General features: G+C 41.7%; 46 protein-coding genes (1 of these 46 cut by a window edge). 33 read left to right on the top strand and 13 right to left on the bottom strand.

Features of this window, described 5'->3' with window-relative positions; genetic code table 11:
• The 12 genes from AB3G73_RS08235 to AB3G73_RS08180 form a co-directional block, all read left to right on the top strand.
• A protein-coding gene (locus tag AB3G73_RS08235) for a glycosyltransferase (protein WP_367744460.1) crosses the window boundary here: on the top strand, positions 1-817 show its final stretch. 1376 nt of this gene lie to the left of the window's left edge; the window shows 817 of its 2193 coding nt (coding positions 1377-2193); its start codon lies beyond the left edge, outside the window; the stop codon is at positions 815-817.
• A gap of 33 nt (positions 818-850) precedes the next feature.
• Positions 851-1393, top strand: a complete 543-nt coding sequence (locus AB3G73_RS08230) for a DUF2500 family protein (protein WP_148364876.1) — start codon at positions 851-853, stop codon at positions 1391-1393.
• Between the two features lie 507 nt (positions 1394-1900).
• A complete protein-coding gene (locus tag AB3G73_RS08225; protein WP_367744457.1) occupies positions 1901-4378 on the top strand; it encodes a carboxypeptidase-like regulatory domain-containing protein in 2478 nt (825 codons plus the stop codon).
• A 39-nt stretch (positions 4379-4417) separates the two neighbouring features.
• Positions 4418-5494 carry a sensor histidine kinase gene (locus tag AB3G73_RS08220; RefSeq protein ID WP_234132870.1) on the top strand — a complete coding sequence of 359 codons (1077 nt, stop codon included), beginning with the start codon at positions 4418-4420 and terminating at the stop codon, positions 5492-5494.
• Positions 5494-6600, top strand: coding sequence for a sensor histidine kinase (locus tag AB3G73_RS08215; RefSeq protein ID WP_367745422.1), 1107 nt, complete (start codon positions 5494-5496; stop codon positions 6598-6600). The genes AB3G73_RS08220 and AB3G73_RS08215 overlap by 1 nt, the downstream gene beginning before the upstream one ends.
• Positions 6597-7313 (top strand): LytTR family DNA-binding domain-containing protein, encoded by a 717-nt coding sequence (locus AB3G73_RS08210; RefSeq protein WP_195649463.1) that lies wholly within the window; start codon positions 6597-6599, stop codon positions 7311-7313. Before AB3G73_RS08215 ends, AB3G73_RS08210 begins: the two co-directional genes overlap by 4 nt.
• A gap of 64 nt (positions 7314-7377) precedes the next feature.
• On the top strand, positions 7378-7926 hold the full coding sequence (locus AB3G73_RS08205) for an RNA polymerase sigma-70 factor (RefSeq protein WP_148364879.1): 549 nt from the start codon (positions 7378-7380) through the stop codon (positions 7924-7926).
• 85 nt (positions 7927-8011) lie between these two features.
• Positions 8012-9181: a FecR family protein gene (locus tag AB3G73_RS08200; protein ID WP_367744443.1), complete on the top strand. Its 1170-nt coding sequence runs from the start codon at positions 8012-8014 to the stop codon at positions 9179-9181.
• Between the two features lie 10 nt (positions 9182-9191).
• Positions 9192-12569, top strand: a complete 3378-nt coding sequence (locus tag AB3G73_RS08195; RefSeq protein ID WP_148364881.1) for a TonB-dependent receptor — start codon at positions 9192-9194, stop codon at positions 12567-12569.
• 26 nt (positions 12570-12595) lie between these two features.
• The gene (locus tag AB3G73_RS08190) at positions 12596-14053 is read left to right on the top strand and encodes a RagB/SusD family nutrient uptake outer membrane protein (RefSeq protein WP_148364882.1); all 1458 of its coding nucleotides are present in this window, start codon (positions 12596-12598) and stop codon (positions 14051-14053) included.
• A 24-nt stretch (positions 14054-14077) separates the two neighbouring features.
• Positions 14078-15244: a metallophosphoesterase gene (locus AB3G73_RS08185; RefSeq protein ID WP_195649467.1), complete on the top strand. Its 1167-nt coding sequence runs from the start codon at positions 14078-14080 to the stop codon at positions 15242-15244.
• 20 nt (positions 15245-15264) lie between these two features.
• Positions 15265-16413 (top strand): metallophosphoesterase, encoded by a 1149-nt coding sequence (locus AB3G73_RS08180; protein WP_367744439.1) that lies wholly within the window; start codon positions 15265-15267, stop codon positions 16411-16413.
• Positions 16414-16498: 85 nt separating this feature from the next.
• Here AB3G73_RS08180 and trxA read toward each other — a convergent pair whose 3' ends face one another.
• Complete coding sequence (gene trxA / locus AB3G73_RS08175) at positions 16499-16993, bottom strand: thioredoxin (protein WP_217721082.1); 495 nt, start codon at positions 16991-16993, stop codon at positions 16499-16501.
• A gap of 513 nt (positions 16994-17506) precedes the next feature.
• Between trxA and AB3G73_RS08170 the strand changes: the two genes are divergently transcribed.
• The 3 genes from AB3G73_RS08170 to AB3G73_RS08160 are packed head-to-tail and all read left to right on the top strand — an operon-like array spanning position 17507 to position 20765.
• Positions 17507-18904 (top strand): RtcB family protein, encoded by a 1398-nt coding sequence (locus AB3G73_RS08170; protein WP_217721081.1) that lies wholly within the window; start codon positions 17507-17509, stop codon positions 18902-18904.
• Between the two features lie 41 nt (positions 18905-18945).
• Positions 18946-19653 carry an RNA ligase family protein gene (locus tag AB3G73_RS08165; protein WP_004304139.1) on the top strand — a complete coding sequence of 236 codons (708 nt, stop codon included), beginning with the start codon at positions 18946-18948 and terminating at the stop codon, positions 19651-19653.
• A gap of 2 nt (positions 19654-19655) precedes the next feature.
• Positions 19656-20765: an AAA family ATPase gene (locus tag AB3G73_RS08160; protein WP_298044867.1), complete on the top strand. Its 1110-nt coding sequence runs from the start codon at positions 19656-19658 to the stop codon at positions 20763-20765.
• Positions 20766-21703: 938 nt separating this feature from the next.
• Here AB3G73_RS08160 and AB3G73_RS08155 read toward each other — a convergent pair.
• The 3 genes from AB3G73_RS08155 to AB3G73_RS08145 form a co-directional block, all read right to left on the bottom strand.
• Complete coding sequence (locus AB3G73_RS08155) at positions 21704-23203, bottom strand: L-lactate permease (protein ID WP_074637674.1); 1500 nt, start codon at positions 23201-23203, stop codon at positions 21704-21706.
• A 92-nt stretch (positions 23204-23295) separates the two neighbouring features.
• On the bottom strand, positions 23296-24747 hold the full coding sequence (locus AB3G73_RS08150) for a DUF3868 domain-containing protein (RefSeq protein WP_148364886.1): 1452 nt from the start codon (positions 24745-24747) through the stop codon (positions 23296-23298).
• 24 nt (positions 24748-24771) lie between these two features.
• Positions 24772-25359 (bottom strand): DUF3575 domain-containing protein, encoded by a 588-nt coding sequence (locus tag AB3G73_RS08145; protein WP_195649469.1) that lies wholly within the window; start codon positions 25357-25359, stop codon positions 24772-24774.
• A gap of 246 nt (positions 25360-25605) precedes the next feature.
• Between AB3G73_RS08145 and AB3G73_RS08140 the strand changes: the two genes are divergently transcribed.
• The 4 genes from AB3G73_RS08140 to AB3G73_RS08125 all read left to right on the top strand — a co-directional run bounded on the left by AB3G73_RS08140 (position 25606) and on the right by AB3G73_RS08125 (position 31831).
• On the top strand, positions 25606-27150 hold the full coding sequence (locus AB3G73_RS08140; RefSeq protein ID WP_099147610.1) for an acyl-CoA carboxylase subunit beta: 1545 nt from the start codon (positions 25606-25608) through the stop codon (positions 27148-27150).
• A gap of 155 nt (positions 27151-27305) precedes the next feature.
• Positions 27306-28817 (top strand): acetyl-CoA carboxylase biotin carboxylase subunit, encoded by a 1512-nt coding sequence (accC, locus tag AB3G73_RS08135; RefSeq protein ID WP_148364887.1) that lies wholly within the window; start codon positions 27306-27308, stop codon positions 28815-28817.
• A gap of 44 nt (positions 28818-28861) precedes the next feature.
• Positions 28862-29386: a biotin/lipoyl-containing protein gene (locus AB3G73_RS08130; protein WP_004297139.1), complete on the top strand. Its 525-nt coding sequence runs from the start codon at positions 28862-28864 to the stop codon at positions 29384-29386.
• An 87-nt stretch (positions 29387-29473) separates the two neighbouring features.
• Positions 29474-31831, top strand: a complete 2358-nt coding sequence (locus AB3G73_RS08125) for a PAS domain-containing protein (protein WP_367744425.1) — start codon at positions 29474-29476, stop codon at positions 31829-31831.
• A 108-nt stretch (positions 31832-31939) separates the two neighbouring features.
• Here the strand turns inward: AB3G73_RS08125 and bioD are convergent, their stop codons facing one another.
• The 6 genes from bioD to AB3G73_RS08095 all read right to left on the bottom strand — a co-directional run bounded on the left by bioD (position 31940) and on the right by AB3G73_RS08095 (position 39266).
• Entirely contained in the window at positions 31940-32593 is a 654-nt protein-coding gene (gene bioD / locus AB3G73_RS08120) for a dethiobiotin synthase (protein ID WP_367744423.1), read from the bottom strand.
• Positions 32590-33432: a malonyl-ACP O-methyltransferase BioC gene (bioC, locus tag AB3G73_RS08115; RefSeq protein WP_195649473.1), complete on the bottom strand. Its 843-nt coding sequence runs from the start codon at positions 33430-33432 to the stop codon at positions 32590-32592. The genes bioD and bioC overlap by 4 nt, the downstream gene beginning before the upstream one ends.
• A 195-nt stretch (positions 33433-33627) precedes the next feature.
• Positions 33628-34278 carry a DUF452 family protein gene (locus AB3G73_RS08110; RefSeq protein ID WP_217721076.1) on the bottom strand — a complete coding sequence of 217 codons (651 nt, stop codon included), beginning with the start codon at positions 34276-34278 and terminating at the stop codon, positions 33628-33630.
• On the bottom strand, positions 34275-35429 hold the full coding sequence (locus tag AB3G73_RS08105; RefSeq protein WP_195649475.1) for an 8-amino-7-oxononanoate synthase: 1155 nt from the start codon (positions 35427-35429) through the stop codon (positions 34275-34277). The genes AB3G73_RS08110 and AB3G73_RS08105 overlap by 4 nt, the downstream gene beginning before the upstream one ends.
• Positions 35430-35650: 221 nt before the next feature.
• Complete coding sequence (bioA, locus tag AB3G73_RS08100) at positions 35651-38065, bottom strand: adenosylmethionine--8-amino-7-oxononanoate transaminase (RefSeq protein ID WP_367744420.1); 2415 nt, start codon at positions 38063-38065, stop codon at positions 35651-35653.
• Between the two features lie 91 nt (positions 38066-38156).
• The gene (locus tag AB3G73_RS08095; protein WP_148365016.1) at positions 38157-39266 is read right to left on the bottom strand and encodes a DUF4421 domain-containing protein; all 1110 of its coding nucleotides are present in this window, start codon (positions 39264-39266) and stop codon (positions 38157-38159) included.
• A 157-nt stretch (positions 39267-39423) separates the two neighbouring features.
• On the opposite strand from AB3G73_RS08095, the gene AB3G73_RS08090 reads away from it, so the two are divergent.
• The 5 genes from AB3G73_RS08090 (at position 39424) to AB3G73_RS08070 (ending at position 45708) form a co-directional block, all read left to right on the top strand.
• Positions 39424-42552 (top strand): SusC/RagA family TonB-linked outer membrane protein, encoded by a 3129-nt coding sequence (locus tag AB3G73_RS08090; RefSeq protein ID WP_367744418.1) that lies wholly within the window; start codon positions 39424-39426, stop codon positions 42550-42552.
• Positions 42553-42566: 14 nt separating this feature from the next.
• Positions 42567-44048, top strand: coding sequence for a RagB/SusD family nutrient uptake outer membrane protein (locus AB3G73_RS08085; protein WP_234132883.1), 1482 nt, complete (start codon positions 42567-42569; stop codon positions 44046-44048).
• A gap of 182 nt (positions 44049-44230) precedes the next feature.
• Positions 44231-44488: a hypothetical protein gene (locus AB3G73_RS08080; protein WP_122135901.1), complete on the top strand. Its 258-nt coding sequence runs from the start codon at positions 44231-44233 to the stop codon at positions 44486-44488.
• On the top strand, positions 44479-44805 hold the full coding sequence (locus AB3G73_RS08075; RefSeq protein ID WP_148364897.1) for a type II toxin-antitoxin system RelE/ParE family toxin: 327 nt from the start codon (positions 44479-44481) through the stop codon (positions 44803-44805). The genes AB3G73_RS08080 and AB3G73_RS08075 overlap by 10 nt, the downstream gene beginning before the upstream one ends.
• Positions 44806-44910: 105 nt before the next feature.
• Positions 44911-45708, top strand: coding sequence for a hypothetical protein (locus AB3G73_RS08070; protein ID WP_148364898.1), 798 nt, complete (start codon positions 44911-44913; stop codon positions 45706-45708).
• A gap of 92 nt (positions 45709-45800) precedes the next feature.
• On the opposite strand, the gene AB3G73_RS08065 is transcribed toward AB3G73_RS08070, so the two are convergent.
• Positions 45801-47006, bottom strand: a complete 1206-nt coding sequence (locus AB3G73_RS08065; RefSeq protein ID WP_148364899.1) for an MFS transporter — start codon at positions 47004-47006, stop codon at positions 45801-45803.
• Positions 47007-47167: 161 nt separating this feature from the next.
• On the opposite strand from AB3G73_RS08065, the gene AB3G73_RS08060 reads away from it, so the two are divergent.
• From AB3G73_RS08060 to AB3G73_RS08030, 7 genes are all read left to right on the top strand, one after another.
• The gene (locus AB3G73_RS08060) at positions 47168-47413 is read left to right on the top strand and encodes a GlsB/YeaQ/YmgE family stress response membrane protein (RefSeq protein ID WP_005678015.1); all 246 of its coding nucleotides are present in this window, start codon (positions 47168-47170) and stop codon (positions 47411-47413) included.
• Between the two features lie 40 nt (positions 47414-47453).
• Entirely contained in the window at positions 47454-47741 is a 288-nt protein-coding gene (locus AB3G73_RS08055; protein ID WP_148364900.1) for a YtxH domain-containing protein, read from the top strand.
• A 390-nt stretch (positions 47742-48131) separates the two neighbouring features.
• Entirely contained in the window at positions 48132-49205 is a 1074-nt protein-coding gene (locus AB3G73_RS08050; protein ID WP_258981233.1) for a substrate-binding domain-containing protein, read from the top strand.
• Between the two features lie 21 nt (positions 49206-49226).
• A complete protein-coding gene (locus AB3G73_RS08045; protein ID WP_195649477.1) occupies positions 49227-50039 on the top strand; it encodes an SDR family oxidoreductase in 813 nt (270 codons plus the stop codon).
• A 32-nt stretch (positions 50040-50071) separates the two neighbouring features.
• Entirely contained in the window at positions 50072-51241 is a 1170-nt protein-coding gene (gene uxuA, locus AB3G73_RS08040; RefSeq protein ID WP_148364903.1) for a mannonate dehydratase, read from the top strand.
• 142 nt (positions 51242-51383) lie between these two features.
• Positions 51384-53222: a sensor histidine kinase gene (locus AB3G73_RS08035; protein WP_367744409.1), complete on the top strand. Its 1839-nt coding sequence runs from the start codon at positions 51384-51386 to the stop codon at positions 53220-53222.
• A complete protein-coding gene (locus tag AB3G73_RS08030; RefSeq protein WP_367744405.1) occupies positions 53219-55171 on the top strand; it encodes a sensor histidine kinase in 1953 nt (650 codons plus the stop codon). The genes AB3G73_RS08035 and AB3G73_RS08030 overlap by 4 nt, the downstream gene beginning before the upstream one ends.
• On the opposite strand, the gene AB3G73_RS08025 is transcribed toward AB3G73_RS08030, so the two are convergent.
• Positions 55149-55697 carry a 3'-5' exonuclease gene (locus AB3G73_RS08025; protein WP_234132888.1) on the bottom strand — a complete coding sequence of 183 codons (549 nt, stop codon included), beginning with the start codon at positions 55695-55697 and terminating at the stop codon, positions 55149-55151. The two genes, AB3G73_RS08030 and AB3G73_RS08025, sit on opposite strands and share 23 nt — an antisense overlap.
• 75 nt (positions 55698-55772) lie before the next feature.
• On the opposite strand from AB3G73_RS08025, the gene AB3G73_RS08020 reads away from it, so the two are divergent.
• Together AB3G73_RS08020 and AB3G73_RS08015 are read left to right on the top strand one after the other, a co-directional pair.
• A complete protein-coding gene (locus tag AB3G73_RS08020) occupies positions 55773-56597 on the top strand; it encodes a helix-turn-helix domain-containing protein (protein ID WP_148364905.1) in 825 nt (274 codons plus the stop codon).
• 80 nt (positions 56598-56677) lie between these two features.
• Entirely contained in the window at positions 56678-57094 is a 417-nt protein-coding gene (locus AB3G73_RS08015; protein ID WP_148364906.1) for a pyridoxamine 5'-phosphate oxidase family protein, read from the top strand.
• A gap of 179 nt (positions 57095-57273) precedes the next feature.
• On the opposite strand, the gene AB3G73_RS08010 is transcribed toward AB3G73_RS08015, so the two are convergent.
• Positions 57274-57549 carry a putative quinol monooxygenase gene (locus AB3G73_RS08010; RefSeq protein WP_004297114.1) on the bottom strand — a complete coding sequence of 92 codons (276 nt, stop codon included), beginning with the start codon at positions 57547-57549 and terminating at the stop codon, positions 57274-57276.
• Positions 57550-57671: the final 122 nt, after the last annotated feature.

Here is a 57671-nt window from a genome sequence, read left to right as displayed (position 1 = left end):
GCAGCCGGACGGCTCTTTTTTGAATTACGTGGATAAAGATGGAATATTCACTTTGCAAAATGAGGAAGTGGGACTGGACGATAGTAATGGACGGGCTGTTTGCGCTTTGGGATATTTTATTTCTTGTGCCGGGCATTTTCCCGCTCCGTGGAAAGAGGAGGCGGAAGCTATTCTCAAGCGTACCTTCCAACGGTTCGACCGGATAGAGTCTCCCCGTAGCATTGCTTTTATGCTCAAGGGATTCTACTATTATAGCCGTGAATGTCCTTCGGCGCAGACCGATGCGTGCATCTGGCTGTTGGCCAATAAACTGGCGCAGATATATCGTCGAACGGCAGAAGTGCATTGGCGATGGTTTGAGGCATATCTCACTTATGATAATGCCATTTTGCCGGAAGCAATGTTGTTGGCCCATCTGGCTATTGGCAGAGAGGAGTATAAAGAAATAGCCCATGAATCTTTCGAATTCTTATTGAAAAAAGTATTTGTAGGCAGTCGTATTCAGGTGGTTTCCAATCAGGGATGGATGCACAAAGGGAAGAGCAGTCATGGATTTGGAGAACAGCCCGTAGACGTGGCGGGCATGGTGATTGCTCTGAAGACCTTTTATCAAGTATTTAAGGACGAAAAATATCTTCGTATGCAAAAAGATGCTTTCAACTGGTTTCTGGGCAATAACCATTTACATCAGATTGTTTACAATCCTGCTACCGGTGGTTGCTATGACGGACTGGAAGAAAATAACATCAATTTGAATCAGGGAGCGGAATCTACCGTTTGCTATTTGATGGCACGACTGTCTCTTTTATCTGACTAATTCTGTATATTTGCAGGCATAAACTGCAATGTTATGAAATCGGTATTTATTAAGGTGCTTCGTGTACTGATGCTTTTTATAGTTATTATTTCGTGTGCTGTCGGTTACGTTGTTTATGAAGATACGTTGGCCAGTTGGTGGATACCTGTCGGAGTGGCTTTAGTGATTGCTATTCTTACACTTCCTCTTTATAAAAAGTGGACATGGTTGACGGCAGGAAGTGATAAAACCCTCAATCTGCTTTGCCATGTGGTTTGTGTGGGAGCTGTCAGCTATGCATTGTTTCTGGTGGGAAACTATTGTCTGGCGGATCCTGCTTCCACGCAGGATGAAAAAGTTATCGTGCAGAAGAAACTTCAGAAGACGTATAAGAAGACACGCCGGGTAGGTAAGCGGCGTTATGTGTCGGATGGTGTGCGTAAGGAATACTATCTACAGGTGGCCTTTGAGAATGGAACTGTGGAAACGTTGCACGTATCACTCTCTACCTATAATAAGACCCGGCAAGGCAAAACAAAGACACTGACTTTGCAGAAAGGATTCTTCGGGCTTCCAGTGATAACGAAAGGACTTTAAAATATAATTGCTGCAAGAACTTCCGGAACTGTTCTCTCTTGCAGTCTGTGAAGGGGAAAAGGGATTCCGGTGTGGAAACCGGATCGGAAAGGCTAGACAATAATATAATATATACTATAAATCTTTTCATTTATAGATATATTTTAAAAAGAGATCTATCATACTTATTCCTTTGATAATTAGAATAATATTAAAATGAATGGTGGTATGATAGATCTTTTTTTACTATGTAATATTTAGCTCATCCATACGGAAATGAACCGTTTAGGATACGGTTGTATTGGGTAGCTCATTCTTTTCAAACCAATAGTTTTTTATATCATATTAAAAATAGAACATTCAGATTGAAAAAGGTGTATGACTTTTCTGGTTGATTTTTATTCTTCATGTCAATAAAGTCTTGCTAATCCCGTATTTTGTCTACAAACAAGCTGTGTTCGTCTCATTGGAAAAATAAGTGATGTCCTATCCTTTATCTTCGTGTCGAAATAGAAAACAGAATAAGTCATGAAGATGAATAAAACTATGTTGCTGGAAGAAGTAGCACTCCGTTCGGGAGTATCAGTAGATGAATGCGGAGTAGTACTTAAAACCTTAGAAAGAGTTTTAAGTGAGGAGCTCACGCGGAAAATGTATCGTTATGGAGGATGGATATTGTTATTAATTGCTTTATTTGTGTCCGTAGCTGCTTTCGGGCAGACGGCAGAGCGTAAAGGACGTCCGGTGCAGACGATTCGCGGGATTGTAGTAGACGGAGATTCGAAATATCCTATACCGTATGCGACTGTGAAATTGTCAGATAAGGAAGGGGTAGGGACGACAACGGACAGTCTCGGACGTTTCACCCTTCCGCAGGTCCCTGTCGGAAGACATACGGTAGAAGCAGCGTTCATGGGGTATGAACCCGGCATTTTCAGAGAAATATTGGTGACTTCCGCTAAAGAAGTCTATCTGGAAATCCCTCTGAAAGAGAGCGTGAACGAACTGAATGAAGTAGTGATCCGGGCACGGACAAACAAAGAGGAAGCGATGAATAAAATGGCTACCACCGGGGCGCGTATGTTGAGCGTGGAAGAAGCGAGCCGTTACGCAGGCGGGTTTGACGACCCTGCACGTCTGGTTTCCGCTTTTGCCGGAGTGGCACCCAGTGTTTCATCCAATGGCATTTCCATTCATGGCAATGCGCCCCATCTGCTGCAATGGAGACTGGAAGATGTTGAAATCCCCAATCCGAATCATTTTGCCGATATCGCTACGTTGGGCGGAGGAATCCTTTCTTCCCTTAGTTCGCAAGTGCTCGGAAATTCCGATTTCTTCACCGGAGCTTTTCCGGCTGAATATGGAAATGCCGTATCCGGCGTGTTCGATATGAAGCTGCGCAACGGTAACAATCAAAAGAATGAAAACACGATTCAGGTGGGAATCATGGGGATTGATGTTGCTTCCGAAGGCCCGTTGAGCAAGAAGCATAAGGCATCTTATATCTTCAATTACCGTTACTCTACCACCGGACTGCTGAATCTTGACGGAGGGACAATGGATTATCAGGACTTGAACTTCAAGCTGAACTTCCCGACAAGGAAAGCCGGAACATTCTCCGTCTGGGGAACCAGCCTGATAGATAAGTTCAAAAGCGACATGGAACGTGACACAGAGAAATGGGAGTATCTGGGTGACCGTAGCGAATCGAAAGACAAACAGTATATGGCAGCCGGAGGTATCAGCCACCGTTATTTCTTCAATAATGATGCATCATTGAGAACGACCGTTGCCGCCACCTATTCGCAACTGGACGGAGGGGCATCTTTGTTCAATCATGCTTTGGAGTCCACTCCCTATATGGATCTCGAGTCGAAACATACGAACCTGATACTGACGACCACTTTCAACCGTAAATTCAGCAACCGGTTTACCAATAAGACAGGATTTACCTACACCGCTATGTTTTATGATATGAATCTGTCCATTGCTCCTTATGAAGCCCAATCACTGGAAACCGTATCTCAAGGCAACGGCACCACCAGCCTGATTTCCGCCTACAACAGCTCTTCCGTAGGATTGGGCGAACGGTGGACACTGAATGCCGGTATCTACGGGCAGTTGCTGACGTTGAACAACAAATGGTCTGTCGAACCCCGTGTGGGACTGAAATGGCAGACTGCTCCGAAAGCTACCTTTGCGCTTGCTTACGGTATGTACAGCCGCATGGAGAAAATGGATGTCTATTTCGTGAAAATGAAAGGGACGGAAAATAAGTCCGTCAACAAAGACTTGGATTTTACTAAGGCACAGCACCTCATGTTGTCCTTCGGTTACAAGATTTCCGACCGCATGAATCTGAAAATAGAACCTTATATCCAGTTCCTTCACGACGTACCTGTAATGGCAGACAGTTCGTACTCCGTACTCAACCGCTCCGACTTCTACGTAGAAGATGCATTGGTCAATAAAGGAAGAGGGCGTAATGTGGGAATTGACATCACCCTTGAACGTTTTTTGGAGAAAGGACTTTATTACATGATTTCGGGCTCTTGGTTCGACTCCCGTTACCGCGGTGGAGACGGTGTATGGTATAACACGAAGTTCAACCGTAATTATGTCATCAACGGACTGATTGGCAAGGAATGGATGCTGGGACGCAACAAGCAGAATATCCTTAGTGTCAACCTGAAACTGACTCTGCAAGGAGGCGACCGCTATTCTCCTTTCGATAGGGAAGCAACGATGAATCATCCGGACAAGGAAGTGCAGTATGATGAAACGAAAGCGTTCTCCAAACAGTATTCGCCCATGTTTATCGGTAATTATACAGTCAGCTATCGCATTAACAAACGGAAAGTATCTCATGAATTTGCCATGAAGGGACTAAACTTTACCGGAGCAAAAGAACACTACGGGCATGAATATAATGTGAAAACCGGGAAAATAGATGCGACTGATGGTTCTACGGTATTGACAAATGTGAGTTATAAACTTGAATTCTAACTGGAAAAGTTCTATCTTCGTCTTTTAAATATAAAATGAATGATAACTGAAACTGCTACGGCAAGTAAAGAATCCACCTTATTGTACCGATTTCTCACAAGCCCGGAGCTTCGATGGGGGCGTTATCTGCTGCTTATTGCCATATTAAGCGTGATTTCCTTAAATCAGGTCTTTATTATTTTTATAGACTACCGGGAGGTATTGGGGGGATGGGTTTATGTGTTTACCTTTTTGTACCTGCTCGCCTATCTTGCCGTGATCTATCTGAATCTTTTTCACTTATTCCCGCAATATTTGCTGAAAAGACGTTATCTGGCTTATCTGTCACTGCTCTCTGCGGCCATGATAGCCGCACTCGTAATGCAGATGGTAACGGAATATACTGTTTTCTCAAATTGGCCGGAGCTTCAGGTGCGGAAATATTACTTCTCGCTACCTATGATAATGGATTATATTTCTTCCTTCTTGCTGACCACGCTCTGCATGATAGGAGGGGCGGTGACGTTGCTTTTGAAAGAGTGGATGGTAGATCATCAGCGTGTCTCGCAAATGGAAAAAGCCCATGTGCTGTCGGAAGTGGAGCAGTTGAAGGAACAGGTGAGTCCCGAACTCCTTTTCAAGACACTGCATCGTGCGGGACAACTCACGCAGGACGATCCGGAAACAGCCTCGAAGATATTGATGAAATTAAGCCAGTTACTCCGTTATCAACTTTATGATTGCAGTAGGGCCAAAGTTTTGCTTGGCAGTGAAATTACTTTCCTTACCAACTACCTGACATTGGAACAGAATTTTCAGCCCCGGTTCAGCTACTTGTTTACTTCGGAAGGAGACGTGAACCGGATGTTGGTTCCGCCCTTGCTTTTCGTTCCTTTTGTGAAACATATAGTGGAGCAGATAAGTGAACAGCAGGTATCGGCTCCTGTTTCTTTGAATATCCATCTGAAAGCGGAACAGGGCACGATATGGTTTACTTGCCTTTGTCCGGAAGTCAATCTGTCGGCGGATAAAGGGCTGGAACGAATCAGGCAGAGATTGAACTTGCTGTATGGCAACCGTTACGGGCTATTATTGACGGAATGTAGTATACAACTGGAACTGAAAGGAGGCGAATGATGGGATGGAAAGAAGATGATAAAGGCAGGACGGGCAGAAACCGGAATGATAAAAGCATAAAAGAGTTGACAGTCCCCTCTTTTCTGTTGAGTCCTCATTACAGGATATACAGGCATTTGCTGTTACAGGCGGTGCTCTTGTTGATTGCCATCAATGTTTTTGGGTATGAGCCTTTGCAGGGTGTTTCCCTCTGGCGTCGTTTGGGAGGATGCTTTGTGTATTTTGCATCAATGAACATAGTGATATATGTCAATTTGTATTTATTGGTTCCCTGTCTTTTGCTGAAGAATCGTTGGGGGAGGTATGTGCTGGCGGCTTTAGCTACAAATATAGCAGTGATTATCTTTCTTTCGGTTACTCAAGGATTGCTTTTCGAGGTGATTCTGCCGGGTAATCCTGATCCGTATACAACTGCTATCAATGTGATTTCCGGGTTGCTCACTATCGGATTTCTCACGGCAGGTTCCACGACAATATCTTTGTTTACCCATTGGCTTCGCTACAATCTGCGCATTGACGAACTCGAGTCCACTACTTTGCAATCCGAACTGACATTTCTCAAGAATCAAATCAATCCGCATTTCCTTTTCAATATGCTGAATAATGCCAATGTCCTGATAAAGAAAAGTCCGGAAGAAGCTTCCAAAGTACTTTTCAAACTGGAAGATTTGCTACGGTATCAGATTAATGACAGTTCGCGTGAAAGAGTTTCGTTGGCTTCGGATATCTGTTTCCTGAATGACTACCTGAATCTGGAAAAGATACGCCGTGACAATTTCCAGTTTACGTTGAGGCAGGAGGGAGAAGTGGATTCCATTTGGATTCAGCCTTTATTATTCATTCCTTTTGTGGAAAATGCGGTGAAACATAGTTTTGATAGTGAGCATTCTTCGTATGTCCATGTAGTTTTTAAGGTGGATGCTCACCGGCTGGAATTCCGGTGTGAGAATTCTCAACCGGTTGTTGCAGTCCGGCAGGGTAAAGTCGGTGGAATCGGACTTGCCAATATTCAGCGTAGGTTAGGATTACTGTATCCTGAACATTATAAGTTGGAACAAAAAGAAGATGAAAATCTCTATTCTGTAATTTTAAGTATAACATTATGAATTGTATCATTGTAGATGATGAACCCTTGGCACGTGAGGCCATGAAGTTATTGATAGACGAACTCGATAGCCTCCAGTTGATAGGCAGTTTTAACAGTGCTGCAACTGCTTCCGACTTTATGGAGCAACAGGCAGTCGATCTGGTTTTTCTGGATATTCAGATGCCCGGGATTACAGGAATAGAGTTTGCCCGTACGATTTCCAAAAAGACACTGGTTATTTTCACCACAGCTTATACAGAATATGCGTTGGATAGCTATGAAGTAGATGCAATCGACTATCTGATCAAGCCTGTCGAAGCGGAACGTTTTCAAAAGGCAGTGGATAAAGCGTTATCCTACCATTCTCTATTATTGAAAGAAGAGAAAGAAGCTATCGAAACGATTGTTGCCGCTGAATATTTCTTCGTAAAGGCAGAACGCCGGTATTTCAAAGTGAATTTCTCCGATATTCTTTTTATTGAGGGATTGAAAGATTACGTCATTCTTCAACTGAACGACCAGCGTATCATTACTCGCATGAGTCTGAAAGCTATATTCGATTTATTACCCAAATCTGTTTTTTTGCGGGTGAATAAATCCTATATAGTCAATACCGATCACATCGAATCATTTGACAATAATGATATATTTATAAAATCGTATGAAATTGCTATTGGTAATAGTTACCGGGACGACTTTTTTGAGGGTTTTGTAATGAAACAAAGATTGTGATTTTTCATTTTTGTTTGGTTACATAATTTTCAAATGGTATATTTGTAACCAAAATAAAGAATACGTGATTGGCACAACAGACTATATTAGTATTAAGTTAACTGATGAGACGCAGTTTCGTTCTATATTCGACAAATATTACATATCTCTATGTATGTTTGCTAATCAGTATGTCGAAAATGATGCATTAGCGGCTGATATTGTTCAGGAGTGCTTTGTGAAATTGTGGCAGTTGCGCGATGATTTCATGTATGTGCATCAGATTAAATCATTCCTCTATACGTCGGTACGCAATAAATCTTTGAATGAATTGGAGCATACCAAGGTAATGAACGAGTATGCACAGAAAGTTTTGGAAATGAGTAAAGATTCTTTTTTTCAAGACAAGGTCATAGCAGAAGAAAGTTACCGGATATTGGTGGAGGCCATTGAAAAACTGCCACCACAAATGAAAAGCATTATGCAACTGGCGCTTGAAGGAAAAAGCAATCCGGAAATTGCTGAAACACTGAATATTTCCGGCGAAACGGTACACTCCCAGAAAAAGATTGCCTACCGTAAATTACGTGTATATTTGAAAGACTATTATTACTTGGTTTTTTACTTTTTATAGTTTCTTTTTAAAAAAAACATTTTCAATACACCCTGATTTTCAATTCACCTGTTTTAGTATAAACAACGATTAAAACATGTGAATTATGATAAACCAACATTTCTATATTGCAAGACTCATTGCCAGATACTTATCTGATGAAATCGGGGAAGAGGAACAGGCGGTATTGACCCGGTGGAGAAATGAATCACCCGAAAACGAACGCCTTTTTCAGGAAATCTGCAAAGAAGAGAACATAAAGCAGAATATGCAGAAGCGGCAAACTTTCCATGCAGAGGACGGATGGGAGGGAGTGCAAAGAAAAATCCAACGCCATCGGTTCAGAAACCGGATATTGAATATATGTAAATATGCTGCCATTTTCATCTTTCCGGTGGCTATTGCTACTGTTGCAATATATAAGAGCGGTAATGAACCCCAGCCGTTATCTCAAGCAACGGAGCAAATTGTTCCGGGTGGTAAGAAAGCCGTTCTTATTCTGGATAATGGAGAAGCAATTGATTTGAAGTCCACTTCCGGTGTGGAATTGAAAGAAAAAGACGGTACAGTCATTCAGGTGGATTCTACAGCATTGAATTATCAGCAGGCTCCCGCCCGGACATCCGAGAAACTTGCATATAATAAGGTAAATGTTCCTCGTGGTGGTGAATATCAGCTGACGTTGAGCGATGGAAGTAAAGTACAGTTGAATTCTATGAGTTCCATTCGGTTCCCTGTTCAGTTTGCACAGGATTGCCGTTTGGTAGAACTGGAAGGAGAGGCCTATTTTGAAGTAAGCAAAACCGGACAGCCTTTTATCGTGCAAACCAAAGGGATGAAAATAGAAGTATTAGGAACTACTTTTAATATATCAGCTTACCCAGACGAAGAATATCAGACTACACTTGTCAGCGGTTCTGTAAAAGTACAGACTGAAAATGGAAGTAACCGGATTTTGAAACCATCGGAACAGGCTTGTATTACTCCGGGCAGCAACCAGATCAATGTACGCAATGTAGATACTGCATTTTATACTTCATGGATACATGGAAAGATCAATTTCAAAGATCAGCGGTTGGACGACATCATGAAAACTCTTGCCAGATGGTATGATATGGATGTAGTCTATGAGAATGAGGTGACCAAGGAGTTACGCTTCGGTTGCTATGTTAACCGCTATAATGAGATTACCCCATTGGTGAAATTGTTGGAGCAAACGGGTAGAGTAACTGTCACAGTAGAAGGAAAAACTATCAAAATATTCACTAATCATTAATCCCTGTTTTATGGAAAAACTACGTAATGTTGCCAGATTTGGGAAATATGGAAAACGTCTTTGTATGATGTTCCTTTTTCTCTGTATTACGACTTCAGGGCTGATGCGCGCATCTGTATTCGCACAGACCACGGTTACAGCCAAATTCAGAAATGTAACACTGAATGAGGTTCTTTGGGAAATTCAGAAACAAACGGACTTTACCTTTATCTACAGCACAAATGATGCGAAGAAAGTCAGAGTGGAAAATCTGGATGTGAAGAATGAGCTGATTTCTGAAGTGCTAAACAAATGCCTGCGAAATAGCGGACTGACTTATACAGTTCATGATGGAGTAATTGCCATCCGTAAGGCTGAACCCGTTAGGACGGAAACTGTTGCACGTGAGAAATATACGATTACAGGGAAAGTAATTGAAGATAGTGGAGAGCCGATAATCGGAGCTAATGTCATCGTGAAAGGTACAACTAACGGTATGATGACTGATATGGACGGTAATTTTCATCTGGAAGTTACAGACAAGAAAGTGACTCTGATGGTTTCTTATATCGGTTATACGTCACAGGAAGTCGTTGCAACTCCCGGCAAGCCGATGAGTATAATCCTGAAAGTGGATAATAACCTGTTGGACGAAGTGATTGTAACGGGATATGGTACTTTCAAGAAATCGGCTTATGCAGGTTCTGCCAGTATCGTAAAGACAGATGCTGTGAAAGATGTGCCTAATGTATCTTTCCAACAGATGTTGGAGGGTGCGGCTCCCGGTGTTAGCGTGAATACCGGTTCGGGTATACCGGGTTCGTCAACGTCCATCCGTATCCGTGGTATGGGGTCGTTCAATGCCTCCAATTCTCCGCTGTATGTGGTGGATGGTATTCCCGTATTGTCAGGTAATATTGGTGCATCCGGTAGTGATTCCGGTTTGGATGTAATGTCTACCTTGAATACATCGGATATTGAGAGCATCACTGTTATCAAGGATGCCGCTGCTGCTTCACTTTATGGTTCGCGTGCAGCGAATGGTGTTGTCATTATTACCACGAAACAAGGAAAAGCAGGTAAACCGGTCTTTAAATTGAAATCGGATTGGGGCTTCTCTAATTTTGCCATGCCTTTCCGCGAATTGATGGGCGGACAGGAACGTCGTAACCTGATTCACGAGGGGCTTCGGAATTATGCTTTAACTTATAGCGGTAAGACCGATGATGAGGTAGGACTTCATCAGGGAATGACCGAGAATGAAGCATGGGCTTATGCCGATTCGAATATTGACCAGTATGCACCGATTCCTTGGTGTGGTTTTGTGAACTGGGATGATTATTTGTTCCGTAATGGTAGCCACCAGAATTACGAGTTTTCAGCTTCCGGCGGACAGGAAAAGATTAAATACTATACGTCCATTGGTTATATGAAGCAGGATGGTGTTACGATAAACTCCGGTTTGGAACGTATTTCTGCACGTTTGAATGTAGACTATCAGATGGCTAAATGGATGAATATCGGTGCAAAGATACAGTTCTCCAAAGTGAATCAGGATACTTATTCGGAGGGTACATCGTATACTTCTCCAATTTACGGTACACGTAATGGAGCCACACCGTCTGACCCTATATGGAATGAAGACGGCACTTGGAACCGTGCATTAATCAAATTGGATGACCGTAACCCGATGTTATCAAATTCTTATAATTTTAAGAGAGAATATGCGACTCGTTCTTTCAATACTGTATATGCATCATTCGATATTTGGAAAGGAATCAAGTTTGCGTCTACATTCAGCTATGATTTTGTGATGAATAAGTCTCGTGCATGGAAAGACCCGCGCACCAGTGACGGTGACGATGATAACGGACGTTTCAGCAAGGATTACAATGATATTACCAATATGACATGGTCTAATATCCTGACTTATCAGACAAAGATCAAGAAAAAACATAATCTGGACCTTTTGGCTGGTTATGAAATCAACAGTAAGGAGTCGGATGGGCTGGGAACTACTATCTCTAATTTTGCACGCTGGGATAAACCGGAAGTGAACAATGGTGTAGTGTATCAGAGTATGGGAGGTTCTAACAGTACGACGCGTATTGTTTCTTATATCACACGTGCCAACTATGACTATGACAACAAATACTATCTGGGAGCGAGTTGGAGAACAGACGGAAGTTCGCGATTGGCAAGAGAGAATCGTTGGGGAAATTTCTGGTCATTGTCCGGTGCATGGAGAGTGAGTAGCGAGAGTTTTATGAAACCTCTTCAGAACTGGTTAAGTGACCTGAAACTTAGAGTCTCTTACGGTGTGAACGGAACATTGCCGTCTTCTTATTATGGCTATATGGGATTGAGCAGTCTGACCAGTAATTATAATGACAATCCGGGTATCACGCAGTCGCAACTGGAAAACAAGGAACTGACTTGGGAAACCAACTACAACTTCAACTCCGGTATCGACTTGGGATTCTTCGACAACAGGCTGAATGTTACATTTGAATATTATGTCCGTACAACGAAAAACCTGCTTTACAGCCGTCCATTATCTCTTGCAACAGGTTTCTCCAGTTATCTTGCCAATATTGGTAAATTACAAAACAAGGGATATGAATTGGAAATTCGTTCAACTAATATCGAGACAAAAGATTTTCGTTGGAGCACCAGTTTGAATCTGGGACATAATGCCAATAAAATCCTGAAGTTGGACGGAGATTTGAAACAAGTAACCAGCGGGACATCTATTCATAAGGTCGGTTTGCCCTATTCTACCTATTACATGATTGAATTTGCAGGCATCGACCCGGCAGACGGCGAACCGATGTTTTATAAGAATACGACGGATGAAAATGGAAACCTGAACAAAGAAACTACTAAAGATCCTCGTAGTGCGGAAAAAGTGATACTGCAATGTGCCGATCCTACTATCACCGGTGGACTGGGTAACAGCATCTCTTATAAGTGGTTTGATCTGAATTTTAACGTGAATTTCTCTTTTGGAGCATGGAACTATGACGGCTCGGCAAGCAAACTGGAACATGGTGGCAACGGAACACTGAACATTCCTATTTATTACCGGAAACGCTGGCAGAAGGAGGGCGATGAAACTAACATTGAACGTTTTGTGATCGGTAGATCTATATCAATGACAGACTATGCTACGACACGCCGTTTATATAGTGGAGATTATGTTCGTCTGAAGAATCTGACTTTCGGCTTTACACTGCCGAAGACATGGACCCGGAAAGTGGGTATAGACAATATACGTCTGTATGCATCGGGCAATAACCTGCTAACTTGGGCGGCATACGATTATATTGACCCCGAATCGGGTTCATCACCTAGTTGGGATACTCCTCCGATGAGAACCTATACATTCGGTTTGGAAGTGAAATTCTAAGTGCATTAATCTATAAATGAATAAGTATGAAAAAGATAAAATATATAGCTTTAGGTGTCTTTGCAACCTTATTGAGTAGTTGCGGAAATGACTGGTTAGATTTGCAATCTTCCACAGCTATAGAAACCGACGGTTCATTGACCGAATTAAGGGATTTTGAATTTGTGCTGAACGGTGCATACAGCAGTATGCAGTCATCCAGTTATTATGGAGCGGATATGTTCTGCTATGGTGATTTGAGGGGAGATGACATGAAATCTTATAAGTCTTCCAGCACCAATGTCAGTTTCTATACATTCAAGTATAATAAGACGAATGGACCTAGTGGCTTCTGGGGAATGTACTACGGTATTGGTAAGAACCTGAACATTTTATTCAGGGATATTGAAAAGATAAGGCTTGTTCCCGATCGGGAAATTACAACTCCGAAACTGGAGAAACTGACAGAGCAGGAGTATTATAATGATTTGAAAGGAGAGGCTTTGGCAATACGTGCTTTGTTGCTGTTCGATATGACACGTATTTACGGGTATCCTTATCTGAAAGATAACGGGGCATCATTGGCTGTGCCCATCATTGATAAAGTGGTAGAAGATAAGAATATCAAACCTTCCCGCAATACGACTGCCCAATGTTATAAGGCCATCACAGACGACCTGACAGATGCGGTGAAACTGCTTCGTCCGGTAAAGAAAGAGGGTAAAATCAATAAATGGGCGGCTATGACATTATTGAGCCGGGTTTACCTCTACATGGGTAATGACGGTGAGGCGTATAATGTGGCTGCTGAAGCTGTCAAAGGTGCGGAAAAACAAGGCTATAAGTTGTGGACCAATGATGAATATGCTGAGATATGGGCTACTCCGTTCAATAGTGAACTGTTGTTCGAAATTGTGAATCTGACAACTGATAGTCCGGGAAAATCATCCATCGGTTATCTTAGCACGAAATATAATCTGATAGCTACCGAAAAGTATTGGAAAAACTACATGAAAGATAATTCCGATGACGTCCGTAGTCAGATGGTTTCTACGGCAAGTAGCAGTAAACCTTATTGTTTGAAATATCCGGCACAAGGTTCTAAATCGTATGAAGATGCCAATATCCCGGTTTTCCGTTTGTCGGAACTCTATCTGAATGCGGCTGAAGCTGCGGTTAAGAAGAATGATATACCTAATACGCGCAAGTATCTGAAACCGATTTATGCACGTACGGGCAAGGACCTGGATGCTGTGGCGGACGAAGACATAAATTTGGATCTGGTGCTTGAACAGCGTCGCATTGAATTCTGGGGCGAGGGACAACGTTTCTTTGATCTGCTTAGAAACAACAAGAAAGTGATACGTGAAGACTATTTGAGCGAAGTTCCCAATGAAGCAGTTGAGTTTGATTGGAGTTATTATAAAATCGTTCTTCCTGTTCCTAATCACGAAATGGAGTACAATGAAAACATGGTTCAGAATCCGGAATATGAATTGCATTAATTAACGCATTAACGTATAGAAATTATGAAAAAGATATATAGCATCTATTTCCTTTTGGGTTTGTTCATCACGACCTTTTATTCGTGCGGGGAAGATCTGACTCCCGTGGGACCGGATATAGCTGAAATCACTCATTTCCGTAATGATGGTCCTTACCTTTTCTATGAAAACGGTAAACTTAAAATTCTGGAAGTGACTAAAGATAATGCATTGAACATTCGTGAAGAGTCCGGATTACCGGCCGGATTGAAACTGGATGTGTATTCGGATGATAATCAACTCCTTTTTCAGGTACCCATTAATAAGATTGAGAATTTTGAACGTCCGGCATGGGAAGACCGTACAGAGTATGCTAAAACATTTGCCGTATCCGACCTTCACGGGCGTTTCGACTTGTTTGCCGCTATTCTGAAAACAGGGGAAGTGATTAATGATAAATATGAATGGATATATGGCAGTAACCATTTGGTGATTGATGGTGATATTTTCGATCGTGGGGCAGACGTGCTTCCTATTTTATGGCTCATATACAAATTGGAATTTGAGGCGAAAGCCGTTGGTGGCAGAGTGACAACCATCTTGGGGGATCACGAAGAAATGATAATGCGTGATAATCTGAAATATACGTATGCCAAATACAACACTCTTTCGCAAAGAGCGATGAACATGACCTATGGAAAAATGTGGGGACTGACGAATGTGATGGGTAACTGGCTGCGTTCTAAAAACACCATTCAGATTGTAGGTGAAAACCTTTATGTTCATGCAGGATTGAGTAAGGCGTTTATGGAACGCGAAGAGACGATTCCCGAAATCAATGAACTGGTGAGCAAGAGCATTTACCTTTCAAAAGAGGAACGGAAAAAACAATATCCGGAGATTGCCGATTTCCTTTATAGTGATAGTTATAACGGTCCGTTGTGGTATCGCGGAATGGTTAAGACTGGCAGTGAGTACAGTCCGATAAAGGAAGCGGATGTAGATAAACTTCTGGCTCAATATGATGTCAAACGTATTATTATCGGTCATACGGAAAATAGTCGTGTGAAGTATACCTATGATAAAAAGGTATATGATATTTGTGTCAATCATCCCAAGGCTTTTGAAAAAGAAACTCGTGCCGTAGTTATTGAAGGGGATGATATTAAAGCCATCAATGACGAAGGAGAATTAGTAACGATTAAAAAATAAACTTCAAGAAAGAAAAGAATATGAGCACTCGTTTTTTGAGATTATTTCTTTCCACTCTTGTTCTCGTTTTAATAAGTTCCGGCATTCAGGCCGGAACTTATCATTCAGGAGATAAGAAGAAAGAGAAAAAAGAGAAATTGTCTGGTGACGGACCCTATATACTCTATCAGGCAGACGGTAGTACACGGGTTATTAATGTCAATAAGAAAGGACGGATTACAGATAAGACTTATGCGACATTACCTAAAGATTTCAGTTTCCGTGTGACGGATCATGAGGGACGGTATCCGTTTGATGTAAAACTCCATCCATTAAAAAGACCGGAGTGGCAATATACCCGTCCGGAAAAAGTTTTTGTGATGTCCGATCCTCATGGGCGGCTGGATTGTGTGATTAGTCTGTTGCAAGGAAATGGAGTGATTAATGATAACTATCAATGGAATTTCGGTAGCAATCATTTGGTGATTATCGGAGATATTTTTGACCGTGGCAAGGATGTACTGCAGATTTTTTGGCTGTTCTATAAATTGGAAGACGAAGCGGCTAAAGCAGGAGGTCATGTCTCTTTCCTTTTGGGAAACCATGAGGCTCTGGTGTTGTCCAACGATCTTCGCTATACAAAAGATAAATATAAATTGCTGGCAGAAAAACTGGGAGTGGAATATCCTTCATTATTCGGCACAAATACCGAATTGGGGCGTTGGCTTGCAACACGTAATACAATGCAAATCATTGGAACCGATTTATATGTACATGCCGGATTAGGAAAATTATTCTATGATAAGGAATTGAATATCCTCACTGTAAATGAGGAAATGAGCCGGGCACTTTTCATGAGCAAAAAAGAGCGTAAGGCACTTTCTCCATTGACTGATTTTCTGTATGGCAATGACGGTCCGATCTGGTATCGCGGCCTGGTGAGAGAAGATCCCAAGTATAAACCGTTGGTACAGGACTCTTTACAAATGATGTTGGATCGTTATATGGTAAAACACATCCTTGTGGGGCACACTATCTTCAAGGATATTTCAACCTTTTATAATGGTAAAGTCATCGCTGTCAATGTTGACAATAAGGAGAATCGGAAGAAAAAACGTGGACGGGCTGTATTGATAGACAATGGGGTTTATTACGTTGTTGGTGACGACGGTGTTCAGAGAAAACTATAATGAGCCTAATTAGAACTAGCCCTCTATCCATCTTCAAAAGACGAATAGAGGGCAGTCACCATGACGAGAAAAAAGTCGAAGTCTATTACTTTGCTTCGTTATTTTGTTTCAGAAGAAATTCATCAATTGCTTTTTTAAGCTGGTCTTTGGGCATAGCTCCCTGCATGATTCTAGGTTCCTCTTTCATCGGAATCATCAATAGGGTAGGGATGCTGCGGATACCGAATGCCGCTGCCAGATCTTGTTCTTTGTCCACATCAATCTGATAGATATCTACTTTACCGCTATATTCTTTACTCAGTTCTTCCAGAATCGGGTGCATCACCTTACATGGACCACACCAGGTAGCATAGAAATCTACGATCGCAGGACGGCTGCCCTCAAATTTCCAATCGTTCGGATTGGCTTCATAATTATATACTTTCTTTAAAAAATCTGCTTTATTTAATGCTACTACTTCCATTTTATTGTCCTCCTTAGTTGATTCATTACTCTTTTTATTTTCTCCGCTGTTGCCTGCGCAAGCTGTGGTTGCCAATACAACGGCAAAAGCACTCAATAAACCTTTCATTAGTTTCATATACTATTCTTTCTTTTTGTTTTCTCTGTTGCAAAGATAGGGGATATAAAGGGAGTAAAAAATAGCAATTTGACAGAAACTCTTGGCAAAACTTCCCTCGGATAGTTACTGAACGCTAAAATTTGTCTATTATTCTTTGGAGGAAATAAAAATAAGCACTACTTTTGCCGCGATAAAATGAGTATTCACCCTTTAAAAACAGATGGAAAGGGTATTAATTATGTTGGAGCTATAATATTTTCAAATTAGGACTAAGTTGTCTCGTCGGGAGGATGAGGCTTTGCAACTTATTGTTTTTACACTGAACCTATGGTTCTTATATTGACCGCAATTCTACAAATAAGCGGCAATCGTTGATTAGTCCTGCAATCACTTTTTATATTTTAAATTAATCACTTCAATGCGATGGTGGGGTATTTCATATCCATATCCAAAGCATTGGTATCACGTGTATTGCATTGTTGTCTGCCGGTGAGGCCGACAGGGAATGCTGTATGCGAACGAAAAAAGAGTATGGGAATACGATTAAAAGATTTAAGCAAACTGGGATACCGGGATAATGTTGCCCGTAGTCTGGTAGTGAACATTGTGAGCAAACATTGCAAATACGACACTAAAGAACAGATTGAAATGACATTGAGCGATATACTCGAGCATCCCGAATCTTACAAAAATAATGAAATTTGGAATAAGCTGGCCGAACGCCTTTCGCCTACTATCATAGCGAAAGAGTTTATAGCTTATGATTTATTGGATGAGCCGCTGATGTATAAAACCTATGGAGGTAAATTTATCGAAACGCTTGCCAAACAACAGATGAACCTGGCTATGCGCTTACCTGTAACGGTGGCCGGAGCATTGATGCCTGACGCTCATGCCGGATACGGGTTACCTATCGGTGGAGTGCTTGCTACGGATAATGTAGTGATTCCGTATGCCGTAGGTGTTGATATCGGTTGTCGGATGAGCCTGACGATATTTGATGCCAGCGCCGACTTCCTGAAACGATATACCTATCAGATGAAAGAAGCCTTGAAAGATTTCACCCATTTCGGTATGGATGGCGGATTGGTTTTTGAGCAGGAACATGAGGTGTTGGATAGGGAAGAATTTCGTTTGACGCCTTTGTTGAGAGATTTGCATGGAAAGGCAGTACGTCAACTGGGGAGTTCCGGTGGTGGCAATCATTTTGTGGAGTTCGGCGAGATCGCTCTGCAAGAAAATAACGTGTTGAATCTTCCGGAAGGAAATTATCTGGCATTGTTGTCACATTCCGGTTCACGAGGATTGGGAGCTGCCATTGCCAAACATTACAGCCTGTTGGCACGTGAAGTGTGCAGGCTTCCCCGTGAAGCACAGCATTTTGCCTGGCTGGATTTAAACACTGAAGCGGGGCAGGAGTATTGGATGAGTATGAATCTGGCAGGCGATTATGCCCGTGCCTGTCATGAGCGGATTCATTTGAATTTGGCGAAAGCATTAGGGTTGAAGCCGCTCGCTAATGTCAACAACCATCATAACTTCGCTTGGAGAGAGGAAATAGCACCGGGGCGTATGGCAATCGTGCATCGCAAAGGAGCTACTCCGGCACAGAAAGGACAAGCGGGATTGATTCCCGGTAGCATGGCTACTGCAGGTTATCTGGTTTGTGGCAAAGGGATGGAAGCTGCTTTAAATTCGGCTTCTCATGGAGCCGGCAGGGCGATGTCCCGCCAGAAGGCAAAAGATAGTTTTACGCAATCGTCTTTGAAGAAACTACTGTCGCAGGCGGGAGTGACTTTGATTGGTGGGAGCGTGGAAGAAATGCCGTTGGCATATAAGGATATTGACAGAGTGATGTATACGCAGGAAACGCTGGTGGAAGTGCAGGGTAAATTTATGCCTCGCATCGTTCGAATGAATAAGGAGTGATACGATGAAAGAAATTAGTATTTAATTAAAAAAAGAAAGAAATGATATCAGAGAAATATGGTCGCACTTATCACTATCCGTTCTCTCCCGGAACGACTAGTGACGATCGGATTAACCATACGTATTGGGAGGACATCCAACGGATTCGGACATTGGTGCATACCGAGAAGCTGGATGGAGAGAATAATTGTTTAAGTCAGTGGGGCGTCTTTGCCCGTTCGCATGCGGCTCCCACTACTTCACCTTGGACGAGGCAACTGCGTGAGCGTTGGGAATTGATAAAGAATGATTTGGGTGATATAGAAATCTTTGGAGAGAATCTATATGCCGTACATTCCATAGAATATCAGCGATTAGAAACGCATTTTTATGTCTTTGCAGTCCGTTGTATGGATCAGTGGCTGTCATGGGAAGAAGTAAAGTTTTATGCAGCTTTATTCGACTTTCCTACTGTTCCGGAGTTGAAGATAGAGTCTGTTTCCGGTTTGACACCGGAACTATTAAAACAGGAAATCATCCGTATGTCACAAGAACCGGCTATCTTCGGCTCTTGTGATCCGTGGACGAAAGAGGTTTGTACCCGTGAGGGAGTAGTCAGCCGCAATGTCGGAGAATATCCGGTAAGCGAATTTGCACATAATGTATTTAAGTATGTGCGGAAAGGACATGTTAAAACAGACGAGCATTGGACACGTAACTGGAAGCGTGCCCCGCTTGTTTGGGAATTTAATAATGAAAAGGAGGAATAAAGATGAATTGGAAATTGATAGAAGATAAATCGTGGTGCTCACTCGAACAACAGTTCGAGTGGGTGTACGAAATGAATACTGTTCAGCAGGATATTCGTTATCATGCCGAGGGAAGTGTAGCCGAACATACCCGTATGGTGTTGGAGGCATTGCAACAGTCTTCCGCTTATCATTCTCTTTCTACTTTGGAGAAAGAACTTATTTGGACATCTGCCTTGTTGCATGATGTTGAAAAACGTTCAACTTCCGTGGATGAAGGAGAGGGGCGGGTATCTGCTAAAGGACATGCCAGAAAAGGAGAGTACACTGTACGCACTATATTATACCGGGATTGTCCTGCTCCATTCCATATCCGGGAACAGATTGCATCTTTAGTCCGGTACCATGGATTACCTGTTTGGCTGATGGAGAAGCCTGACTCTGTGAAGAAACTCTGTGAAGCTTCTTTACGAGTAGATACTTCATTGCTAAAGATGTTGGCCGATGCTGATATCAGAGGACGCATTTGTGAAGATAAGAATGAACTGCTGGAAGCACTGGAACTGTTTGAGATTTTCTGCCGTGAACAGGATTGTTGGAAGAAACCAAGAGAATTTGCCACTGATTATGCACGTTTTCATTACTTCCATACTGAAGACAGTTATATTGATTATGTCCCTCACGAACAGTTTAAATGTGAAGTGACGATGTTGTCAGGACTTCCGGGAATGGGGAAGGATTATTATATTCAATCTGCTGGCATAGATGTTCCGGTGGTGAGTTTGGACGTCATTCGTCGAAAACACAAATTGAGTCCCACGGATAAGTCTGCGAATGGATGGGTAGTGCAAACAGCGAAAGAGGAAGCCAGAACGTATCTCCGCAAAGGTCAGGACTTTGTTTGGAATGCTACTAACATAACTCGTCAGATGCGTACTCAATTGATTGATTTGTTTGTTGATTATGGTGCAAAAGTAAAGATAGTCTATCTGGAACAACCATACCACATTTGGCGTCAACAAAATAAAAGCAGGGAATATGCACTTCCTGAATCTGTTTTAGATAAAATGTTGGATAAACTGGAGGTTCCTCAACTGGCGGAAGCGCATGAAGTGGTATATCATGTGGTATAAGCAACTAGAAGAATGGGACAAACATAAAAAAGCCTGCCACATTGATACAGCAGGTTCTCCTACTGTGGACTTTGATAAAGAGCAAGAATATAAATCAAAAAGAAGAAAGAAAATCTGGATAATTTAGAGCTTATAGCAATAAACTCAACACTAAACTTCTGAAAATGTCTTTCATATAGATTATTGGATATATATATCCAATATATAGGGGATATATGCGCAGCGTGTTGGATATATATGTCCAATGTGTTGGGTATATATACCCAACAATTCAGGTATTAATATCCTAGCGATAGAGTATTAATACTTTTCCACCTTTGCAACTTATCACGAACGACTAGATGTTTTAGTTATATTATGCAGAAGATATAATAAGTTCTATTGCATCTATTACTAATTTCTCCTTGTCTTTTAGCTAATTCATCCGCATAAGTTAATCTGTTGCACTTGAGTAACTACTCATCTACACTTGTGTAACAGTTACGTAGCACTTGTCCATTCGGTAAATTACTCAACTGCAAGCAAACAGTGATTATCTAAAAGATATCTTTACCGACAACAAAGAAATAGATGCGTTGAGGCCGAAGTGTGATGAAAAGGATAAAAACAAGACATCCAAAATATTAAAACTCAAATGATTAAAAAGAAAGTGCATTTTATCTTCTCCCAAAAGCAAAAACTCTATATACGTTTTCTGTAAACTTCTCTTATTTCTACGCTTTTTTAGAACCAAGTCATTGATTATAAGCACTGCCACATTTTTGTTTTCCCCCGTATAATACTTGAATAAAAGACAAAAATGTGGCAGAGAGTTATAGTTTTTATTGGTGTTCAAATCAGTACGAAAATGAGCTGAATGCTTTGCCATCTAATGGCTAAGCGGAAATATTTATCGCGCTTTGTTAACGGTACTATTATCTTCTTCTATTTTTGGGGAATTAACTGAAAATATAAACAATAATTCCGGTAATCGCTACATATACTAATGCATACGGAATAGCCGCTTTCAGTATTTCACCTTCTTTTCCCTGTTGGTTTCCGGCAGAAGTGGCAATAGCAATACTTTGCGGAGAGATAATCTTACCACCTGTAGCGCCTACTGTATTTGCCGCAGACAGCCAATCCGGACTGACATGAATCTGTCCTGCCACACTTGCTTGCAACTTTCCGAAGAGGATGTTGGAAGACGTATCGCTTCCGGTGATAAATGTTCCCAGACAACCGATAACCGGAGCAAATAACGGATACAAACTTCCGGTAGCCGTAGCCAGTGCTGTGGCAATCACAGCGATCATTCCAGAACTATCCATAATAGTAGATAACCCCACGAGGCAGATAACCGTAATGAATGTTTTCTTCAACTGCTTCACGGTATTCCAAAGAACGATGAACAGATCTTTTACTTTAGCCCCCTGAATCAATCCACCGATAAAAGTACCGATGAAAAGCAATACTCCGGCATGAGTCAGCCAGGAAATAGTATAATTGACGGTGGACGCATTGATAGGCAGACTGATTCTCGTAATCCAATTGTTCTCTAAAGTATGACGCAATCCCGGAAAGAGCGGACTGGTCAGGATAATCAGAAACAGAATCAGTAAATAAATGCTCCATGCATTTAATATATCTTTCGTTTTCAGATGGCTTTTTCGTGCTTTCTCTTCTTTGGATGCAGTCAGTTTTCCATAAACAACGATTACGATAATAGAAAGAATACTGCCGATTATGGCCGGAGATTCAGCACCCATATATTTTGCTGCCAGATATTGACTGACTAAAGAAACTCCGCCTACCAATAAAGCCAGGAATATATTTTTCGGGAGCGATTTAAGTTTGGAGTCAGTAAGGAAAAGTAGAACCAGCGGAATCAGGAACATTAAAACGGATAATTGCAATACGACATTTGTACTAAGATGCAATACGTCCAAATTCGTTTCTTTAGCCAATACCAATACCGGAGTTCCGATTGCTCCGAAAGCAGTGGCTACACTATTGGCAATCAGACTCACCGTTGCCGAAAAGATAGGCTTGAATCCCAGACTGATAAGAATTGCCGCCGGAATAGCTACTGCTGTTCCGAAACCGGCCATAGCTTCCAATAGACCTCCGAATCCCCAAGTCAGTAATAACACCTGAATACTTTTATCGGTAGAAATAGAAGCGAATTGCTGTTTAATAATCTCCATCTTTTCAGTTTTCAACAATACATTATAACTGAAAATAGCCATCAGAATAATGATTAAGATAGGAGAGACCGCTTTTAATGCTCCATATAAAAAGGAGTAAAACAGATTGTCTACCGAGAAAGCGAAGCCGAAAAGAGCAATCAGCATCGTCACAATCAGAGAAATGATACTACTTTTATCACCTGACATTTTAAAAAATGCCATCAGTATAATCAACAGTAACACAGGAATAACGGCAAGGATCAAGGTCATAATTATCAGATTTAAAAAGTGGAACGTCGTTTATTATTGATATAACAAACGAACGCCCCACTTTGGTCGGTTGAATAAATAGATTTTTCTGTTTATTTCATCTTCACACTTAAAATTTGTTGTAATTGTTTTAAGTTGGCAAGGGCAGCTTCGTTACCTAGCTTTGCTGCCTGCTCAAATGCAGCCATGGCACGGTTGATGTCTCCGTTAAGGAAATTGTAGACTCCGGTATTGTTTATAAACTCGGCAGTATTATGATCGGCTTTCTCCATAAACTTCACTGCTGCATTCAAATCCTTTTGTGATAATGCGACGGCTCCTGCGTTCAGGTTAGCTACGGCGTCAGTAGGATACATACGTACGGCAATATCGAATACATTCACAAAATCCTTGCTGCCTTTCGGATAACTGTTGGCCACCTGATACATTTCGTTCAGACTAAGATATTTCGGATTTTCCCGGATAATGATACGCCCTTGTTCAACATCGAAATTGACAACGGTATAGTCGATCTTGCAGTTCACTTTACGCAATCCCGGATAAATCTCTTTCAGCATGCTACGGTAAGGAGCTCCGCCACCTACACGCATGATTTCCTGTTTACGTTTGGCATCGTCGGTCGTATTCTTGATGATGTTCAGGAATGTTTCCTTCTCCTTCATTGAAGAAGATTGGAGTGCTTTTACCAATCCGTCCCAGTTTTCTCCACCGAAAGTCACTTTATATAGTTTGGAAGACACTTTTTCGTTCTTGACCAGATAATCCTTCAAAGCTTCCGCACGTTTTTTGGAAAGCTGTTCATTGAAGGCAAGAGGTCCTTCCGGCGAGGCGAAACCTTCGATACTGATACCTTTCACAGTCAGGTTCCGGTCATTCTGTATTTTGTCAAACATGGCATGGATATTCACCAATTCAGCATGATTGTTCATGAAGTCGGTCTGAATTACCGATTTGTTGACCGGGAAATCCAGATGAGCTTCATATTGTTCGCTACGGTTTTTGACCACTTCTACGGTTGGCTGGATATAGGCAATGATAGGAGACATGGCACTTAAGCGTTTGGCTTCGGTAGATACATCATTGGTAATCAGTTCCTGTGCATTCATTTCCTGATAATTGCCGCATCCGCATAAATTCTCTACAAGTTGCAAACTGGCATTAGCCATCCAGGGTTTGTAAGGAATCACCTGCGTATAATTAAAAGTTTCCCTTTTATTATAAGGAACGATAATGGCGGTTGGTTCTTGCTTGGTTATTGCCAGACCGCGGATATATGCTTTTTCGCGTCTTTTACCATTGACGATGATTTCTTGCAAAGGTACATTATGCTGTCCGTCCGTCAGCAGGGGGATAAGGCTTAAACTTCGGGCGGAACCTATTGTCAGATTCTTCATGTCGAAAGTCATGCCGACATAAAGAGAGTTACCTTGTTGCCATAAAGATACGTTTGAGAGAGTGAGCGCATCGTTCAGGAATTTTTGTGCATGAGCCGGCAGAATAGTGGCTGCAAGAGCTATAAATAGATAAATAAGTTTTCTTTTCATCATTATAAGTTTTAGAAAGTTCGATTATTTGATGACATAAATGAAGCTAAGACCGATTTTAGTCGGGCCGAAATAATTACGGGTGTTGTGTCCCAGCTTTTCACATTTACAATCACGGGCATATTTATCATATTCCAGACGGGCATATCCCACGCCGATGGTTGCTTCCATACTCCAGCGCTTGCTTATGAGCCATTGGTATCCATAGGAAATGCCGGCTCCGTACAGATTGCCGTCGTAACGGTCATGTCCCATTCCGAATATATTCAGATTGCTGACATTCATTTCTCCGTAATGTCCGTGCAAACCGAAGAAACTTCCGTTGAAACGTTCGCAGAGCCAATAGCGTAATTCCGGCTGAACGAGCCAATGCTTGATTTGACGGTCGTCACCAAACTTCCACGGATTGTAATTACCGGATATGTCGAGAGTCAGTTTCTTTGCCAGTCCCACTTCGATTCCTAAGTTGGGTGTAGTAGTGGCCCAATAGAGAGCATTGGTCTTGATGGCAAATTTGGGTAGATAGGTTTCATTCCGTTGTACCTGTGCATGAATACTTGTACCGAACACGAGCAGGAAACCGGCTGCTAATAAGATTTTAATTGTTCTCATTTTGCTAGGGTATAGGTTTTATTAAAAATGATAAGCGATAAACAGAAAAGCATGGACATTTGTTGTCGCAACCTGCAAAAAAAGCTTCCTGAATAAATAGAAAAAGATGTTTTAAGGCATAAATGCTAACAAATTCCGTACACGATGCGTTCATTATATAAAAGTATCTTTGTGTAATCAATATGACAATGATTTCATTTATTACTATTTATTTTTACACACATACAATTTTAATAACTACAGCCTATGAAAGAGCTTATTAACAATCTGGAAGAACTGAACAGGAAAGCAGAAAAAGGCGGCGGAGACGCTCGCATTGAAAAACAACATTCTGTGGGCAAACTGACCGCCCGTGAACGCATCGATTTATTATTGGAGAAAGGTTCGTTTATCGAACTGGATAAGTTGGTAACCCATCGGTGTACCGATTTCGGTATGGAAAAGCAGAAATTTGCCGGAGACGGGGTGGTGACGGGATATGGTATGATTGGCAAGCGCTTGGTTTATGTATTCGCACAGGATTTCACCGTATTTGGAGGAGCTCTTTCAGAAACGCACGCTAAGAAGATCTGCAAAGTGATGGACATGGCTATGCAGATGGGAGCGCCTATCATCGGATTGAATGATTCGGGAGGCGCGCGAATTCAGGAAGGGGTACGTTCTTTGGCCGGATATGCCGAGATATTCCTGCGTAATTCTATGGCATCCGGAGTGATTCCACAGATTAGTGCGATCATGGGACCTTGTGCCGGTGGTGCGGTTTATTCTCCTGCATTGACCGATTTTATTCTGATGGTGAAAAACTCCGGTTATATGTTTATTACAGGACCGGATGTGGTGAGAAGCGTGACACAGGAAGAAGTGACTAAAGAAGAACTCGGTGGAGTAGGCGTGCACATGACAAAGTCCGGTGTAGCCCATCTTTCTGCGGAGAATGATATTGAGTGCATCAATTATATTCGCGAATTGATCTCCTATCTGCCGGGGAATAATATGGAAGAGCCTCCGTTTGTAGCGACCAGCGATTCGCCGACTCGCCTGACTCCGGAACTGGCAGATTTGATTCCGGCCAATCCGAATCAGCCATATAATATAAAAGAGATGATAGAAGCGGTGGCTGATGATAATAGTTTCTTCGAACTTCAGGCAGAATATGCTGCGAATATTGTGACGGGTTATATCCGCCTGAATGGAAAAACGGTGGGAGTGGTGGCTAATCAGCCATTGGTGCTTGCTGGTACACTGGATATCAATGCGTCTGTCAAAGCCGCCCGTTTTGTCCGCTTCTGTGATGCTTTTAATATTCCTTTACTGACATTGGTAGATGTGCCGGGATTCCTTCCGGGAGTCGATCAGGAATATGGTGGAATTATCCGTAACGGGGCAAAACTGCTTTATGCTTATTGCGAGGCTACGGTTCCGAAAGTGACGGTTATTACCCGCAAAGCATACGGTGGTGCTTACGATGTGATGAGTTCCAAGCATATCCGTGGAGATGTAAATCTTGCTTTCCCTACTGCCGAAATCGCAGTGATGGGACCGGATGGAGCTGTGAATATCCTTTTCCGTAAGGAAATAGATAAAGCCGAGAAACCCGAAGAGAAACGGAAAGAACTTCAGGATGATTATCGCGGAAAGTTTGCCAATCCTTACCGGGCGGCGGAACTGGGATATGTGGATGAAGTGATCGATCCGGCGGTAACCCGTTTGCGGTTGATTCGAAGTTTCGAGATGCTTGCCAACAAACGGCAATCGAATCCTCCTAAGAAACATTCTAACCTACCGCTTTAGGCTTATTTATGGATTGAATTTAGGCACGGATTACGCGGATTTCACGGTTGCTTTATGTGGTAACCTTTATTCTGCAAGCAGTGTAATCCGCGTAATCCGTGCCTAATATTATTTGATTGCTCTTTTAAGTTTTTATTTCTAAAAAGAAAAAGATTATGATAAAGAAAATATTAGTAGCCAACCGGGGTGAGATAGCGATGCGTATCTTCCGCACTTGCCGGGTGATGAATATCTCGACAGTGGCTGTTTATACCCATGTAGATCGCGGGGCTTTGCATGTCCGTTATGCAGAAGAAGCCTATTGCATTTCCAATTCGCCGGAAGATACCTCTTACTTGAAGCCGGAATTGATATTGTCCATTGCCAAAAAGACCGGAGCCGCTATTCATCCGGGATACGGTTTCCTGTCAGAGAATGCGGATTTTGCCCGTCGTTGTGAAGAAGAGGGAGTGATTTTTATCGGACCGAGTGCGGATATTATTTCCAAAATGGGAATCAAGACGGAAGCCCGTAAGATTATGCGTGAAGCAGGATTACCCATTGTGCCCGGAACCGAAACGCCCGTACAGGGCATTGATGAGGTGAAGAAGGTCGCTAATGAAGTCGGCTACCCCATTATGTTGAAAGCACTTGCGGGAGGTGGAGGCAAGGGGATGCGTCTGGTACGTACGGAAGAAGAGGTGGAAACAGCTCTCCGTTTGTCACAATCCGAAGCAGGGACCTCCTTTGGCAATGATGCGGTTTATATTGAAAAATATATTGAGAATCCGCATCATATCGAAGTTCAGATCATGGGAGACAAGTATGGAAATGTCGTTCATCTGTATGAACGTGAATGTTCCATCCAGCGTCGTAACCAAAAGGTGATAGAAGAAAGTCCTTCTCCTTTTGTGAAAGAAGAGACGAGAAAGAAGATGTTGAAGGTAGCTGTGGAAGCCTGTAAGAAAATAGGTTATTACAGTGCCGGGACATTGGAGTTTATGATGGATAAAGATCAGAATTTCTACTTCCTTGAGATGAATACCCGTTTGCAGGTGGAGCATCCTGTGACGGAGGAGTGCACAGGCGTTGACCTGGTACGGGATATGATTACTGTTGCTGCCGGAAATCCGTTGCCTTATAAGCAGGATGATATACAGTTTAGCGGAGCAGCGATCGAATGTCGTATTTACGCCGAAGATCCGGAGAATAACTTCATGCCTTCTCCCGGTGTGATTACTGTCCGTGAAGCTCCCGAAGGCCGTAACCTGCGTCTTGACAGTGCCGCTTATGCGGGATTTGAGGTCTCTTTGCATTATGACCCGATGATTGCAAAGCTTTGTTGTTGGGGACGTACCCGTGCTTCGGCCATTTCCAATATGGCACGTGCTTTACGAGAGTATAAGATTCTGGGAATTAAAACGACAATTCCTTTCCATCAACGTGTATTGAAGAATGCGGCTTTCCTGAAAGGTGAATACGATACGACATTTATCGATACGCGTTTTGATAAGGAAGATCTGAAACGTCGTCAGAATACTGATCCGACTGTGGCTGTCATTGCTGCCGCAGTGAGACACTACGAGAGGGAGAAAGAAGCGGCTTCCCGTGCCACTACACTTCCCGTAGTGGGCGAATCGCTCTGGAAGTATTACGGTAAATTGCAGATGACTGCTAATAATTATTAAATTAAAAATTGAGAATTGAAAATTAAAAAATAACGGAATTGGTTATGGGTACAACATTAGCTACATATTACGCCAAGCTTCAGGATATGCCGGACAGTGAATATAAGGTAGAAATTCTGGAGGACGGGCCAATCAAGAAGATTGCGGTCAATGGTAAGATATATGAGGTCGATTATAATATGGGTGGTGACTCCATTCATTCGATCATCATCGATCATCACTCGCATGGAGTGCAGATTTCTCCTTCTTCCAATAATTCATATACGATTATGAATAAAGGGGAGCTTTATCAGATTGAATTGCAGGGAGAAATGGAGAAGATACATAATGCCCGCACTGCTGCTGAATCCGTAGGGCGTCAGGTGGTACAGGCACCGATGCCGGGAGTTATCTTGAAGACGTATGTAAAGAAGGGAGATCTCGTGAAGCGGGGTGATCCGCTTTGTGTATTGGTGGCGATGAAAATGGAGAATGAGATACGTTCGGTGACGGATGGAGTTGTGAAAGAAGTATTCGTGGAAGATGGCATGAAGGTGGGATTGAACGACCGGATTATGGTAATTGAGTAATTCTTTGAAAAAAACAGGGTAAATACGTGCTTTTCTTCAAAAAAATATTTACTTTTGGCAGATAAGACGTATTTACCCCGTTACATTATGAGCATCAAACAAAGCAAAGAAGCGTTAGTAGAACAGTTAGAAGCACTTAAAAAAGAAAATGAGCAGCTTAGAAAAGAGCTTTCTGTTCTTAGGGATGAGAAGCGTAGCAATCATCCTGTTAGTTTTAAAGAGAAATACGCTGTTAGGATACTAGATTCTCTTCCCGATATGCTGACTGTCTTCAATCAGAGTGAGGTAGGCATTGAAGTTGTTTCTAATGAAGAAACCAACCATGTAGGAATATCAAACAAGGATTTTAAAGGGATGCGCATGCAGGATATGGTTCCACCGAAAGCGTATCAGAATGTTCACTCCAATATGCAGCAGGCTGTTACTACCGGAACTGTTTCAACTGCACATCACGAACTGGATTTTAATGGTGAACGCCATTATTACGAGAACCGTATTTTTCCGCTGGATGAGGAATACGTGCTGATTATGTGTCGTGATATAACGGAACGGGTAGCTACCCAAAGGCAACTGGAAGTTTTTAAAAGTGTGCTTGATAAGGTGAGTGACAGTATTCTTGCTGTGGCGGAAGATGGAACGCTGGTTTATGCGAATAAGCAATTTATAGAAGAATACGGTGTAACGCAGGAGTTGGGTACACAAAAAATATATGATTTGCGTGTCTCTATGACAACAAAGGAAGCATGGGAACAAAAGCTGCAGGATATTCGTGATAATGATGGTAGCTTTGCTTATCGTGCTGCTTATGTACGTCAGGGAGAAACTAAGGAGAGAGTACATCAGGTATCAACTTTCCTGATTCGTGAGAATAATCAGGAACTCACCTGGTTCTTTACGCAGGATATCACTGATGTTATCAAGAAACGGGATGAACTCCGCGAACTGAATCTGTTGTTGGATGGTATTTTGAATAATATTCCGGTCTATCTGTTTGTGAAGGACCCGGAAGATGATCTTAGATATTTATATTGGAATAAGGCATTTGCCGATCATTCAGGCATTCCGGCGTCTAAAGCTATCGGGCATACGGATTATGAGATATTTCCGGTGCACGGAGATGCGGAGAAATTCCGTAAGGATGATTTGGAATTACTCCAGACTCATAAGCGTATTGATATGCAGGAAACTTATCTGTCGGCTAATGGAGAAGCGCGTATTGTGCAGACTTTGAAAGCGCTTGTACCGATGGAGGGACGTAAACCGTTGCTGATTGGCATTTCGTGGGATATTACTAATCTTCAGAATATTGAGCAGGAACTGATCAAGGCAAGGATTAAAGCGGAGCAATCCGACAGATTGAAAAGTGCTTTCCTCGCTAACATGAGCCATGAGATCCGGACTCCGCTGAATGCTATTGTAGGATTCTCCCAATTATTGCCTTCTGCCGAAACTGCTGAAGAGAAAAAGCTTTATTCGGGTATTATCAATCAGAACTCGGATATTTTGTTGCAATTGATTAATGATATTCTGGATTTATCGAAGATAGAGGCCGGAACACTCGAATATATCAAGCGTCCAATGAATCTGGGAGAGGTCTGCCGGACAATTTATACAGTTCATAAAGAACGTGTGAAAGAAGGGGTAACTCTCGTTTTGGACAATGAAGAGGAGGATTTGCTCATTGAGGGAGACCAGAACCGCATTATGCAAGTGATAACGAATTTCCTGACTAATGCAAGTAAGTTTACCTATGAAGGAGAGATCCGTTTTGGTTTTGAGCGAATGGATAAAGATATCCGTGTGTACGTGAAAGATACAGGAATAGGGATAGAGCCGGAAAAGGTGGATCATATCTTCGAGCGTTTTGTCAAACTGAACTCTTTTGCGCAAGGGACGGGATTAGGACTCTCTATCTGTCAGATGATTATCGAAAAGATCGGTGGAGAAATCGGGGTGACTTCCGAATTGGGTAAAGGCTCTACATTTTACTTCACAATTCCTTATGAAGAAACCGGAGAACTCGGTAATTTCTTCAAAGAGACAAAGGTGGAATCTAAAGGGAATACTGTCAATCGTGTACAACAGATTAAGAAGATTCTGGTAGCAGAAGATGTGGAGAGTAATTTCATTCTATTGAAGAATTTGATTGGCAGAGAATATACATTGCTTTGGGCTAAAGACGGAGTGGAAGCTATCGAAATGTATAAGCAGTACCAACCGGATTTAATCCTGATGGATGTAAAAATGCCGCGTATGGATGGACTGGAAGCAACCCACATTATCCGCTCTTATTCTAAAGAGATTCCTATCATCGCCTTGACGGCTTATGCTTTCGGGACTGATAAGGAACAGGCCTTAGAGATGGGGTGTAACGATTATGTGACTAAACCAATTTCGGAAAGATCATTGAGAAAGGCTTTGGATAAATATTCGACTACTGTTTAAAAAATAAAGGATTATGGCTATATGTATCCGGTGAAAGTTACTTATGATAGCCATAATCCACAAAAGAGTACGATTGTTGTTGAGTGAAAGTAGTTGGTGATTGCTTTTCTATAGATTCTTTTTTATTTCCGGAACCAGTATAAACTTCGTTTCCGGAAAAGACTTTTTCAGCCAGGTCCGGATAAATTCCATAGTATCATTCTGAATTGTCTTGTCTTCTACCGTAGGATATAAATTATATAATACGGTATCTAGTACAATGCCGCGTTTTTGTATTGCTTCGAGACTAAGCAGGGTGTGATTGATGCTTCCTAGTTTGCCCGAAGTGACAAAGATTAGCGGATATTTCTCTTGAGCGATGTAATCAATGGTCAAAAGTTCGGTAGTGAGAGGAACCATGAGGCCGCCTGCTCCTTCGAGTAAAACAGAGTCATACCGTTCACTCAATTCTTCAGTTGCACGTTTTATTTTATCAAAGTCGATGGGACGGTTATCCAGTTGGGAAGCAAGATGCGGAGAGGCGGGATAAGAGAAAATCTCCGGCATGGTTAGTCCCTCTTGGTCTTCTTTGGTGAAAGGGATTCCCATGATTTGCCGGTGTAGGTCAATATCTTCGGAATGACCTACATTTCCCGTTTGAATAAATTTCTGGGTGATGGTGCGATGGCCGTTCTTGTTCCATTCACGAGCTAGAAAGCCGGTGGCATAACTCTTTCCGGCATCTGTATCGATACCGCTTACGAAATATACATTCTGTTTCATACTTTTTTCTTTTTTGCGATGATATAAATAGGGTGATATGTTAAGGACACAGAAGTGCCCTGAGTAAATTCCTGCGTGTAACGTTCACAGAAGAGTTGCAAGTCACGACGAGTCCACTGCTGTTGGGGAAGATTGTTCTTAGAATTATTTTTTGAATTGTCGTCTGATGAACACAAATCGTTCTCTTGTCTTCCGGCAGTAGAGGATTGCGTTGATAAACCATTGACTCCGGTTTGCTTCAAGTGATATAGTACTTTTATCGGGTCTTTGAACGAAAGCGGGATAAGCTCTTCTTCTGAATACAGTATGTCAAAATGGGGTGATAAAGCTGCTTCAAGCTCTTCCCGTGAACGATAAGGAAGTCCGTTGCCGGTAAGTTCGCGTATTTCTTTCATGTTTTCTTTTCCGAAAGTGCTAAAAGCGAAATAACCCTGATTATTGAGCAAGGTATTACACCTTTCGAAGAAGTTTTCCGGTGACTCGAACCATTGCAGGGCCGAACAGGAAGTTATCAGTGTGCTTTCGGCGGGGAAAGAGACTGTCTCGGCATCTCCCGGAAGAAAAGAAACTTGCTTTTTCTTTAATAAGTCTTCGCAGCAATATTTCATATCGGGGCAAAGGTCATTGAGTAATAACTCTTCCGGACGGAGGGTTTGGAGCAGCATACGGGAGTAAATACCGGTTCCGCAGCCAAATTCAATTACCTTCGAGCAGGGAGAAGATATATGTTCTGTAAGCAGATGGATCATTTTATCTGCTATTTGCCGTTGCACGTTTGCTTCCCTCGGATAGGTAGTGATAGCTTTTGAAAAACGTTCTGCGATTAGTTGTTTATTCATAATCAATATTTATTTAATAGGCTGATTTCCTGATGGTAATTGTACGTCACTAATTAATTGCTAGCATCTTTTAGGCACGGATTACACGGATTTCACGGTTGCTTTGCAGCAACGACAACACTAAAATCCGTGTTAATCCGTGTCATCCGTGCCTAAATTATTATATGAACCAATAATGAACACATCAGTATCCGGCTACATGAGTATTGTATTAAAAAGCTTCTGTTGGTAATGTGCCGCTTCCACTTGTTCAAGAGAGTCCACTTGGTTTTCCCATGCCAAATATTGGTTATCCGGGAGGAAAATGCGGTCGCCTTTTCCTATGATAGCTTTTTGCCATTTAAAATCAGAGGGAGACAATGATAAATATTGTTGTTGTATGGCGGCAAGCTCTTCTTTGAGTTCTTCAACCGGACGCTGGGGGGATATGGTTTGAAAAGCTTTATAGTCAGCTATTGAACCACACATCCTTCTTTGAAATTTCTGCAAGGTTTGTTCGTTCAATCCTTGGAGTGTACCATCGAAAATAGAGGGAGCAATACCTTTGGTTTCGTGTATGGGATAGAGGGTACCGTTGATGGCGATACTTTGGGAAACAGGCAAATGTGGATACTGCTTTATGAGTTGAGAAGCTGCCCAGACTCCCATCGACCAGGCGATGAGTGTAATCTGGGAATAGGTTTCCAATAAACCGACATCAAATGTTAATGAACGGTAGTCATAGCAAATCATCCAGTCCTTGTCAACAGGATGAATGGTCAGGAAAGGAGTTTCGTCCATCCCCCAACCGGCGAAGAAAAGCAATAGATGCTTCTGATTATTCTTTATGATAAAATGCTGTTTCATTCGTTTATCAGTTTGATGAGTTGGTCAATTTCATGTTCTGTGATGTCCGCTGTCAGTGAGAAGCGGATCCGTGAGGTTCCGTCGGGTACGGTAGGCGGACGGACGGGCAATGCATAGAATCCTTTGCGTTGGAGTTCTTCTGCTTTCATTATGGTATCTTCACTGGCTCCTATAATCATAGGTACAATATGGCTCACCGATGGGCAATTATATCCTTTGGCTGTAAGGGTTACCTTTAGCTTTTCGCTGATTTGTAGCAGGTGAGCCCTCTTATGTTGTAAAGCTGAAAGGTGTTCTAACACCCATGAAGTCCATTGAATATTAATAGGAGGAAGTGCAGTGGTGAATATAAACGTACGCATTTTATTGATAAGATATTCCCGAATGAGTTCCCGGCAGACGATATAAGCTCCTGCCGAAGCAATGGCTTTTCCAAATGTTCCTACCAAAAAGTCTATATCGTTGATACAGTCCTGTTCTTCAGCACATCCTAATCCCTTTTCCCCTCGTACACCAAAAGCATGAGCCTCATCTACATAAAGAAGAACATTGGAATAACTCTTTTTGAGCAGAATGAGAGCGCGAAGATCAGCTTCATCGCCATCCATGCTGAAGATACTTTCGGTAACAATAATAATCTGCTCATAAGCGTTATGATTTTCAGCAATCAGTCGTTGCAACTGGGAAATATCATTGTGACGATACCGGATACATTTAGCTGATGATAATTTAATTCCGTCTATCAGGCTTGCATGTACTAGCTTGTCAGCAAGAATCAGTGTATGAGTATTGCAAATGGCAGGAAGTATTCCTGTATTGGCATGATAACCACTGTTGAATATGAGTGCACTTTCCGTTCCGAACATGGTGGCTAGCTGTTGTTCCAGCTTCTGATAGTCACTAAAATTACCGGTCAATAACCGGGAAGAAGAGGAGGTAGGCAGGAATGTTTCGGGAGTGAGTGTCTTTAAGAATTCCTCCCTCAATGAGATGTCATTGGCCAGTCCGAGATAATCATTAGAAGATAGGTTCAACATTCGTTGTCCGTTCAGCAGAACATCTCGACCCTCGTGGATTAGCGGTGGGAGAGAACGGTAGTTCTTTTTCTCTTTCAAGGTCTGTAGTTCCTGGTTTATATACTCTAATGTCATGAATTATTATTTTAAGTAATCAGTATTCGATATATGAATGATTGAAAGTGTAATTAGTTGCCTATAAGATGTTTATCATCAGAAGAACTATGCTGAAAGTTTCTCACCGACCAAGGCATCCTTCCTCGGTGAGGAAAGGCCCGTTCCTCACCGAGGAACACCCTTTTGCTCACCGAGGAACAGATTCTTGGGTGAAAATCCGGTAATATTCTTCTTGTCTGTCATCTTTTTTGGATAACTTTAAGTAACCCGGAAGTCAGTTTACTTAATTGTTCCGAAGTGATGATGAAAGGTGGCATCAGATATACCAGTTTGCCAAAAGGACGTACCCAGATTTTTTCTTCCACAAATCGTCGTTGCATATAGCCCATATTTACCGGACGCTTCATCTCAATGACTCCGATAGCTCCGAGTATTCGTACATCAGCCACTTCCGGAAATCCCCGTGCAGGTGCCAGTTCTTCTTTCAGTTGGGTTTCGATTCGCTTCACATTCTCTTGCCAACCGGATTCGAGTAATAGGCGGACGGAGGCGCAAGCCACTGCACACGCGAGTGGATTACCCATAAATGTAGGTCCGTGCATAAAAGCTCCCGGCGCGTGGTTGGAGATGGTATCTGCTATCCGGTTACTGGTCAATACAGCAGAAAGTGTCATATATCCTCCGGTCAGTGCTTTGCCGATGCACATGATATCCGGTTCTACTCCGGCGTGTTCCCACGCAAAAAGTTTGCCGGTACGTCCGAATCCCGTTGCTATTTCATCGAAGATAAGAAGAATCTCGTGTTTCCGGCAAAGCTTTTCTGCTTCGCGCAAATATTGCGGATGATAAAACCACATCCCGCCTGCTCCCTGTACCACCGGTTCCAGAATAAGTGCCGCCAACTCTTTTGAATGTTTTTCAATCATCTCTTGTAGAGGTAGTATATCTTCCGGATTCCATTCTCCGTCAAACCGGGAAGTGGGGGACGGAACAAAATAACGTACAGGCAATGCTGAACCGAAAAGACTGTGCATACCCGTCACCGGATCACATACAGACATGGCATTCCAAGTATCACCGTGATAGCCGGAACGGATGGTCACGAAATTGTTCTTTTCCGGTTTTCCTGCTGCGTACCAATATTGTACAGCCATTTTCAATGCCACCTCTACGGCTACCGAACCGGAGTCTGCATAGAATATTTTCTGCATGGAGGAAGGAACCAAAGGCAATAACAATTTCCCCAATTCAATGGCCGGATCGTGCGTCAATCCCCCGAACATGACATGGGACATTTGATCTAATTGTTCTTTTGCCGCCTGATTCAATGCCGGATGATTATATCCATGCACTGCACACCACCAGGAAGACATTCCGTCAATGAGCGTTCGTCCGTCTTCGAGGGTAATGGTAACACCGTCTGCCCGTTTCACTTTGTAGACAGGAAGCGGATCGGTAGTCGATGTGTACGGATGCCAGATATGTTCGCGATCAAATTGGGAACCGGCGAAATGATAGCCTTCTTCCTGAATCATCTTTTTATCTTCCGATACTTTGGAGCCGAGTGTTGTCAATAGGTCGCCTACAATAGCCGAGTTAATTCCGATATATAATGCCTTGTGCATCGCTTCGGAAGAAAGTTGTGAACGTCCTCCGGCAAAACGCAGAAAAGCGGTCGGATTGATGAAACGAAAGAGTGCGATGGTTTTAAGTATTTCTTCTTCGCTTAAAGGTTGCTCGTTTTCCAGTGGAGTGCCCGGAATCGGGCTAAGCAGGTTGATAGGTATGGATTGAACATTCAGTTCTGCCAGTGTGAAAGCAAATTCAATCCGTTGTTCCATTGTTTCTCCCATGCCGATGATACCTCCGCAACAAATATCCATACCTACACGACGGGCTGCATCGAGGGTAGCCAGTTTCTGTTCTTGCGTATGCGTAGAGCAGAGTTTGGAAAAATGAGACGGGGCAGTTTCCAGATTACAGTGATAACGGGTGATCCCGGCTTCATGCAGGGAGCGCAATTCCTCTTCATTGAGCAGTCCTAGAGAAGCACAAAGTTGAATCGACGAATGTCGACGCATATAGTGGACTGTATCGCAAAGTTGGGTAATCTGTTTGGGAGATGGTTTTCGTCCGCTGGTAACGAGGGAAAATCGGTTGACGTCCTGGGCTTCATTGTATTGGGCCTGTCGAAGACATTCTTCAGCGGGAAGGAGATCGTAAATCTCGGCTTTGGTTTGGTAGTGGGAGGATTGTGCACACCATTTGCAGTTTTCCGGACATCGGCCGGACTTGGCGTTGATGATGGAACACATGTCGAACTCGTGCGAAGCACGTGCGACGGTAATCTCATGTGCGGCGGCATAAAGCGCCTCGCTGTTAGCCATATTGGCTAGCCAAGCAGCTTGGTCGGGTGATATGTCGATACCCGCCAACACTTGGTCTTTGATTTCTTGAAGTGTCATAAATGTATGGTAAGGGATAGTTTGTGCAGCATTCTGCTTACGAAGAGCAACGTCCACTACATTGGTATGCAGATGACCGATCTGGAATTCGCGTCCCATACTTGCAAAGGCAGCATAGTTCTTTCTTCCCCAGTAGCGAAAGCGGGAAAGAAGAGTGCGTGTGGTCTGTATGTGGCGTTGTTGCTTCATTGATTTTTTACTTTTGCTCGTTAGAACGTGGCAAATGTACAAAGATTCTTTGGATTAGCAAACAAGTTGATGATTTCTAGTTTCTGTGGTATTATTTCTTTTTCCTGTATTCTTTGCGGGTGTTGAAGTTGAATCCGGCATATATTTGGAGAGTACCGAATCCATTGTCTACAGAGAAATTGTTACGATGATAATTGTAGTTTTTTCCAACAAAGGAAGTACCTATGTAATATTTCCCGGTGTTGTAGACAATCCCTGCGCGAAGCAGAAAATCCAGATTGAATTTACCGTACCACGCTTTTGCCTCATTCGTTTCTGCGTCCACATCGGAAGCTTTGTAGGCAATGGCAGGAGTGAGAGACAGACACGCCAGGCAGTTGCGGGCAAAGACCCAATTATAGGCATAGCCGAAACTGATGTTGGCATTGGTGTATTTAATATCTTTGACTTTCATGGCAGGATTCATCGCTTCCTGGATAAATCCCGGAAGTGCTGTATAATCGAAGTCGAGATGATGCTTTGAAATGGAAAAACCTGCAATAAATGTACCTGCATTGCGCCGTTGATTGGTGGACTGACTGAATGCGGCAGGGTAGGAGAATTTACGGTTATTGAAGATATAATATAGGTTCAGTCCTTTGATATCTACCTTTATTCCGCTGAAATCTTCGGAATAGTTGGAGGGTATATCGTCTGAAAATCCTCTGATTTTGTGTATCTTGTAATTATTACCGGTGCGGCGATAGAAGATATCCACGCCTAATTTGGAACTGTATAAGCTAAGATCGAACTCTGTTCCCCTGTTCTTTCGGGTGCCTTTTTTGAAAATATCGTTCACATCTACAGACCATCCCAGGAAAATCCATCGCCAGCCGAAATACAATCCTATCTTGTTGTGCGGGTTGGGAGAAAAACTAAGTTTCTGTGGCTGCGGTAATTCACTGGTGATAGAATAATACTCAAAGTTACTGAAATGAGTAACCATCAGCGCATAGTTATAACGGTTAGGACTGATATAGAGTGTATCGAAATCACTGAAGTTCATAAACTTCTTGATCGCTCTTTTAAAAGCACTTGGCTTGGCGGTTGCTGTGGAATCTACTTCTGTACTATCGTTGCCCAAAGAGACTTTCTCTTCAGTCTGTGCCTGTAAGGACAGTGAAAATAACAGAAAAAGATATAGAATAACCCGTTTCCCCATGTGGTTCTTTGTTGGTATAGATATTTTTTGTTTCACGAATGTACTACCTTTCGTTGATTTATACTAGCAATCCTCTAAAAAATGTTTCGTTTCCTAAACAAAAAAGTTCAATGTACTGTTAGTTACAACAAGCAAATAAATCTTAAGCCACAAAATTATGAGAATCTATTTACGTTTATTAGTCGTGTCTCTTCTGCTTTTTGCAGGAAATATAGTATATGCGGAAGCACAGCAGGAGAAACGCGTGACAGGCACGGTGACTTCTGAAGGAGAACCTTTGCCTGGTGTCTCCGTACAATTGAAAGGAGCATCTTCCGGCACCATTACCGATATGGATGGAAAGTATTCGATTGAAGCTCCTGCTACCGGCACTTTAGTGTTCCGTTTTGTAGGAATGAGAACGGTGGAACAACCGGTGAATAACCGGAGTGTGATTAATGTTACGTTGGAATCGGAAAGTAAGGAACTGGAAGAAGTAATGGTAGTAGCTTATGCTACCGCTAAAAAGTATAGTTTTACCGGAGCAGCTTCGACGATGAAAGCAGGTGAGATTGAAAAGTTACAGACTTCCAGCATATCACGTGTATTGGAGGGTACGGTATCCGGAGTACAGGCGAGTGCGGCAAGCGGCCAGCCGGGTACGGATGCGGAAATCCGTATTCGTGGTATCGGATCTATCAACGCTTCCAGCGCTCCGCTTTATGTAGTGGACGGTGTCCCGTTCGATGGTAGTGTGAACTCTATCAATCCGGATGACATATCTTCGATGACAGTATTGAAAGATGCGGCCTCTGCTGCTTTGTATGGTTCCCGTGGTGCAAACGGTGTGATTATTATCACCACCAAACAGGGAGATCAGAATACCAAAGCAACAGTAAAGGTAAAAGCTTCGTTAGGAGGTTCCAACCGTGCCGTACGCGATTATGATCGTGTCAGTACCGACCAATACTTCGAATTATATTGGGAAGCACTTCGCAATCAGTACGCTAAGAGTGCGGATTATACTCCGGCAACTGCCGCGACGCAAGCATCCAAAGACTTGGTAACGAAATTGATGGGAGGTGGTCCGAACCCCTATGGCCCTCAATATGCGCAACCGGTCGGTACAGATGGAAAGCTGGTGGCAGGCGCCCGTCCGTTATGGAATTCTGACTGGAGTGACGCCATGGAGCAACAGGCACTTCGCACAGAGTTAAATCTAAGTGTTTCCGGAGGTGGAAAAGCGAATCAGTATTTCTTTTCTGCCGGATACCTGAATGATAAAGGTATTGCACTCGAATCCGGTTACCAGCGTTTTAATCTTCGTTCCAATATCACCAGCGAGATGACTTCCTGGTTGAAGGGAGGTGTCAACTTGAGTTTCGCACATTCCATGCAGAATTATCCGGTTTCGTCCGACTCCAAAACCAGTAATGTGATTACCGCAGGACGTACCATGCCGGGATTTTATCCCATTTATGAAATGAATACGGATGGTAGCTACAAATTGGATGAGAGTGGAGACCGTATTTATGACTTCGGTTCCTATCGTCCTTCCGGTTCGATGGCAAACTGGAACCTTCCGGCTACTTTGCCTTTGGATAAATCGGAACGAATGAAAGATGAAGTCTCCGGCCGTACTTTTCTGGAAGCTACAATTATTGAAGGACTGAAATTCAAGACAAGTTTCAACTTCGACTTGATCAATTATAATACGTTGGATTATACGAACCCGAAGTTAGGTCCGGCTAAAGAAAACGGAGGCGGCGTCAGCCGGATGAATACCCGTACTTTCTCCTGGACGTGGAATAATATCGCTACGTATGACAAGACAATCGGTGAACATCATTTTAATGTCCTTGCCGGTGTGGAAGCCTATTCTTACCGTTACGATGAACTGACAGCATCACGTTCTAAGATGGCACAGCCTGATATGCCGGAATTGGTAGTCGGCTCACAGCTGACCGGAGGTTCGGGATATCGTATCGACTATGCATTGGTGGGTTATCTGACTCAAGCGTTATATGATTATCAGAATAAATATTTCTTCTCGGCATCTTATCGTCGCGACGGTTCTTCACGTTTTGCGCCCGAAACCCGCTGGGGAAATTTCTGGTCGCTGGGTACTTCCTGGCGTATCGACCGGGAAGAGTTTATGGCAAGCACTTCCGACTGGTTGTCTGCCTTAACTTTGAAAATGAGCTATGGTGCACAAGGAAACGATAACCTGGGTACGTATTATGCGAGTAAAGGACTTTATACCATTGTTTCCAATCTGGGAGAAAATGCGTTAGTGTCCGATCGTATGGCGACCCCGAACCTGAAATGGGAAACGAACCTCAACTTTAATGTAGGTATCGACTTCTCCCTGTTCAATAACCGTTTTTCCGGTTCGTTTGACTTCTTTACCCGTCGTTCGAAAGATTTGCTTTACTCACGTCCGATAGCTCCTTCCCTGGGATATGGTTCTATTGACGAGAATGTAGGAGCCTTGAAGAATACAGGTATAGAAATGGTGTTGAACGGAACGATTATCAATCAGAATGGTTGGGTATGGAAACTGGGGATGAATCTGACACATTATAAGAATAAGGTGACGGATCTTCCTTTGAAAGATATGCCGCAAAGTGGAGTGAACAAGTTGCAGGTAGGCCGTTCTGTTTATGATTTCTATATGATAGAGTGGGCGGGAGTAGATCCGGAGAACGGAGATCCGTTGTGGTATATGGATGAAGAAGATGAAAATCACAATCCGACCGGAAAACGTGTCACAACAAACGATTACGGTTCGGCTGACTATTATTACGTCAATAAATCGTCTCTTCCGAAGGTGTATGGTGGATTCAATACCTCTCTTTCCTGGAAAGGATTTGATCTTTCTGCCACCTTTGCATATAGTATCGGTGGATATATCTACAATCGTGATATTACAATGATTTTGCACAACGGAAGTCTGGAAGGACGCGACTGGTCGACGGAGATTCTAAAAAGATGGACTCCCGACAATCGTTATACAGATGTTCCTGCTTTGAGTACTACCACTAATAACTGGAACTCGGCTTCTACCCGTTTCTTGCAGAATAATTCGTATATGCGATTGAAAAACCTGACTCTTTCCTATAACTTACCCAAACAATGGATTAGTAAGTTAGCATTGAGCAGTGTGCAGGTATATGTACAAGGAGATAATCTGTTTACCATTCACCGGAATCAGGGACTAGACCCTGAACAGGGAATTACCGGTATCACTTATTACCGCTATCCGGCTATGCGAACCATCTCCGGAGGTATCAACGTTTCTTTCTAAATTCAGACTAAATTATGAGAAAAATAAAAATTAAATCCATTCTTGCCGCAGTTGCCGGACTTTTCCTGGCAACGAGTTGTAGCAGCAGTTTTTTGGATACGGACCCAACGGATGCGGTAAGTTCAGAAAAAGTACCTGTGCCCGAAAATGCGGAGGCACTTGTGAATGGTGCCTGGTATAATCTGTTTGATTATTCAAGTACCTATGCCAATATCGGTTATCGGGCACTTCAGTGTCTGGACGACATGATGGCAAGTGATGTTGTTTCCCGTCCGAAATACGGTTTCAACTCTTCGTATCAGTTTAACGATATAGCGTTGCCTTCAAACAATAGAACAGAGTTTGCTTGGTATCTGATATATAAAACGATCGATAACTGTAATACTGCCATTTCCATCCAGGGAGATTCGGAGGAACTACGGCAAGCGCAGGGACAGGCATTGGCATTACGTGCTTTCTGTTATTTACACTTGGTACAGCATTATCAATTTACTTACTTGAAAGATAAAGATGCTCCGTGCGTTCCTATATATACCGAACCGAGTAATAGTTCGACAGTTCCGAAAGGAAAATCAACGGTGGCACAGGTCTATCAGCGTATTTTTGATGATCTGAATCTGGCACAGGATTATTTGAAGAACTATGTCCGGAGTGGTGATAATCAGAAATTCAAACCGAATGTTGCCGTAGTGGATGGCCTCTTGGCTCGTGCTTATCTGTTGACAGGGCAGTGGGAAGAAGCAGCGAAAGCAGCTGAAGCTGCACGTACAGGATATGCGTTGATGACAACTACGGCCGAGTATGAAGGCTTTAATAATATTTCCAATAAAGAATGGATATGGGGATTCCCTCAAATACCTTCCCAGTCGGATGCCAGCTACAACTTTTATTATCTGGATGCAACATACGTCGGAGCTTATAGTAGTTTTATGGCCGATCCTCATCTAAAAGATACCTTTACCGAAGGTGACATTCGTCTGCCTTTGTTTCAGTGGATGCGTGAAGGGTATCTGGGATATAAGAAATTCCACATGCGTGCAGACGACACAGCTGATCTGGTCTTGATGCGTGCTTCTGAAATGTATTTGATAGAAGCGGAGGCGAAAGTTCGTGATGGAGTGGCTTTGAATCAGGCTGTCATTCCGTTGAATACGTTGCGCAATGCCCGTGGAGTGGGAGATTATGACGTGACAGGGAAATCGCAGGAAGATGTTCTTAATGAGATTCTGATGGAACGCCGCCGCGAACTTTGGGGAGAGGGATTCGGTATTACAGATGTACTCCGTACACAGGGTTCCGTAGTACGTACTGCTTTATCTGATGAAATGCAGAAGACAGAAGTCGATTGCTGGCAGGAGGGTGGTAGCTTTGAAAAACGAAATCCTCTGGGACATTGGTTCCTTAACTTCCCGAACGGTAAACCGTTTACAGTAAATAGCACCTATTATTTGTATGCTATCCCCCAGAAAGAAATAAACGCTAACCCTAACATATAAAATAGCTCTCTTAATTTTTTGACTTTGACCTTAACTTGTAGACCGGTATACGTCGTGACGATGCATACCGGTCGTTTTCTTTCTTCTGTTAAGTATGTTAATAGAATAGAGTTTCGTAGGTTATGTAACTGTTTTATTGTAACTTTGTATAATAAAGAAAGGAGATAATTAATATGTCTACAATGGAACTTAGGGCTTCACTTCTTAAAGAGGTGGCTGCTATTATTGCTGATGATGATCTAACGGCTGAAGCTTTAAAAGCCTTAAAAGCTTTGCGTCGCAAATCGCGTGTTGCGCGTAAAGAGCAGGAAGCGGAATCTCCCTGCAAAGATGAAATAGAATGTATAAAGAAACGTGCAGAAAGTGCTTTAGTACGCTATAAACAAGGAGAATATGCTTCGCAGGATGAGATGTTGAAGCGTACGGAACGATGGAAATAGTATGGGATTACGAGGCATTGGATGACTTAGAGGTCATCCTTTGTTATATTGAAACCCAGTTTTCGATGAAAGAGGCTCGCCTTTTCAGACAACAAGTTGTACATGTTATTCGGAATTTATGTGAGTTTCCATTTCTTGGAAAAGTAGAGCCTTTGCTGGAGGATTTTGAAGAGATGGAATTACGCTCTATTCCTGTTGATAGACTATGCAAACTTGTGTATGCAGTTATGAGTGATCGTGTTTTTATTATCGCCCTTTGGGATACTCGTCGTAATCCCAAAACTTTAGAACATGAGGCTAAAGGAAGACTTCGTTAATAATTAGAATAAATAATATAGTGACTTATTGGAATACCGTATGGTGAATATTAGTATTTTTGTAGGATAATTATTACTCACACTCACAAATTAACAAATTAAAGTATGAAAACTAGACTTTTATTTTTATTGTTGTTCATTGGCTTAGGATTAGTATCCTGTGATAACGATGATGAACGTTTCTTTCTTTATGAAATAGATGATATTTATTTCCCAGATCAACCTATTAGTGATATAGTAATGGAGATAACTGATGGTGCTGCTGTAGGAATGACAGGTGGGGTAGCTCCTTATACTGTAGAAACTGGTGATGAAGAGATAGCAAAAGCTAAGATTCAGGAAGAATATGGTTATGTGATGATAGCTCCCGTTCAATTGGGAACAACATTTCTTGTAGTGAAAGATGCGAATGGACTGACTGCTAAAATTGATGTAAAGATAATCAAAGGTACGAAATCGTTTACTACAAAGAAAGTAAGTGTAAAAGTCGAAGGACTTGAGGGTGATGAGAAAGTAGATTTAGAAAATCAAGTTATTGCAAGCTCGGATATGCATGTAACTGGCGGAATTAAATTTATTTATGATACAAAAGATAGTGGTACGCTTACTGTAATTCCTTCAAAGGATGATATATCTAACATTATTACTGCTTCTTTTACCAGAGAGATAAGGCAAACGGATGAAAAGACATTTACTTCTTTTATTTATGTGAATTATAATGATATAGACCATGTGCTTTATTTCACCTCTCCGGAAAAAACTCCATCAGAAGATGATGCTACTCGCGCTCTTGGCCCACTGTATTGTTGGTTAGTAGAAGATGTAACGAAAATATATAATAAAACATATCCCAATGTCACTTCTGTGAAACGTATCTATGAAGGGCAATCAAGTAGATATTGAAGCTAAAAATGTGAAGACGAGTTCAGATTATAAATAATATAAATCGCCCCACTATAATCATTATAGCAGGGCGATTTTATTTATATAGATTTCTATCCAATCTTTTTCTTCTTCAAATTAGGCAAAAAGAACGTGACTAATCCCAGTAGCGGCATATAAGCACAGATGTTATATACATATTCAATGCTCGTTTTATCCGCTAAATTGCCAAGTACGGCAGATGCTACACCGGCCACTCCGAAAGCAAATCCAAAGAACAAACCGGATATCAATCCAAGTTTGGTAGGAAGCAACTCCTGTGCATAAAGCAATATGGCAGGAAAAGCGGAAGAAAGCATCAATCCCACACAGAAGCTAAGGATAATAGTCCACAGCAGATTGGCATGTGGCATTAGTAAACTGAATGGGGCAGCTCCTAAAATAGAAGCCCAAATCACGTATTTACGTCCAATTCGGTCACCTACCGGTCCGCCAATTAATGTTCCGATAGCAGTAGCTACCAGGAAGATAAATAAATATAGCTGCGAATCTTGTACGCTTACATTGAATTTATGAATCAAGTAGAAAGTATAATAACTCGTGAGACTCGCCATATAGATATATTTGGAGAAAATCAGGATCAGCAATATCGCGATTGAAAGGGCCGTTTTATCCATAGGCAAAGGAAGATGAACAGGTTTTCTGATACTGACAGTCTGTGCTTTCATCCGGTTTAGATATGATTTATACCATTTGCAAATGGGGTACATCACTCCGATAGCAGCTAAGGCCACAAATGCAAAAACGATGAGATGTTGCCTGCCATAAGGAGCCACCAACAGGGCAACCAACAAAGGACCTAATGAACCTCCGAAGTTACCACCTACCTGAAAGAGTGATTGTGCCAGTCCACGTTTTCCGCCGGAAGCAAGGAACGTGATACGGGAGGCTTCCGGATGCAGTACGGAAGAGCCAATTCCGATTAAGAATACGGAGGCTAATATCCAGTATAGATTATCAGAGAATGCTAAGTTTATCAAACCAATCAGTGTAAAGCTCATTCCGATAGGCAATGACCATGCGACGGGATGCTTATCAAAGAAAATTCCGGTAATCGGTTGAAAAACTGAAGCGGAAAGTTGATAAACTAGTGTGATAAGTCCGATTTGCGCGAAACTAAGTCCTAAATCATCTTTGAATAAAGGATAAGATGCTGATAGCACCGACTGTAAGAGATCGTTGAGGCAATGCGAAAGACTCAATGCAATCAAAATGGAAAATGTAATTTTTCCTACGGGTTGTTCCTGATTCTGTACCATAATACCTATTTACTTTTGAAGTGTTCCTGAAAAATTGGCTGCAAAGGTACGTAAACTTCCCGTTTCTCTAAGACTAAGGATTGTAAATAGTCGTTAATTCGGTTTTGTGTTATTGAACTATTCTTCATACCCACTGTTGTTAAATAAAAAAGGAGGATTATATGAGCTTTATTTGGTATATCATTATTGGTATTGTGGCTGGATTCCTCGCAGGTAAAATAATGCGCGGCGGAGGTTTTGGTCTTGTTATAAACTTATTACTTGGTATTCTTGGAGGTGTACTGGGCGGTTGGGTATTTGCCCTTTTCGGACTGGCAGCTTCAGGACTGATCGGAAGTTTGATAACTTCCACCGTAGGAGCTATCCTTGTATTGTGGATTGCTTCCTTATTCTCGAAATCTAAATAGATATATAATTTATTTTTAATCCTAAAAACAGAACTTAATTATGGAATGTAGACATGGGAATTTCTGGATTGGACTTGGAATTGGGTCAATCCTCGGCGCAGTAGCTTATCGTCTTTCACGTACAGCAAAAGCAAAACAATTAGAAAGTGAAATTTATAATGCTATCCATCGCATAGGTCGTGATGCTGAAATAGCTGCTGCTCATGCTGAAAGAAAAGCAGTGGATCTTGGACTTAAAGCAGTAGAAACCGGTGCGGAAATTGCTGATAAAGTAGCGGAAGAAGCCGATAAAGTGGCCGGAAAAGCAAAAGATAAGTGGGGGAAATAAGCCCTCCAAAACGGGTAATCGTTTTAAATAGAATCGGTTACCTGTTTTGTTTTATATATGTATAATCTTTTATTTCTAGCCTCATCAGTCATTATCTGAATAATGTGTGCTCGAACACATATTGGTGTATATTCCCCATTATTTTCACTTCCTTCAAGAATAAAAAGCTACTTTTTTTCTGATTTCTCATCTGATAAGTGCTTTTTTCTCTATACTATCTTTACTTTTTCTTATGTTTAACAACATGTATACTTCCTGAATGTTGTAGTTAAATTGTTGATTATTAATAATATATTCTTTGTTGTGTATTATGTGTGTGCGCACACACTATTGCTTAATTCAATAATTCATTTTACTTTTGCCGATGAAAAACAAGATACTTATCAATAGATGGATAAAGAGTTTTCAAATATTCGGATTGTAGACATTGCCAAGATGGCAGGTGTCTCTGTTGGCACGGTAGATCGTGTCATCCATAATCGTGGAAGGGTATCTGAAGAAAATAGGAAAAAGGTACAGGCGATTTTGGAAATGGTACATTACCAGCCCAATCTAATGGCACGTTCATTGGCAGCCTCCAAAAAGCAATATCATCTCCTTGCAATTACTCCTTCTTTTGTTCAGGGAGAGTATTGGGAAGCTATTTCCGAAGGTATAGATAAAGCGGCGTCGGAAATGGAATCGTATAACATCACCATTACCAAACTCTTTTTCGATCAATATAATAACAAGACTTTTGATGATATCATCCGCAATCTGCTGCATGAGAAAGTGGATGGGGTACTGATTGCGACTCTGTTTACGGATTCTGTTATCCGGCTTTCGCAGGAACTTGACAGGAATGAAATACCTTATGTATATGTTGACTCCAACATTGGAGGGCAACATCAACTGGCTTATTTCGGAACGGAGTCTTATGATGCCGGAGTGATTGCTGCCAGATTATTGATGGACCGGCTTTCTTCGTCTTCCGATATATTGATGGCGCGAATTATTCATAGTGGGAAGAATGACTCTAATCAGGGAAAGAACAGGCGGGAAGGTTTTTGCCATTATCTCACGCAAACAGGATTCAATGGAAATCTGCACGAAGTGGAATTGAAAATAAATGATTCAGTGTATAACTTCATGAAGCTGGATGAAATCTTTGAAGCTAATCCAAACATAAATGGGGCTGTTATTTTTAATTCAACTTGCTATATCTTAGGGAATTATCTGAAAGCGAGAGGAATGCAGTCTGTCAAACTGGTTGGTTATGACCTTATCGGGAGAAATACACAGTTACTTTCCGAAGGTGTGATAACCGCATTGATTGCACAGCGTCCGGAGCGTCAGGGATATGAGGGTGTTAAATCATTGTGCAATCATCTGTTATTCAAACAGAACAGTGAAAAGGTGAATTTGATGCCTATCGATATTCTCCTTAAAGAGAATCTGAAATATTATCTGAACAATAAATTATAAACATATAAATTTGTAAGAACCATGAATGAATTATTTAACGTAAAAGGCAAAGTAGTTGTTATTACCGGTGGAGCTGGTATTTTAGGTAAGGGTATTGCTGCGTATCTCGCAAAGGAAGGTGCAAAAGTGGTTGTGCTCGACAGGAGTGAAGAGGCAGGAAAAGCATTGGTAGACAGTATCAAAGCCGAAGGAAATGAAGCCATGTTCCTTTACACGGATGTGATGGATAAGGAAGTGCTGGAAGGTAACAAGATAGAAATCATGAAGGCTTATGGCCGTATTGATGTATTATTGAACGCTGCCGGAGGTAACATGGCAGGTGCAACTATCGCTCCGGATAAGACTTTCTTCGATTTGCAGATTGATGCATTCAAGAAAGTGGTGGATCTGAACCTTTTCGGTACAGTATTGCCTACAATGGTATTTGCAGAAATTATGGTGGAACAGAAGAAAGGTTCTATTGTAAACTTCTGTTCAGAATCGGCTCTTCGTCCATTGACCCGTGTGGTAGGTTATGGTGCGGCAAAAGCGGCCATTGCCAACTTTACTAAATATATGGCCGGTGAACTGGCTTTGAAATTCGGTAACGGTCTGCGTGTAAATGCCATCGCTCCGGGATTCTTCCTGACCGATCAGAACCGTACGCTATTGACTAATCCGGATGGTTCTCTGACTGACCGTTCAAAGACCATTCTCGCTCATACTCCATTCAACCGTTTCGGTGAACCGGAAGACCTTTATGGAACAATCCATTATCTGATTAGCGATGCTTCTAACTTCGTAACAGGTACAGTAGCTGTTATCGACGGTGGATTTGATGCATTCTCAATTTAATAATTAATACTTTATACTTAATACTTATCATTATGTATTTATGTGAACAAACTTGGCGCTGGTATGGTCCTAACGACCCGGTTAGCTTGTGGGATATTAAGCAGGCAGGCGCTACAGGTATAGTAAATGCTCTTCATCACATTCCAAATGGTGAAGTGTGGACAGTAGAAGAGATCATGAAGCGTAAGCAAATGATTGAGGAAGTGGGTCTGACATGGTCTGTGGTAGAAAGTGTACCTGTACACGAACATATCAAGACGCAGACGGGTGACTTCATGAAATATATTGAAAACTATAAGGAAAGCATCCGTAATCTGGCGAAGTGTGGCGTAATGGTAGTTACTTATAACTTCATGCCTGTATTGGACTGGACCCGTACAGACCTTGCCTATACAATGCCGGATGGCTCTAAAGCACTCCGTTTTGAAAAGGCAGCTTTTGTAGCTTTCGACCTTTTCATCTTGAAACGTCCGAATGCTGAAAAAGATTACACTCCGGAAGAAATTGCCAAAGCGAAAGCCCGTTTCGAGCAAATGAGCGAAGACGACAAGAAATTGTTGGTTCGTAACATGATTGCCGGACTTCCGGGATCGGAAGAAAGCTTTACTGTAGAACAATTCCAGGAGGCATTGGACCGTTATAATGATATCGATGCCGAGAAGCTTCGTTCCAACTTGATTTTCTTCTTGAAAGAAATAGCTCCTGTTGCCGATGAAGTAGGAGTAAAACTAGTGATTCATCCGGACGATCCTCCTTATACTATCTTGGGCTTGCCACGCATTTTGAGTACGGAAGAAGATTTCAGAAAATTGATTGAAGCCGTACCTAATGAATCTAACGGCCTTTGCTTGTGTACAGGCTCTTTCGGTGTACGTGCTGACAATGACCTTGCCGGTATGATGGAACGTTTCGGTGACCGTGTCAACTTCGTACATTTGCGTAGTACGCAGCGTGACGAAGAAGGAAACTTCTACGAAGCCAATCATCTGGAAGGGAATGTAGATATGTACAGTGTAATGAAAGCTCTTATTCTTTTGCAACAACGTCGCAAATGCTCTATCGCTATGCGTCCTGACCACGGTCATCAGATGATTGATGACTTGAAGAAGAAAACCAATCCGGGATATTCTTGTCTGGGCCGTCTTCGCGGATTGGCAGAACTTCGTGGATTGGAAATGGGTATTGCAAAATCTATTCTATAAGTAGAATACCTTTTTATAGTTGAATAACCCTCATGTCAGCAACTTATTATGCTGGATGAGGGTTATTTTTTATTTGTGTAAATTGTATATGTCTCTTTTTTAGCTATATTTGTCCCTTGTACCACACTAACAAAAGAAACAGATGATAAAACAATCAATGCTGACTCTATTATTATTTATTTCGGGAAGTATAGCTGCTTATGCCATGGAATACCCGTCAGAGTTAGAACTTCTTTATCAATTGTCCGGTAAGAATTTTATTTTAAGTAGCGTAATTCCGGAAGACAGCATTGTCCGTTTATCCACTCGACTTGAGTCAGAAGCATTTGAAGCCGAAGATTTTGAAAACTATTTCAGAATAGGCCAGATCAAGGTGAATTCTTATTGCCTCAAAGGGGATATAGGAGTTGCCACTAATGAAGCGAAGCTGATGTATGAGCATGCGCAAAAAATGAATTCGGCTATAGGAATAGTATTGTCACTTCAGGCAATAGGTGGTACATATCTGAATTTGGATCAGCTGAAACAGGCCTTTGACACTTTTGTTGAGGCAGAGAACCGGCTGGATTTTCGAGAATCGGACCCAATTCCTGTGAGGTTATATTTACAGATAATTCATGTCTCTTACCTGTTGGGAGATATGCCTGCTATGCATACTTATTTAGACAAACTTTCAAAATTGCACCATCGTTTGATTGTGGCAAATGAGTATTATGATTATTATGCGCTATGTTATGAAACCCTTTATCAGATTGGGGTGAAGAATGCAGCGAAAGCTTTGGAACTTTTGGTCCGTTTGGATTTGATGAAAGATACAAATCCATTATATAAGCGTTGGTATTATTGGGTGAAGTTCAAATATAATGAGTTGGAGCAGGATTATGAAAATGCATTGGCTTTCGTTGATTCTAATTTGGTTGAGATAAGAAAGAACGGTAATTTGAATGAATACCGGAATGCTATGGTTGATAAAGCAGGGTTCCTTGAAAAAATGCAAAATATAACCGAGGCTTGTGATATGTATGTCGAAGTCAGGAAATTGACTAAGTCATTGGATATGCAACGTTATACACGTCAGATTGAACATCTTCATACTACTTATCTAGTGGACCAGCTGAAAAGTGAAAATAAATCGGTGTACAGTTCATTGTATAAATGGACTATCATTTGTTGTACCATAATTCTGTTGGGTGGTATTGCTATCTTTTATATGGTTTGGCGAAAAAATAAGGTATTGATCGTTTCCCGTAATAAGTTGCAAGTGGTTCGTGAAGAAACCACTCGCTCTATTCAATCGAAGAGTATGTTTCTTTCTAATATGAGTCATGAATTACGAACTCCTTTGAATGCTATTGTCGGTTTTTCTGGGATTTTGGTAAACTGCGAAGACATGGATGCGGACACGAAACGCCAGTGTGGTGCAAGTATTCAGCAAAATGCAGATCTTTTGCTGAAACTCATTAAGGATGTAATGGATTTGTCGGAGTTGAATATTAACGAAATAAGATATACTTGCAATACCTATAATGTGGTAAATATTTGCCGTATGGTTGTTGACACAGTAGATAAGGTCAAGCAAACTTCTGCTGTTATCCAGTTCTGTTCTTCTGTAGATGAGTTGTCATTATATACAGATAGCGGGCGTCTGCAACAAGTACTGATTAATTTATTGATTAATGCTACTAAGTTTACAAAAGAAGGGAATATTATATTAAGACTAGCAGTAGATACAGAAAAGCAAGAAGCTGTTTTTATGGTCGAAGATACAGGATGTGGCATACCGCTGGAAAAGCAACCTAATATATTCGGACGTTTTGAAAAATTGCATGAAGGAGTATCAGGAGCTGGTCTGGGACTGTCTATCTGTCAGTTGATTGTCGAACATTTTGCAGGGAGAATATGGATTGACCCCACCTATACAATGGGAGCAAGATTTGTTTTCACTCATCCGTTACCATTATCTAATAACCAGACTTTATGAAACGTTTACTCTATATATTACTTGTCGTGTTTTTGTTTCTTTCTTTAGGTGTCAGGGCGCAGGAAGAGAGGAAGAAAGAGTTATTACGTGAATTGGCGGAATCTCCCGGTGATACTACCCGTCTTAATATTTTGTATGAGTTATCAGTGGTTACAAAATATCAGCCATTGGTTCGGGTTTATTATCTTGATCAGTTAATAAAGGAGGCGGATAAGCAAAAAAACGATTTTTTTAAATGTCAGGTTTATCTGAACCGGATATTTATGGCATATAATTCTTTGGATGCCCCGGCATTGCATTATTGGTTCTCCCTCCTTGAACCTTTAACGAGGAAAAATAACTATTATGATTTACAGTTTCAGGGTAAAAGGTGTGTGATAGACTTCTTTCAATTGAGTGGTGAATATGAGAAAGAAGAACGTGAATCCAAGTTATTATTGTACGAAGCAGAAAAAGCTGGTAGTGTGATAGGGATGGTTGTTGCTATTCAATCTTTGGGAAACGCATATATTGTCACATACCGGGATGAAGAAGCGTTGGCTGCATACGAGAAGGCTTATGCCCTTTCTTGTAAAATTGGTAATCCTGCATTAACACTTGAAATAATCCATTCTGTGACAGAGGTCGTTCAAAAGATAAAAGATTATCCTAAATGGCTTAAATATATCAAGCTGGAAGAAAGCTGTATAAATGAGAGCATACGTCATTCAAAAGTGAACTTCTCATTGCCAAGTTGCATCCTTATGATGTATATTCACTATATGGCGTATTATACAACGGTTGGGGACATCGATATGGCGAAATATTACTATCAATTGGCTGACAATACTTATCATATGTTACCGGAAGCTGCCTTGTATCGGGAATATTATGCGCGGGCGAGCAGTGATTATCTGCGAAAATCCGGACAGTATGAGAAAGCATTGGCACAGGTCGATACGTTGATGAGGTTGTTCCATCCTGTATCGGCTTTAAATTATAATACGGCATTTGAAGAGCGTGCGGAAATCTTACATTTGATGGGGCGTGATGCAGAAGCGCTTGATTTGTTAAAAGTGGCAAAGAAAAGACGTGATTCTTTGCAAATAGAGCTTTTGAATACGCAAACAGAGCAAGTCAAGAGTATCCATGACGTTTATTTGTTGCAACAGGAAAAAGACCGCAATTATCGTTATCTTCAGGTAATAATAATATCTTTTTTAGTTGTCTCTATTATTACGATTACGGTTTTTATCATTTATACCTATCGTGCTCGTAGAAAACTGGAACATGATGAAGCTGAAATGCGTAAAATGGCATACGAAGTTGAGCTTGCCAACTCTGCAAAAGAGCGTTTTTTATCCAATATCAGTACTTCTATCAGCCAACCTTTGGACATGGTGGTTGAGAGTTCCTTGTTTTTAGTTTCAGAGCAGCAGATTGAGGATAAACAGCGCGTTGCAATCTCCGAAGTTATAAATAAAACTTCGTCGGATCTGATGCGGTTGATTAATGATATTCTGGATCTCTCACGTTTGGAAGCGGGTATGATGCGTTTTGTGTTGAGTGATGTCGAAGTGTTTTCTCTGATTCAGGATGTCGTAGCAGGAAATTCAATTGAGTCTGGAAGAAAAATAAATATAGTGTGTCCGCAGTCAGTTTTATTCTGGTCGCACATCGATGGTACACGATTGCTGAATGTTTTCAATAATTTGTTTGCTATTGTCATTCCGGGGAAAGAACTACAAGTTTCTATAGAGGTAAACGGAGAGGAGACGGAATTGATGATTAAAGTACATGGCACATTACTGGCCAGTCAGGGCTTATCGCAAGATATGATTATCCGCAATGAGATAAATCGCATGATTATTAATCATTTCGAAGGCGTATATGAGAGTAGAATAGAAACGCAGACTCCTTATATCTATTTTACGGTTAGAGGGTATCTCACTTCGTTTGACCAAAGCTAAGCATGGAGGCCGATATCGTATTATCCGGTTCGGGAATAATATGCAAAGCTATTTGTGCGCAAGCTTCTGCATCGGCAAGTGCGTGATGATGGTTCGTTAAGTCATATCCGCACCGGGCAGCTACCGTATGTAATTGATGATTGGGTAATTCTTTTCCGAATACCTTTCTCGAAGCGCGGCATGTGCAGTGAAACTTGTAATTAGGGTAAGTCATCTCCCACAGTTCGTGAACTGCCCGAAGGCAACCTTCGTCAAAAGGACTGTTGTGCGCTACAAGTGGCAGACCGTCTATCAACGGTTTGATTTCCGCCCATACTTCCGGAAATTCATCAGCTTCCATCGTGTCGTCATAAGTTAAGCCATGGACAGCTGTTGTCCATTGAGTATAATAATTAGGGCGGGGACGGATCAGGCGATAGATTTTATTCGTTATTTTCCCTTCCCTTACAATGACAACTCCCACACTGCATACACTGGTACGTTTGCCGTTGGCTGTTTCAAAGTCTATAGCTGCAAAATTCCTCATTTTATTTTATTGTTTTGGAATACAAATGTATGAATTAGAATTTATTCTCTTTATATTTGTCTGTAAAATATATCCATGTATACAGAATATCAGCCTTCTCATTTACTTGTTCCCTACATTGATAACTATTGGGAATTTAAGGGCAATCCGGAATATGGTATGCGCATCCATATTCTGCCGGATGGTTGTACCGATTTTATATTTACGCTGGGAGAGGTGGCTAATGCTGTTGAAGAAGGAAGTCTGATTATGCAACCTTATCGTTCCTATTTCGTAGGACCCATGACGAAGTACTCCGAACTTGTCACTTATGCTGAATCCGTTCATATGTTTGGCGTTCGTTTTTTACCTTGTGGTCTGTCTTGCTTTACAAACCTGCCTTTGCACGAGTTTGTGAATAGCAGAATCAGTGTTAATGAGATGAAGGCTGTTTTTGATGACACTTTTATTGAAAAATTAGGTGAGCAGAAGCATGTGGCAGATCGAATACGAGTAGTGGAGGAATATTTGCTGGCATATTTGGCGCGCCATTATCAGCCTGCTGATTCGCACGTCGCTATGGCAGTGAACATGATTAATCATTCCGGAGGAAAACGTTCAGTTCGCAGCTTGATGGATGACGTCTGTTTGTGTCAGCGTCATTTTGAGAGGAAGTTCAAGCATTATACCGGATTTACTCCTAAAGAATACAGCCGTATTGTCAAATTTAAGAATGCTGTGGAATTATTGAGAACCACGACATCAGCCAACCTGTTGACTACGGCGGTTGATGCAGGATATTATGATTTAGCGCATTTTTCAAAAGAGATTAAGTCGATGTCCGGCAATACTCCTGCGTCTTTTCTTTCCCTTACAGTTCCGCAAGAAACCACACTTACTTATATCGAGCCACAGAGATAGATTGGTAAAAGTCGCTTTTTTACAATAGAATGTGAAGATATGCCGTTACCTTTGCAAGGTTAATAAAAACCAATCAGTTTATGACCACAAAAACAATGAAAGAGAAAGCAGCAGAATTGTTGCAAAGATGTGAAGTAGTTACCCTTGCTTCTGTGAATAAAGAAGGTTATCCCCGTCCTGTACCGATGAGTAAAATCCTGGCAGAAGGAATTGCCACTATCTGGATGTCTACCGGGGCAGATTCACTAAAAACAATAGACTTCTTATCGAATCCGAAAGCAGGATTATGCTTTCAGGATAAAGGAGACAGCGTGGCGTTAACGGGGAAAGTGGAAGTTGTAACCGACGAAAAGATGAAGCAGGAACTTTGGCAGGACTGGTTTATCGATCATTTTCCCGGTGGCCCCGCTGATCCCGGCTATGTCTTGTTGAAATTTGAATCGAATCACGCAACTTATTGGATTGAAGGAACATTTATCCATAAGAAACTCGACTAATTTTACTCGGAAAGATAAGGAATACCGGATTGATTTAATGAGAGTGTGTCAAAACGCAGATTATCGCAGATTATTTCAATTGTATTGATGTATTAATCGACGACTTATAAAATTATTTCTGCGATAATTTGCGTTAATCTGCGTTTTATTATTCATTATGACACACCTTCGTAATTCATTTAGAATTCGAATTTCTCTAATTTCATTTCAGCCAATTTCTGAATGATACCTACATATTGAGCGAAATGAGGAGATTTTTCGTGTGCTGCCAATACTTCGGCATTCTGCCAAGTTTCGCAAATCATGAAAACGTCAGGACGCGTGCTGCTTTCGAAAGTATCATAAGCAATGCATCCTTCTTCTTTTAAAGAACAGGCAGTCAGTTCTTTTGCCGCTTTTATCGCTTCTTCGCGGTTGGATTCGTTTACACGAACAAAAACATTTAATCTGATCATAGTCTTTTTAATTTATATGATTAAAAGAATCACTTTCTCACAGTATCTGTGAAAAGCCGAAGGCAAAGATACTATTTTTCTATACTTCTGGTGAGCTTATTTCAAAATTTCATATAAACTTC

Source organism: Bacteroides sp. L008, from assembly GCF_040812255.1.
In the GTDB taxonomy this organism is placed as follows: Bacteria; Bacteroidota; Bacteroidia; order Bacteroidales; family Bacteroidaceae; genus Bacteroides; species Bacteroides vicugnae.
This window is presented reverse-complemented; position numbering and strand designations above follow the sequence as displayed.

Bases quoted from the DNA above. Each gene is read 5' to 3' on its own strand.
- AB3G73_RS08210 (WP_195649463.1), top strand. From the start codon at position 6,597: ATGAATTGTATCATTGTAGATGATGAACCCTTGGCACGTGAGGCCATG.
- AB3G73_RS08140 (WP_099147610.1), top strand. From the start codon at position 25,606: ATGAAAGAGCTTATTAACAATCTGGAAGAACTGAACAGGAAAGCAGAA.
- AB3G73_RS08190 (WP_148364882.1), top strand. From the start codon at position 12,596: ATGAAAAAGATAAAATATATAGCTTTAGGTGTCTTTGCAACCTTATTG.
- AB3G73_RS08155 (WP_074637674.1), bottom strand. From the start codon at position 23,203: ATGACCTTGATCCTTGCCGTTATTCCTGTGTTACTGTTGATTATACTG.
- uxuA (WP_148364903.1), top strand. From the start codon at position 50,072: ATGTATTTATGTGAACAAACTTGGCGCTGGTATGGTCCTAACGACCCG.
- AB3G73_RS08105 (WP_195649475.1), bottom strand. From the start codon at position 35,429: ATGACATTAGAGTATATAAACCAGGAACTACAGACCTTGAAAGAGAAA.
- AB3G73_RS08085 (WP_234132883.1), top strand. From the start codon at position 42,567: ATGAGAAAAATAAAAATTAAATCCATTCTTGCCGCAGTTGCCGGACTT.
- AB3G73_RS08025 (WP_234132888.1), bottom strand. From the start codon at position 55,697: ATGAGGAATTTTGCAGCTATAGACTTTGAAACAGCCAACGGCAAACGT.
- AB3G73_RS08145 (WP_195649469.1), bottom strand. From the start codon at position 25,359: ATGAGAACAATTAAAATCTTATTAGCAGCCGGTTTCCTGCTCGTGTTC.
- AB3G73_RS08185 (WP_195649467.1), top strand. From the start codon at position 14,078: ATGAAAAAGATATATAGCATCTATTTCCTTTTGGGTTTGTTCATCACG.
- AB3G73_RS08215 (WP_367745422.1), top strand. From the start codon at position 5,494: ATGGGATGGAAAGAAGATGATAAAGGCAGGACGGGCAGAAACCGGAAT.
- AB3G73_RS08010 (WP_004297114.1), bottom strand. From the start codon at position 57,549: ATGATCAGATTAAATGTTTTTGTTCGTGTAAACGAATCCAACCGCGAA.
- AB3G73_RS08060 (WP_005678015.1), top strand. From the start codon at position 47,168: ATGAGCTTTATTTGGTATATCATTATTGGTATTGTGGCTGGATTCCTC.
- AB3G73_RS08070 (WP_148364898.1), top strand. From the start codon at position 44,911: ATGAAAACTAGACTTTTATTTTTATTGTTGTTCATTGGCTTAGGATTA.
- AB3G73_RS08200 (WP_367744443.1), top strand. From the start codon at position 8,012: ATGATAAACCAACATTTCTATATTGCAAGACTCATTGCCAGATACTTA.
- AB3G73_RS08110 (WP_217721076.1), bottom strand. From the start codon at position 34,278: ATGAAACAGCATTTTATCATAAAGAATAATCAGAAGCATCTATTGCTT.
- AB3G73_RS08015 (WP_148364906.1), top strand. From the start codon at position 56,678: ATGACCACAAAAACAATGAAAGAGAAAGCAGCAGAATTGTTGCAAAGA.
- AB3G73_RS08050 (WP_258981233.1), top strand. From the start codon at position 48,132: ATGGATAAAGAGTTTTCAAATATTCGGATTGTAGACATTGCCAAGATG.
- AB3G73_RS08090 (WP_367744418.1), top strand. From the start codon at position 39,424: ATGAGAATCTATTTACGTTTATTAGTCGTGTCTCTTCTGCTTTTTGCA.
- AB3G73_RS08045 (WP_195649477.1), top strand. From the start codon at position 49,227: ATGAATGAATTATTTAACGTAAAAGGCAAAGTAGTTGTTATTACCGGT.
- bioC (WP_195649473.1), bottom strand. From the start codon at position 33,432: ATGAATAAACAACTAATCGCAGAACGTTTTTCAAAAGCTATCACTACC.
- AB3G73_RS08195 (WP_148364881.1), top strand. From the start codon at position 9,192: ATGGAAAAACTACGTAATGTTGCCAGATTTGGGAAATATGGAAAACGT.
- AB3G73_RS08080 (WP_122135901.1), top strand. From the start codon at position 44,231: ATGGAACTTAGGGCTTCACTTCTTAAAGAGGTGGCTGCTATTATTGCT.
- AB3G73_RS08035 (WP_367744409.1), top strand. From the start codon at position 51,384: ATGATAAAACAATCAATGCTGACTCTATTATTATTTATTTCGGGAAGT.
- AB3G73_RS08020 (WP_148364905.1), top strand. From the start codon at position 55,773: ATGTATACAGAATATCAGCCTTCTCATTTACTTGTTCCCTACATTGAT.
- AB3G73_RS08125 (WP_367744425.1), top strand. From the start codon at position 29,474: ATGAGCATCAAACAAAGCAAAGAAGCGTTAGTAGAACAGTTAGAAGCA.
- AB3G73_RS08065 (WP_148364899.1), bottom strand. From the start codon at position 47,006: ATGGTACAGAATCAGGAACAACCCGTAGGAAAAATTACATTTTCCATT.
- AB3G73_RS08165 (WP_004304139.1), top strand. From the start codon at position 18,946: ATGATATCAGAGAAATATGGTCGCACTTATCACTATCCGTTCTCTCCC.
- bioA (WP_367744420.1), bottom strand. From the start codon at position 38,065: ATGAAGCAACAACGCCACATACAGACCACACGCACTCTTCTTTCCCGC.
- bioD (WP_367744423.1), bottom strand. From the start codon at position 32,593: ATGAAACAGAATGTATATTTCGTAAGCGGTATCGATACAGATGCCGGA.
- AB3G73_RS08030 (WP_367744405.1), top strand. From the start codon at position 53,219: ATGAAACGTTTACTCTATATATTACTTGTCGTGTTTTTGTTTCTTTCT.
- trxA (WP_217721082.1), bottom strand. From the start codon at position 16,993: ATGAAACTAATGAAAGGTTTATTGAGTGCTTTTGCCGTTGTATTGGCA.
- accC (WP_148364887.1), top strand. From the start codon at position 27,306: ATGATAAAGAAAATATTAGTAGCCAACCGGGGTGAGATAGCGATGCGT.
- AB3G73_RS08130 (WP_004297139.1), top strand. From the start codon at position 28,862: ATGGGTACAACATTAGCTACATATTACGCCAAGCTTCAGGATATGCCG.
- AB3G73_RS08180 (WP_367744439.1), top strand. From the start codon at position 15,265: ATGAGCACTCGTTTTTTGAGATTATTTCTTTCCACTCTTGTTCTCGTT.
- AB3G73_RS08055 (WP_148364900.1), top strand. From the start codon at position 47,454: ATGGAATGTAGACATGGGAATTTCTGGATTGGACTTGGAATTGGGTCA.
- AB3G73_RS08230 (WP_148364876.1), top strand. From the start codon at position 851: ATGAAATCGGTATTTATTAAGGTGCTTCGTGTACTGATGCTTTTTATA.
- AB3G73_RS08225 (WP_367744457.1), top strand. From the start codon at position 1,901: ATGAAGATGAATAAAACTATGTTGCTGGAAGAAGTAGCACTCCGTTCG.
- AB3G73_RS08095 (WP_148365016.1), bottom strand. From the start codon at position 39,266: ATGGGGAAACGGGTTATTCTATATCTTTTTCTGTTATTTTCACTGTCC.
- AB3G73_RS08170 (WP_217721081.1), top strand. From the start codon at position 17,507: ATGGGAATACGATTAAAAGATTTAAGCAAACTGGGATACCGGGATAAT.
- AB3G73_RS08160 (WP_298044867.1), top strand. From the start codon at position 19,656: ATGAATTGGAAATTGATAGAAGATAAATCGTGGTGCTCACTCGAACAA.
- AB3G73_RS08075 (WP_148364897.1), top strand. From the start codon at position 44,479: ATGGAAATAGTATGGGATTACGAGGCATTGGATGACTTAGAGGTCATC.
- AB3G73_RS08150 (WP_148364886.1), bottom strand. From the start codon at position 24,747: ATGAAAAGAAAACTTATTTATCTATTTATAGCTCTTGCAGCCACTATT.
- AB3G73_RS08220 (WP_234132870.1), top strand. From the start codon at position 4,418: ATGATAACTGAAACTGCTACGGCAAGTAAAGAATCCACCTTATTGTAC.